49 protein-coding genes and 5 pseudogenes (1 of these 54 running past the window's edge) are annotated in these 57,671 nt (G+C 45.6%); 27 read left to right on the top strand and 27 right to left on the bottom strand.

Annotated features, from left to right (window positions below):
* Together hflC and V4C51_RS01825 are read left to right on the top strand one after the other, a co-directional pair.
* Window positions 1-835: the 3' portion of a protease modulator HflC gene (hflC, locus tag V4C51_RS01830; protein WP_330924414.1), read on the top strand. Its footprint begins 44 nt before the window's first position; only the last 835 of its 879 coding nucleotides appear in the window; its start codon lies off the left edge, out of view; its stop codon occupies window positions 833-835.
* A gap of 778 nt (window positions 836-1,613) precedes the next feature.
* Window positions 1,614-2,906 (top strand): adenylosuccinate synthase, encoded by a 1,293-nt coding sequence (locus V4C51_RS01825; protein WP_330924413.1) that lies wholly within the window; start codon window positions 1,614-1,616, stop codon window positions 2,904-2,906.
* 109 nt (window positions 2,907-3,015) lie between these two features.
* Here V4C51_RS01825 and amrB read toward each other — a convergent pair whose 3' ends face one another.
* Window positions 3,016-3,795 (bottom strand): AmmeMemoRadiSam system protein B, encoded by a 780-nt coding sequence (amrB, locus tag V4C51_RS01820; protein ID WP_330924412.1) that lies wholly within the window; start codon window positions 3,793-3,795, stop codon window positions 3,016-3,018.
* A 507-nt stretch (window positions 3,796-4,302) separates the two neighbouring features.
* Between amrB and V4C51_RS01815 the strand changes: the two genes are divergently transcribed.
* The 3 genes from V4C51_RS01815 (at window position 4,303) to V4C51_RS01805 (ending at window position 9,355) form a co-directional block, all read left to right on the top strand.
* The gene (locus V4C51_RS01815; RefSeq protein WP_330924411.1) at window positions 4,303-5,082 is read left to right on the top strand and encodes a TSUP family transporter; all 780 of its coding nucleotides are present in this window, start codon (window positions 4,303-4,305) and stop codon (window positions 5,080-5,082) included.
* A 32-nt stretch (window positions 5,083-5,114) separates the two neighbouring features.
* Window positions 5,115-6,581, top strand: a complete 1,467-nt coding sequence (gene cls / locus V4C51_RS01810; RefSeq protein WP_330924410.1) for a cardiolipin synthase — start codon at window positions 5,115-5,117, stop codon at window positions 6,579-6,581.
* A gap of 308 nt (window positions 6,582-6,889) precedes the next feature.
* Window positions 6,890-9,355: a penicillin-binding protein 1A gene (locus V4C51_RS01805; protein ID WP_330924409.1), complete on the top strand. Its 2,466-nt coding sequence runs from the start codon at window positions 6,890-6,892 to the stop codon at window positions 9,353-9,355.
* 491 nt (window positions 9,356-9,846) lie between these two features.
* Here V4C51_RS01805 and V4C51_RS01800 read toward each other — a convergent pair whose 3' ends face one another.
* Both V4C51_RS01800 and argC read right to left on the bottom strand, forming a co-directional pair.
* Window positions 9,847-10,050: a hypothetical protein gene (locus tag V4C51_RS01800; RefSeq protein ID WP_330924408.1), complete on the bottom strand. Its 204-nt coding sequence runs from the start codon at window positions 10,048-10,050 to the stop codon at window positions 9,847-9,849.
* Between the two features lie 611 nt (window positions 10,051-10,661).
* On the bottom strand, window positions 10,662-11,693 hold the full coding sequence (gene argC / locus V4C51_RS01795) for an N-acetyl-gamma-glutamyl-phosphate reductase (protein WP_330924407.1): 1,032 nt from the start codon (window positions 11,691-11,693) through the stop codon (window positions 10,662-10,664).
* 541 nt (window positions 11,694-12,234) lie between these two features.
* Here argC and V4C51_RS01790 point away from each other — a divergent pair.
* The 3 genes from V4C51_RS01790 (at window position 12,235) to V4C51_RS01780 (ending at window position 14,129) form a co-directional block, all read left to right on the top strand.
* Window positions 12,235-12,555: a hypothetical protein gene (locus V4C51_RS01790; RefSeq protein WP_330924406.1), complete on the top strand. Its 321-nt coding sequence runs from the start codon at window positions 12,235-12,237 to the stop codon at window positions 12,553-12,555.
* Between the two features lie 401 nt (window positions 12,556-12,956).
* The gene (locus V4C51_RS01785) at window positions 12,957-13,661 is read left to right on the top strand and encodes a glutamine amidotransferase-related protein (RefSeq protein WP_330924405.1); all 705 of its coding nucleotides are present in this window, start codon (window positions 12,957-12,959) and stop codon (window positions 13,659-13,661) included.
* A 246-nt stretch (window positions 13,662-13,907) separates the two neighbouring features.
* Entirely contained in the window at window positions 13,908-14,129 is a 222-nt protein-coding gene (locus V4C51_RS01780) for a DUF2835 family protein (RefSeq protein WP_330924404.1), read from the top strand.
* A gap of 75 nt (window positions 14,130-14,204) precedes the next feature.
* Here the strand turns inward: V4C51_RS01780 and V4C51_RS01775 are convergent, their stop codons facing one another.
* From V4C51_RS01775 to V4C51_RS01740, 8 genes are all read right to left on the bottom strand, one after another.
* Window positions 14,205-14,456: a YfhL family 4Fe-4S dicluster ferredoxin gene (locus V4C51_RS01775; RefSeq protein ID WP_330924403.1), complete on the bottom strand. Its 252-nt coding sequence runs from the start codon at window positions 14,454-14,456 to the stop codon at window positions 14,205-14,207.
* Window positions 14,457-14,468: 12 nt separating this feature from the next.
* Window positions 14,469-14,948: a pantetheine-phosphate adenylyltransferase gene (gene coaD, locus V4C51_RS01770; protein WP_330924402.1), complete on the bottom strand. Its 480-nt coding sequence runs from the start codon at window positions 14,946-14,948 to the stop codon at window positions 14,469-14,471.
* Window positions 14,949-15,250: 302 nt separating this feature from the next.
* Window positions 15,251-16,729, bottom strand: a complete 1,479-nt coding sequence (locus tag V4C51_RS01765) for a coniferyl aldehyde dehydrogenase (RefSeq protein WP_330924401.1) — start codon at window positions 16,727-16,729, stop codon at window positions 15,251-15,253.
* A gap of 138 nt (window positions 16,730-16,867) precedes the next feature.
* A complete protein-coding gene (locus V4C51_RS01760; RefSeq protein ID WP_330924400.1) occupies window positions 16,868-17,962 on the bottom strand; it encodes a malate dehydrogenase in 1,095 nt (364 codons plus the stop codon).
* 291 nt (window positions 17,963-18,253) lie between these two features.
* Complete coding sequence (gene rsmD / locus V4C51_RS01755) at window positions 18,254-18,838, bottom strand: 16S rRNA (guanine(966)-N(2))-methyltransferase RsmD (protein ID WP_330924399.1); 585 nt, start codon at window positions 18,836-18,838, stop codon at window positions 18,254-18,256.
* A 280-nt stretch (window positions 18,839-19,118) separates the two neighbouring features.
* Window positions 19,119-19,706: a GNAT family N-acetyltransferase gene (locus tag V4C51_RS01750; RefSeq protein ID WP_330924398.1), complete on the bottom strand. Its 588-nt coding sequence runs from the start codon at window positions 19,704-19,706 to the stop codon at window positions 19,119-19,121.
* 284 nt (window positions 19,707-19,990) lie between these two features.
* Window positions 19,991-20,575 carry a GNAT family protein gene (locus V4C51_RS01745; protein WP_330924397.1) on the bottom strand — a complete coding sequence of 195 codons (585 nt, stop codon included), beginning with the start codon at window positions 20,573-20,575 and terminating at the stop codon, window positions 19,991-19,993.
* A gap of 305 nt (window positions 20,576-20,880) precedes the next feature.
* Entirely contained in the window at window positions 20,881-22,095 is a 1,215-nt protein-coding gene (locus V4C51_RS01740) for a lytic murein transglycosylase (protein ID WP_330924396.1), read from the bottom strand.
* 350 nt (window positions 22,096-22,445) lie between these two features.
* Between V4C51_RS01740 and V4C51_RS01735 the strand changes: the two genes are divergently transcribed.
* From V4C51_RS01735 to V4C51_RS01725, 3 genes are read left to right on the top strand one after another with little or no spacing between them, the layout of a single operon-like run.
* Window positions 22,446-23,897, top strand: coding sequence for an ATP-binding protein (locus tag V4C51_RS01735; protein WP_330924395.1), 1,452 nt, complete (start codon window positions 22,446-22,448; stop codon window positions 23,895-23,897).
* A complete protein-coding gene (locus V4C51_RS01730; RefSeq protein ID WP_330924394.1) occupies window positions 23,875-24,516 on the top strand; it encodes a response regulator transcription factor in 642 nt (213 codons plus the stop codon). Before V4C51_RS01735 ends, V4C51_RS01730 begins: the two co-directional genes overlap by 23 nt.
* Window positions 24,517-24,524: 8 nt before the next feature.
* On the top strand, window positions 24,525-25,373 hold the full coding sequence (locus tag V4C51_RS01725) for a DUF2861 family protein (RefSeq protein ID WP_330924393.1): 849 nt from the start codon (window positions 24,525-24,527) through the stop codon (window positions 25,371-25,373).
* A 464-nt stretch (window positions 25,374-25,837) separates the two neighbouring features.
* Here V4C51_RS01725 and V4C51_RS01720 read toward each other — a convergent pair whose 3' ends face one another.
* A complete protein-coding gene (locus tag V4C51_RS01720) occupies window positions 25,838-27,238 on the bottom strand; it encodes a TolC family outer membrane protein (RefSeq protein ID WP_330924392.1) in 1,401 nt (466 codons plus the stop codon).
* 114 nt (window positions 27,239-27,352) lie between these two features.
* On the opposite strand from V4C51_RS01720, the gene V4C51_RS01715 reads away from it, so the two are divergent.
* The 8 genes and pseudogenes from V4C51_RS01715 to V4C51_RS01690 all read left to right on the top strand — a co-directional run bounded on the left by V4C51_RS01715 (window position 27,353) and on the right by V4C51_RS01690 (window position 32,503).
* Window positions 27,353-27,820: a DUF1249 domain-containing protein gene (locus V4C51_RS01715; protein ID WP_330924391.1), complete on the top strand. Its 468-nt coding sequence runs from the start codon at window positions 27,353-27,355 to the stop codon at window positions 27,818-27,820.
* Window positions 27,821-27,825: 5 nt separating this feature from the next.
* Window positions 27,826-28,578 (top strand): 3',5'-cyclic-AMP phosphodiesterase, encoded by a 753-nt coding sequence (gene cpdA / locus V4C51_RS01710; RefSeq protein WP_330924390.1) that lies wholly within the window; start codon window positions 27,826-27,828, stop codon window positions 28,576-28,578.
* A 94-nt stretch (window positions 28,579-28,672) separates the two neighbouring features.
* The gene (locus V4C51_RS01705) at window positions 28,673-28,906 is read left to right on the top strand and encodes a hypothetical protein (protein ID WP_330924389.1); all 234 of its coding nucleotides are present in this window, start codon (window positions 28,673-28,675) and stop codon (window positions 28,904-28,906) included.
* A gap of 196 nt (window positions 28,907-29,102) precedes the next feature.
* Window positions 29,103-29,668, top strand: a pseudogene (locus V4C51_RS01700) (IS5 family transposase); the annotation flags it as partial.
* 168 nt (window positions 29,669-29,836) lie between these two features.
* Window positions 29,837-29,908, top strand: coding sequence for a methanobactin-like peptide MovA (movA, locus tag V4C51_RS18130; protein WP_476577887.1), 72 nt, complete (start codon window positions 29,837-29,839; stop codon window positions 29,906-29,908).
* A 223-nt stretch (window positions 29,909-30,131) separates the two neighbouring features.
* Window positions 30,132-30,686 (top strand): annotated as a pseudogene (locus tag V4C51_RS17830) (multinuclear nonheme iron-dependent oxidase); the annotation flags it as partial.
* Window positions 30,687-30,716: 30 nt separating this feature from the next.
* Entirely contained in the window at window positions 30,717-31,244 is a 528-nt protein-coding gene (locus tag V4C51_RS01695) for a hypothetical protein (protein ID WP_330924388.1), read from the top strand.
* Window positions 31,241-32,503, top strand: coding sequence for an MATE family efflux transporter (locus V4C51_RS01690; protein ID WP_330924387.1), 1,263 nt, complete (start codon window positions 31,241-31,243; stop codon window positions 32,501-32,503). The genes V4C51_RS01695 and V4C51_RS01690 overlap by 4 nt, the downstream gene beginning before the upstream one ends.
* Before the next feature lie 9 nt (window positions 32,504-32,512).
* Here V4C51_RS01690 and V4C51_RS01685 read toward each other — a convergent pair.
* The 8 genes and pseudogenes from V4C51_RS01685 to V4C51_RS01650 all read right to left on the bottom strand — a co-directional run.
* A pseudogene (locus V4C51_RS01685) lies at window positions 32,513-32,737 on the bottom strand (hypothetical protein); the annotation flags it as partial.
* Window positions 32,738-32,756: 19 nt separating this feature from the next.
* Window positions 32,757-33,020, bottom strand: a pseudogene (locus tag V4C51_RS01680) (transposase); the annotation flags it as partial.
* A pseudogene (locus V4C51_RS01675) lies at window positions 33,014-33,130 on the bottom strand (IS5/IS1182 family transposase); the annotation flags it as partial. The pseudogenes V4C51_RS01675 and V4C51_RS01680, both read right to left, overlap by 7 nt.
* Before the next feature lie 77 nt (window positions 33,131-33,207).
* On the bottom strand, window positions 33,208-33,972 hold the full coding sequence (locus V4C51_RS01670) for an alpha/beta fold hydrolase (RefSeq protein ID WP_330924385.1): 765 nt from the start codon (window positions 33,970-33,972) through the stop codon (window positions 33,208-33,210).
* 302 nt (window positions 33,973-34,274) lie between these two features.
* On the bottom strand, window positions 34,275-35,108 hold the full coding sequence (locus V4C51_RS01665; RefSeq protein ID WP_330924384.1) for a thymidylate synthase: 834 nt from the start codon (window positions 35,106-35,108) through the stop codon (window positions 34,275-34,277).
* A gap of 258 nt (window positions 35,109-35,366) precedes the next feature.
* Complete coding sequence (locus tag V4C51_RS01660; protein ID WP_330924383.1) at window positions 35,367-35,561, bottom strand: GNAT family protein; 195 nt, start codon at window positions 35,559-35,561, stop codon at window positions 35,367-35,369.
* 20 nt (window positions 35,562-35,581) lie between these two features.
* Window positions 35,582-36,427: a prolipoprotein diacylglyceryl transferase gene (gene lgt, locus V4C51_RS01655; RefSeq protein WP_330924382.1), complete on the bottom strand. Its 846-nt coding sequence runs from the start codon at window positions 36,425-36,427 to the stop codon at window positions 35,582-35,584.
* A 57-nt stretch (window positions 36,428-36,484) separates the two neighbouring features.
* Window positions 36,485-37,306, bottom strand: a complete 822-nt coding sequence (locus tag V4C51_RS01650; RefSeq protein WP_330924381.1) for a sulfite exporter TauE/SafE family protein — start codon at window positions 37,304-37,306, stop codon at window positions 36,485-36,487.
* Window positions 37,307-37,865: 559 nt separating this feature from the next.
* Here V4C51_RS01650 and V4C51_RS01645 point away from each other — a divergent pair.
* From V4C51_RS01645 to V4C51_RS01630, 4 genes are all read left to right on the top strand, one after another.
* Window positions 37,866-39,788, top strand: coding sequence for a PrkA family serine protein kinase (locus V4C51_RS01645; protein WP_330924380.1), 1,923 nt, complete (start codon window positions 37,866-37,868; stop codon window positions 39,786-39,788).
* A 336-nt stretch (window positions 39,789-40,124) separates the two neighbouring features.
* On the top strand, window positions 40,125-41,408 hold the full coding sequence (locus tag V4C51_RS01640; protein WP_330924379.1) for a YeaH/YhbH family protein: 1,284 nt from the start codon (window positions 40,125-40,127) through the stop codon (window positions 41,406-41,408).
* The gene (locus tag V4C51_RS01635; RefSeq protein WP_330924378.1) at window positions 41,401-42,942 is read left to right on the top strand and encodes a SpoVR family protein; all 1,542 of its coding nucleotides are present in this window, start codon (window positions 41,401-41,403) and stop codon (window positions 42,940-42,942) included. Before V4C51_RS01640 ends, V4C51_RS01635 begins: the two co-directional genes overlap by 8 nt.
* Window positions 42,943-43,069: 127 nt before the next feature.
* Entirely contained in the window at window positions 43,070-43,705 is a 636-nt protein-coding gene (locus V4C51_RS01630) for a hypothetical protein (RefSeq protein ID WP_330924377.1), read from the top strand.
* Between the two features lie 196 nt (window positions 43,706-43,901).
* Here V4C51_RS01630 and V4C51_RS01625 read toward each other — a convergent pair whose 3' ends face one another.
* The 7 genes from V4C51_RS01625 to V4C51_RS01595 all read right to left on the bottom strand — a co-directional run bounded on the left by V4C51_RS01625 (window position 43,902) and on the right by V4C51_RS01595 (window position 49,926).
* Complete coding sequence (locus tag V4C51_RS01625; protein ID WP_330924376.1) at window positions 43,902-44,489, bottom strand: hypothetical protein; 588 nt, start codon at window positions 44,487-44,489, stop codon at window positions 43,902-43,904.
* Between the two features lie 190 nt (window positions 44,490-44,679).
* Entirely contained in the window at window positions 44,680-45,267 is a 588-nt protein-coding gene (locus V4C51_RS01620; protein WP_330924375.1) for a hypothetical protein, read from the bottom strand.
* Window positions 45,268-45,404: 137 nt separating this feature from the next.
* Window positions 45,405-45,998 (bottom strand): hypothetical protein, encoded by a 594-nt coding sequence (locus V4C51_RS01615; protein ID WP_330924374.1) that lies wholly within the window; start codon window positions 45,996-45,998, stop codon window positions 45,405-45,407.
* A gap of 341 nt (window positions 45,999-46,339) precedes the next feature.
* Window positions 46,340-46,957, bottom strand: a complete 618-nt coding sequence (locus V4C51_RS01610) for an N-acetyltransferase (RefSeq protein ID WP_330924373.1) — start codon at window positions 46,955-46,957, stop codon at window positions 46,340-46,342.
* Window positions 46,958-47,105: 148 nt separating this feature from the next.
* A complete protein-coding gene (locus V4C51_RS01605) occupies window positions 47,106-47,597 on the bottom strand; it encodes a hypothetical protein (RefSeq protein ID WP_330924372.1) in 492 nt (163 codons plus the stop codon).
* Window positions 47,598-47,792: 195 nt separating this feature from the next.
* A complete protein-coding gene (deoD, locus tag V4C51_RS01600; protein ID WP_330924371.1) occupies window positions 47,793-48,506 on the bottom strand; it encodes a purine-nucleoside phosphorylase in 714 nt (237 codons plus the stop codon).
* Window positions 48,507-48,693: 187 nt separating this feature from the next.
* On the bottom strand, window positions 48,694-49,926 hold the full coding sequence (locus tag V4C51_RS01595; protein WP_330924370.1) for a phosphopentomutase: 1,233 nt from the start codon (window positions 49,924-49,926) through the stop codon (window positions 48,694-48,696).
* 382 nt (window positions 49,927-50,308) lie between these two features.
* Here V4C51_RS01595 and V4C51_RS01590 point away from each other — a divergent pair, with 382 nt between their 5' ends.
* The 4 genes from V4C51_RS01590 to uvrA all read left to right on the top strand — a co-directional run bounded on the left by V4C51_RS01590 (window position 50,309) and on the right by uvrA (window position 57,446).
* Window positions 50,309-51,103, top strand: a complete 795-nt coding sequence (locus tag V4C51_RS01590; RefSeq protein WP_330924369.1) for a methyltransferase — start codon at window positions 50,309-50,311, stop codon at window positions 51,101-51,103.
* Between the two features lie 42 nt (window positions 51,104-51,145).
* Entirely contained in the window at window positions 51,146-51,958 is an 813-nt protein-coding gene (locus V4C51_RS01585) for a class I SAM-dependent methyltransferase (RefSeq protein WP_330924368.1), read from the top strand.
* 491 nt (window positions 51,959-52,449) lie between these two features.
* The gene (locus tag V4C51_RS01580; protein WP_330924367.1) at window positions 52,450-54,249 is read left to right on the top strand and encodes a hypothetical protein; all 1,800 of its coding nucleotides are present in this window, start codon (window positions 52,450-52,452) and stop codon (window positions 54,247-54,249) included.
* Between the two features lie 362 nt (window positions 54,250-54,611).
* On the top strand, window positions 54,612-57,446 hold the full coding sequence (gene uvrA / locus V4C51_RS01575; protein WP_330924366.1) for an excinuclease ABC subunit UvrA: 2,835 nt from the start codon (window positions 54,612-54,614) through the stop codon (window positions 57,444-57,446).
* The last annotated feature ends 225 nt before the right edge of the window (window positions 57,447-57,671 follow it).

Below are 57,671 nucleotides of genomic sequence, written 5' to 3'. Positions count from 1 at the left end.
AGTCCTGGTGGCCTATAATACGCTCTTTGTGATTTCAGAGCGTGAGCGTGCTGTACAACTCCGTTTTGGACAGGTTGTCGAAGAAAGCATTGAGCCAGGTCTGCACTGGAAAATTCCGATGGTGGATAAAGTCAGGGTATTCGATGGCCGCCTTCAAACCATGGATGTTCCTTCCGAGCGCTTCTTGACGCTGGAAAAAAAAGCCGTTGTTGTAGACTCTTACATCAAGTGGCGAATTCACGATGTGTATGCCTTTTATAAGGCGACAGCTGGCGATTTAATGCGTGCTAGCACACTGCTAGGGCAACGGGCAGAGTCTCGGATGCGAAACAAGTTTGGTGGCCTGACACTGAACGAAGTTGTTTCCGGTCAGCGTGATCAGCTAATGGATGATATTACTCAGTCACTGGATACTGTTGCACGGACTGAAATGGGTATATCCGTTGTTGATGTTCGGGTGAAACGCATTGACCTGCCTCCTCAGGTCAGTGACTCCGTCTTTGAGCGGATGTCTTCCGAACGTGAAAAGGAAGCCCAGGAGTACCGCTCTAAAGGTATTGAAATCGCTGAAGGTATCAAGGCGAATGCTGACCGTGAGAAGCGTATACTGCTAGCGGATGCCTACAAAAAAGCTGAGATTCTCAAAGGTGAAGGTGACGCGAAAGCAGCAGAAATCTATGCGCGAGCGTATCGCCAGGACCCTGAGTTCTACGCATTCTATCGCAGCTTGCAAGCCTATAAAGAGGCCTTTAATGATCCGCGCGATGTCATTATGATTGAGCCGGATAATGAATTTTTCAAGTACCTGAACAGTACATCAGGCAAAGATAAATAATCGGTTACTGTCTGTAGCGGTTTACTCTGCCTCAGACAGTGATAAACTATTTAAAACCGGGTTCAGGCCCGGTTTTTTCGTGTATAGAGGAAACGGGCAATGGGCCTTAGCCAACAGGCATTGACCGCGCTTGAAGTGATTGCGTCCTTTCTCTATCCACCAGGCTGGAAACTTACGAGTATCCAGAGGCCGAAGTTGATGATCGTGAGTTTATAAGCAGCCTTAACCGTCTGCCAGTAGCGAGGATCATGAGAAACGGAGAATAACCAGTCGATGTTGAAGAGCAAATAGTCCGCTATTTAACCAACAAAATCGGCTTTTTAAACCCGTTTATCGCAAACCGCCGGAGCAGCACGGTGTTTAAAACTGCTTCTCAGGTTTACCGGTTCGGTCAGTATGTTGGTGGGTGTTATATTGCTCTTTTTTATTAGCTAATAGCTAGGAGCCTGTCGGACTTAAGGCAATTTCGGCCTGAAATCCAGAAAGAGCGGCCATATTTTCCGATGAATTTGCTTAAATAGGTCAACTGTTCGCGCAAATCCATCGAAACATCTGGCTCGCTCTACTGAATTTCATGCTCGAAAGCTTAAGCCCGACAGGCTCCTAGCCCGGATATTTCATAAACTGCCCTTAGAGTCGCAAGGAGAAAGCAAGGCCAGGAGCATGTTTATGAAATATCCGGGCTAGTGCATCACGAGAAATTGGAAGCTATAAGCTTGCTATTTTACAGCTTATAGCTTGGGTCATCTGTTTTATTTGACGTTAAGAGACTGATTCCATGGGTAAGACTGTTGTCGTACTGGGCACTCAGTGGGGTGATGAAGGTAAAGGCAAGATCGTTGACCTGCTGACCGAGCAGGCCGATGCTGTCGTTCGCTTTCAAGGCGGGCATAATGCTGGTCACACCCTGGTTATTGAAGGGAAAAAGACGGTATTACACCTGATTCCTTCGGGTATTTTGCGTGACGATGTTATCTGCTATATCGGCAATGGTGTTGTCCTTTCTCCACAAGCCCTGCTGAGAGAAATGGCACAACTGGAGGAGCAGGGTGTTCCTGTTCGTGAACGCTTACGACTGAGTCCTTCCTGCCCACTGATCCTGCCTTACCATATCGCACTGGATCAGGCCCGCGAGTCTGCACTGGGTAAAGCCAAAATCGGTACAACGGGCCGTGGCATTGGCCCGGCTTATGAAGACAAGGTGGCCCGTCGTGGCTTACGCCTGGTTGACTTGCTGCATCCTGAGCGCTTCGCTAAGAAGCTGAAAGATGTAATGGACTACCATAACTTTGTGTTGAAAAACTATTACAGGGCAGAAGCAGTTGATTACCAGAACGTATTGAATGAAGCCCTGGCCATGGGTGAACAACTGGCACCACTGGTTGACCGTGTGACTGACACTCTGCATGAACGCCACAGGAACGGTGATCGCATTTTATTTGAGGGCGCCCAGGGTTCCCTGTTGGATATTGATCACGGTACGTTCCCGTTTGTAACATCCTCCAATACCACCTCTGGTGGCGTGTCCACAGGCAGTGGTTTTGGTCCACTGTATCTGGATTATGTGTTAGGTATTACCAAGGCTTACACAACACGTGTCGGTTCAGGCCCATTCCCCACAGAGCTGGACTGTGAAGTGAGTCGTCACCTGGCAGAAAAAGGCCATGAGTTTGGTGCTACTACTGGCCGCCCTCGTCGTTGTGGCTGGTTTGATGCGGTGGCCTTACGTCAGGCTATTCAAATCAACAGTGTCTCTGGCTTGTGTTTGACCAAGCTGGACGTACTGGACGGTTTGGAAACCATCAAGGTTTGTGTCGGCTACACGAATAGCCAGGGTGAGGCCATCGGGACACCCGTGGATATTGAGGAGTATGAGTCTCTGGTACCTGTATACGAAGAACTGCCTGGCTGGAGTGAATCCACATATGGCGCCAGATCGCTGGATGCATTGCCTGAGAATGCACGCGCTTATATTAAAAAGCTGGAAGAGCTGACGGGAACGGCCATTCATATCGTTTCTACTGGCCCTGACCGTTTAGAAACTATTGTGTTGGAACAGCCCTTTAGTTGATAAGTGAATAAAAGCCTGCTTGATTCAATGCAGGCTTTTGTATGGCTGTTGCTACCCCAAGACCGGCTTTTGACATTCTATTGTATCTACCCGTTCCACTGTCCACAATTCATTGAATCGCAAAAGCCCCATAGCCCACAACACGGTCTTTATCACCTGTTGTATCGCCAGAGTTACGAACATCCAGTGTGATCACTTCCATGCACCGCTTCTGGGCAACCCTGAGAGCGCCGTTTAAGGGTACGCAGCCACAAGCCTGACCACCTGTAAGGAAGGCATTTTTTTGTTCGATCGCTTTCACCGTCTGAGCATCACGCTGACACGCCTGATCATAATGATGAAAGTGGCTTAAATCAGTACTGATAATAATGAGTGTTTCATCGCCACCCCAGAGATATTCAATGATATTGACAACAGAAAACACTGAAGCATCACCGATCACTAAAGGTATCAGACAAATGTCTTCCAAGCAGGTCTTGATAAAGGGAAGCTGGACCTCCAGGCTGTGTTCTTGGTCATGGGCCGCGTCCAATGCCTGTACATCACTCAGCTCCAGTAGCCGGCTCATTGCAAGGGTATCAAGAGGGATATCGCCCAGCGGTGAGGCAAAGGCATCAGCAGAGGGCAACGCAATTCCTTCAAAAGCTAACCGGTGGGAAGGACCCAATAGCAAAACGCGTTTAATCGTAGCACGCACCGGTGCCAGCAAACGGTAGGCGCTGGCGGCGACAGGACCGGAATAAGCCAGTTCAGCGTGTGGCACCACCAGCATCTTGGGGGAAAGGTGTTTTTCTTCAGCATCATTCAATAGTTCACCAACCATTGACTGAAGAGTTTTCGATGATGCTGGGTAAAACGTACCTGCAACAGCGGGGGGGCGAATGATCATGACAACGGGTACCCCTGTTCTGGCTGGAGACTTATCGTAATGTATGTTGACAAGCCATAGAAAACCTAATTATAGACAGTCATCAAATGTAAGGTAAAACGACGGTTTAGCAAACAGCTTCCTTAACGCCCTGATTATTGGACAATGGGCATATTCAATACGACGTTTGTCCCTGAGCCTGGAAATTACGTCAGAGTCGAGTTCAATAGAAGAAGGCAAATTAAAAGCGGTCAGCTGCTCAATTCAGGCTTAAGAAGCAGTCTTAAAAGTCTGCCCGTAGCGAGGACTGCGAGAAATGGCGGATAAAAAGTCGCTTTCGTGAGGAGAATAGCGGGACTATTTGACGAACAAAAGCGGCTTTTTAGACCCATTTATCGTAGCCGCAGTAGGAGCATGACTTTTAAGACTGCTTCTAAGACGGCTTCTTCGTGATTCCTTAATCCCTCCCCTTTAATAGTGGTATTATGACCCGGTTTTCTACCTGCGCAGTGATTCCGGGGGCTGGCGTTGGACATCCTATTAACGCTTGAAATGGCACTTTTTCTTTTTTCTGTGGCGCTTACAGCGGGTTTTGTGGACGCGATTGCAGGCGGGGGCGGTTTGATTACAGTACCGGCACTGCTGGCTGCTGGTTTACCGCCTGCCCAGGCACTGGCAACAAACAAACTCCAAAGCACAGGCGGTTCGTTGTCAGCCAGTATTTACTTTATCTCCAGGGGTCTGGTTAATCTGAGAGAGCTCAAACTGGCCATTGCGCTAACCTTTTTCGGTAGCGCGCTCGGTACAGTGCTGGTTCAACTTGTCTCTGCCAACGTTTTACAGCAGCTGATACCCTTTCTTATGGTAGTCATCGCCGCTTATTTTATGTTTTCTCCAACCCAAAGAAATGATAAAGATACCCGTCAACGTATTAGTCTATCCTTATTTTCTTGCTCCGTAGCAATGCTTATTGGTTTTTATGATGGTTTTTTTGGCCCTGGTACCGGGTCATTTTTTGCCATTGCTTTTGTAACATTACTGGGCTATTCCCTGACAAAAGCCACAGCGCATACTAAGGTATTGAACTGTACAAGTAATATAGCCTCATTGCTGTTTTTTATCATTGGGGGAAAAGTGGTATGGACAGCAGGTCTGCTCATGTTACTGGGACAGTTTTTGGGGGCAAGACTGGGAGCTCGCGTGGTGACCAGAAGTGGACACAAAGTCATTCGTCCGATGATTGTCCTTGTTTCGCTGGTCATGACCGCAAAACTATTGTGGGATCAGTATTCAACCCTGTTTTTCTGAATAACGATAATACGAGGGCATCAACAGCTGTAATGAGTGAGAATTTTCCCAGTCTGTTAGTCGGAACAGCTTATCTGACCAGTATCATCCTGTTTGCCATGATGATCATCATGAAACGACGCCCCGTGGGTGTGTCGCTGGCATGGCTGGTTCTGTTGTTTGCCTTGCCTGTGGCAGGTTTTTTTTTCTATATGTTGTTTGGCTCCCGTCGGCTTGGCTCTCGCCGACTAAAGCGGATTGAGCAGTTATACCCGGATTATGAACAGTGGTCAACGCATCTGGCCAGCGTGATCAGTGACAGCGGCCCCCCACGTTGTCCTGTGACGTCCTACAATGCTATTTACCGGCTAGCAGAACATACCATGGCCATACCCGCCTTACCGGGCAATCAGTTACAGCTGTTCTATGAAACCGATGATATTGTCAAGGGCATGGTCAGGGATATAAAAAACGCACAATCATCCATCGTGCTGGAATTTTACATATGGGCTCCCGAGGGGCGTATTCTTGAATTTGTGCATGCATTGATTGACTCGGCTAACCGTGGGGTGAGCTGTCTGGTCATACTCGACGCTGTGGGCAGTCGTGCTTTTATTGGCAGCCAGTGGGTGAATCAGTTGAAAGCCGCAGGCATTACTGTCATCGCCTCAATGCCGGTGGGCCCCTTTCAGATGCTGGTTGAGCGAATGGATATCCGCAATCATCGCAAGATCCTCGTCATTGATGACGCCATCGCATGGACAGGGAGCTTTAATCTGGTAGACCCAAAATACTTCAGGCAGGAGGCAGACGTGGGCCAATGGGTGGATGCCATGGTACGAATTGAAGGTGTGGCAGCCCATGTACTTGGATCTATAGTGCAATATGACCAAACACTGGAGACGGGCAAGGGACACCCCAGTTTTAACAGAAGGTACGTGCAAGCTGAAAGCCCGGTAATCTATGACTCATTGGCCGAAGTCCATGTGCTTCCTTCAGGTCCGGGGGTTGATCGCGAGCTGCTCCACCAGGTGCTGTTAGCGGCTATTTACGAAAGCCAGGAAGCGCTGCTGATTTCTACGCCTTACTTTATTCCTGATGAGTCCCTGTTAACTGCGCTTAAATCAGCTGCCATGCGTGGTGTGCAGGTGAAGTTACTGGTGCCGGAAAAGAATGACTCCAAAATGGTACACCATGCCAGTCGTGCCTATTATGAAGAGTTGTTGATTAGTGGCGTTGAAATTCACCAGTTTAAGGGTGGCTTGCTTCACACCAAGTGTGTGTTGGTTGATCGTTCTACCGTGTTGTTTGGTACCGTTAATCTCGATATGCGCAGCGTCTGGCTGAATTTTGAAGTCACGCTAATTATCTATGATGAGCACTTTGGTCAACAGATTACAACACTGTTGGAGAGCTACCTGGCCCAGTCGGAAGCAGTGGTTCTTGAACAGTGGCAGAATCGAACCTTTGGGAGGAAATTTTTAGAAAATACGATGCAGCTATTGAGTCCATTGTTGTAGCTGTTTAAAGGCGAAGCAGGTTGGGGCAAGTCTTCCATGCACGGAGATTTCGGCGTCAAATAGTCCCGCTACTCTCCTCACAAAAGCGACTTTTTATCCGCCATTTCTCGCAGTCCTCGCTACGGGCAAACTTTTAAGACTGCTTCTAACCAAAGCCCGATAGACTGCCAGGCACATAAATAAGCGTTAACAGACCCGTAAAACTTCAAACTTATGTCAACCTGAAGTGAATCCTCTTATAATGCAAACTTTACACACTATTTCGGCTGCGTTAAGCCAACGCTCCTGCTGGCAGGAATTAACACCGCATGAAACGATCGATAAAGCTATTGCGTTTTTTAACATGGTCAATATTAGCTTCTGCCAGTGGACTTGCTGTCATCTGTGCCAGTGCTTTTTTATATCTTAGCCCGTCTCTGCCCTCGGTAGAGACTCTCAAAGATGTTCACCTACAAACCCCCTTAAGAATTTATACCCGCGATGAGAAGCTGATTGCTGAATTTGGCGAAAAACGCCGTGAACCCATCCGCTTTGACGCCGTCCCTAAAAACCTGGTTCATGCCTTTATGGCCGCAGAAGATGATCGCTTTTACTCACACCCGGGGGTTGACCTTGTGGGACTGATGCGTGCATTTTTCCAGCTGGTTTCCACAGGCAGGATTCAGTCCGGGGGCAGCACTATCACCATGCAGGTGGCAAAAAACTTTTTTCTGAGCCACGAACGGGTTTTTTCGCGGAAGTTCAATGAAATACTATTGGCTTTGCAAATTGAACAGGAACTCCCTAAAGATGATATTTTTGAGCTGTATCTTAACAAAATTTATCTGGGTAACCGCGCTTATGGCATTGAAGCAGCCGCACAGGTTTATTACAACAAGTCTGTCAATGAGTTGAACCTGTCCCAAATGGCTATGCTGGCCGGACTGCCCAAAGCACCTTCTCGATACAACCCTATTAATGACCCAGATAGAGCGTTGTCTCGTCGTGACTGGATTCTTGGGCGGATGAAAGAGCTCAATTACATTTCCGAAGCTCAATACGATCGTGCGATCGCTCAGCCTGTAACCGCAAGCTATCACGGGACTGACATTGACCTGCATGCGCCTTATGTTGCCGAGATGGTTCGCCAGGAAATGATCGAACGATTTGGCCCTGAGGCTTATACCGAGGGTTTCAAAGTTTACACGACCGTCACCAGTAAACTACAAACCACCGCCAATACATCTGTCATTAACGGAATGATGGCCTATAACGAACGACATGGTTATGCGGGGCCTGTCAGTAACTTGATCAACGATGGAAAAACCACCGAAAGCGAGTGGCTCCAGGTTATTAATGAAACGTCCAATGCCAGCGTTTTGTACCCTGCTGTTGTCACAGAGGTTCAGGACAAATCTGTTTCCCTGTTGCTAAAAGAGGGAAAACGGTCATACATTAATTGGGATAATTTAAAGTGGGCCAAAAAGTTTATTAATGTCAATGCCTTTGGCTATCCGCCAAAAAAAGCCGACGATATACTGGCAAAGGGTGATCTGATCTGGGTCCGAAAGATGCCAGATGGTCAATACCGTCTGTCACAAGGAGCCATGGCTCAGTCAGCCCTGGTTTCCATGAACCCTGAAGACGGTGCCATACTCGCTCTGGTGGGTGGATTCAACTTTTATAAGAATATGTATAACAGAGCCACTCAGGCTACGCGCCAGGCAGGTTCCACCTTTAAGCCATTTGTCTATGCCGCGGCCATGGCTAATGGCATGACAGCCGCCACCATTATTAATGATGCCCCCATTGTATATAATGATGATGCTCTGGAAGGGATGTGGCGTCCAGAAAACGACAATAATCAGTTTAACGGTCCTATGCGCCTGCGTGAAGGGTTGTACCGCTCTCGAAACCTCGTTTCTATCCGTGTGTTGCGTGACACAGGCATCAATAACACCATTAACTATCTTGAAAAACTGGGCTTTTCCAAGGACTCCATGGATCCAAACCTGTCACTGGCACTGGGTAATGTATCCATCTCCCCCATGGAGCTGGCCCAAGGGTACGCCGTAATTGCAAACGGTGGCTACAAGGTGTCGCCTTACCTGATTGACCGTGTTGAGGTGATGGGCGATGTTGTGTATCAAGCTGAACCAATCACGGTGTTAAGAAACAACAAAGTCAAAGACAGCTCATCTGAGCCTGAACCAAAAGAGTTGCCACTGGTGGCCTCTATCGAAAAAGCTCCCATGTTAGTGAATGAGCTTGAAGACAGACCAAAAGCAACGCTGCTGCCAGAAGCTGAACGGGTCATGGAGCCAAAGCTGAATTATATTGTCAATGACATGCTTAATGATGTGATCTGGAAAGGCACGGGGCGTCGGGCAAGAGAACTGAAACGTCATGACCTGGGCGGAAAGACGGGCACTACTAACGATAGCAAGGACGTCTGGTTTGTTGGCTTTAACCCCGATATTTTGACCACCGTTTGGGTAGGAATGGATGATTACTCTACCCTGGGGCGATGGGAGTTTGGCGCTAATGCCGCTCTGCCCATATGGCTGGAATTTATGAAAACTGCCCTTAAAGACAAGCCAGAACAGCACCTGCCACGGCCTGATGGATTAGTTACGCTGAAGATCAATGCCAAGACGGGAAAGCTTGCTCAACAAGGGGATACAGACACATTGTTTGAAATATTCCGGCGGGAGTATGCCCCCAAATCCACAAGCACTAATGAACCTCCTCATGAGCAGATTGAAGAGTCCTTCTCACCAAAGGATTTGTTTTAAGCGCTAAAGCACATAACAAATGCTCTCTCAAAAAAACCAGAGCCGCCGTGGCAAGGGGGAGCCACACGGCTCTGGCATTCAGGTCATCTGCAATAACGCAGCTACCTATAAGCGATGATAGCTATTATTCTACTGACGTATTACGCAAGATGGTTCAACAAGCGGGGCTTGCTCCACGCAACCTTGCTATCTTCCACCCAAACGGCAAAGCTACGCAATGCCCCTATGGATGGAGAATTCCGCAATGTTCGTTAAAGCAATTATGACTTCAACGAAGTAGAAAGGGCAATTGGTATGATTGATATTAGAAACTGTTCACAATAGACCATGAACAACTTCTTAAAAATTTGCGCACAGACACACAGCAAGGATCAAGGGAAGCGGAGAAAAAAGTCGATTTCGAGAAGCAAATAATCTGCTATTTAATGAACAAAATCAACTCTTTAGTCCTTTTTGTCTTACCCAGCCGCTACTATGGACGAGTCTTTGTGCTAAATATCAAAGACGTCGTTTTTTACATCATCAGCAAATACCGCCCACTCTTTTTTGTTGGACATCAAAGGAGTCTGCTCTGTGTGCCCGGAAGCACGCACAGCAATCCAGTTTTCCTCTGGATCAACAGCCATCTCAACACATATGGGAATCACCCATGTCAGGCAGGGTGAGGGTTCTTTAAGTTCATAATCGTAAAGCATGTCCATACCTACTATTGAACCCGGATTATAAATCGAATGTCGTAAATATTACTCACGACCACGTCAACACAACAACTCATGTAATGGGGGATACATGTTATTGACCATTTAAAATCCTGGTTCCTCAAGATAAATAAGCGTTAGCCTTTGAAGCAATTACTGTAAAAATAGATCGGGCTACGCAAACTATTCTGATGGTTACGTAATGATATGGAAAAGACACAGAATTATTAGAGGCATTCGCAAAACGGCTGAAGAAAAGCCCTAAAATGATTTGCTTATTTATACTAGGAGCCTGACCGAGAATAGACTGCCCTACTGCGGTTGCGATAAATTGGTCTGAAAATTCCTGCTTCTTTATCAAATAGCCCCGCTACTCTCCTCAGGAACAGAAATTTTATCCTCAATTTCTCGCAATCCTCGCTAAGGGCGCTATTCTCGGACAGGCTCCTGGTTGGCTTTTCTAACGACACAATAACTATGTCAGATTGTGCGCAATAACAAGCTAAAACGACAGGGAATAGACAGCTATTGCCAGGTGTTTCAGCGCAGGACTAGTGCTCAGGCTGTCAGCGTAATAGCGTAGTGTGAACAGACAGTACTCTCACTGGCTACAAACTAATGGCTGAATGATTTAGCCCTGACAACTCTTTAAAACCAAACATAATATTCATATTCTGTACTGCCTGCCCTGCTGCACCTTTTACCAAATTATCAATCACAGACAATACGACGACGGTGTTCATACCTTGTGGCCGGTGCACTGCGATACGACATTGATTACAGGCTTTCACTGACCCGGTTTCAGGATGGCTACCCGCTGGCATGACATCCACAAATGGCTCTGCCTCAAAGCGTTGCTGGAACAAAGCTTGCAGATCCATACCGCGATCTTTTACCTGGCAATAAATCGTAGCATGAATTCCGCGAATCATCGGCGTCAAATGGGGCACAAAGGTCAGGTCCTCACTGAATGTTTGGTGTTGTTTGTTCGCTGCTGCCTGTAAGCCCTGGCGAATTTCCGGTAAATGGCGGTGACCTGCCACTGCATAGGCTTTGAAAGATTCATAGGTTTCGCACAACAAGTTATTACGACCTGCGCCACTCACGCCTGACTTGGCGTCAACAATGACATTGCCAGAGATAATCCCTGCTTCAACCAATGGCAACAATCCCAGCTGAGCGGCTGTTGGGTAACACCCGGGGTTAGCTACCAGTCTGGCACTGGCTATTTGCTCTCGATTCACTTCCGGCAAACCATAGATTGCTTCATCTAACAGTGTTGGGCAGTGATGCTCAGTGCCGTACCAATGTTGCCAGTCCTGTGAATTTTTCAGGCGAAAATCCGCTGCCAGATCAATCACCCGAATCCCTTTTGCTAACAACGCAGGTGCCGTATTCATGGCTATCCCATTGGGAGTGGCGAAAAATACCAGGTTACACTGGTTTAGTGCACCTTCATCCGGCGAAGAAAACGGCAGGTCAACATAACCACGCAACCCAGGGAAAAGATCACTGACCGCACGGCCCGCTTCAGTACGAGACGTCACCGTGACCAGCTCGGTATCAGGATGTCCAGAAAGCAGGCGTAATAACTCCACGCCAGTGTTACCCGTGCCACCAACCACGCCAACTTTGACCATATTCTTTCTCTTTTATCATTTCACTTTTATCAACAAAAAATCGAGCTGACCACAGCAAACCTGGTTGCCATAAGACGTCGTTAAATAAGTTCATTTTAAAACACGCCACTCAAACAACTTCGCGACTCCAGGTTTCGACCCTTTACTTTCAAAAATTGCTGTTGAGAAAAACCAGTACTTTCAAGTTTAATGAACCTATGAACCTATGAACCGGGCCAGTTCACTTGCTCAACAGTTTAAGCCTTTTCTGACGCCATACAAGCCTCACCTTCCGCTTTTTCCAGTGCTCATCATTATTGGCCACTGTCAAACAACATACCATTAACCGGACACAGTTTATGGTTACTTTTCCGACGACAACAACAGCCTTTTCATGGTATTGCCGTGTGCATTTTTTAGCATCGTTGATATTGGGTTTGGGCTTTCTGTGAAGTCATTTGTGTGGACTGATGCAACTGACCTGAAGGACTAATACTGATATAGAATAAATAAAAATTTTATTATTCTTTTATCTGATTTTTCCCCACAGGAGTCAGCGTTAATGCCAACAGAAACAAAGAGCGCTTTGACGCGATTATTATTAGAGTTCAGCGATCAGGCAGGCCTCAATGTAACGCAAGCGATGCTGGAAGCTGCGCAAAAAGGTCTGACGGTGGGCGCTAATGAGTGTGTTGAGACTGTCGGAAAGGGCAGTCAGCCGGCTGAACTCAAGCAGCTTATACAGTGTTACCCACTGGCTCATGCTTTATTAGGGCTGGCAACATTTATTGAATTGAACAAAGATACTGATGTTGCCCGTCATCTCACCAATGCCTTTATTGATGCATTGGAGCACCAAAAAGACTCACTTACAGTGCACTAGGAACCTGACCGAGAATAAACTGCCCTACTGCGGTTGCGATAAATTGGTCTAAAAATTCCTGCTTTTTCATCAAATAGCCCCGCTATTCTCCTCATAAGCAGAAATTTTTATCCTCAATTTCTCGCAATCCTCGCTAAGGGCGCTATTGTCGGTCAGGCTCCTAGAAGTGCTGGCAAACAATAATTATAGCACTGTACAAGGTGATGTAACTTGTGTAAACACTGTCGTTAATAGGCAAAAGAGAAGCACAACGATAAGTGTTGAAATCAATAAATCGTTAAATATTTTCAGCGTATTGTTTGCCAAATAGTGTTTTTTCAAGTCATATTGCTTTATAGGTTATACCAATAGCTTTTTTTAACGCTCATAATGAGTATGATAAAGACAAAAAGGCTTTCCCTATGCGGCTAGGCATTTTAGCGTGTGACACAGTTTCCCCCGAGGTGGCTCACCTTTATCCCAGCTACCCGGACCAGTTTAAGACGCTGTTTCGTCAAGTAACGCAGGCATTTACGCTGGACGTATTTCCTGTATATAAAGGGCAGTTTCCCCCGACAATAAACACCTGTGATGCCTACCTCATCACAGGCAGCAAGTTCGGCGTTTATGATGACCTGCCATGGATACCTCGTCTTGAGCGTTTTATCCAGCAGTTATGCTATGAAAAGCACAAACTCATTGGCATTTGTTTTGGTCATCAGTTGATTGCTCAGGCTTTAGGGGGAAAGGTCATCAAGTCGCCCAAAGGCTGGGGAGCTGGCCTGTCGTACAACAACGTTATTGTTACCAAGCCCTGGATGCGGCCTGGCAGGGGAACGCTGGCTCTCTACGTTATGCATCAGGATCAGGTCAGTACACCCCCAGCACAGGCAATAGTCATAGCCCGCAGTGATTTCTGTCCTTACTTTATTCTGCAATACGGTGACCATTGCCTTAGCATTCAGGGTCACCCTGAGTTTGATACAAACTACGTAGAAGGGCTTATTAAAAAACGAAAAGGCTCAGTTATTCCTGAAGATGTTGCCAATCAAGGGTTAGCCTCCCTGAGCAAGCCTGCTGAAAGGGTATTAATGGCGCAGTGGATTGTGCAATTCCTGCACCTTTGAAACACTAAGAGAAGATGTTTTATAGTATAGGAGCCTGTCGGACTTATGCTTTCGAGCATAAAATTCAGTAGGGTGAGTCAGAATTTTCGATCAATTTGTGCGAATAGTTGACCTATTTAAGCAAATTGATCGGAAATTCTGGCCGCGCTTTCTCGCGCTTTCTCGCACTTCCTGGATTTTAGGCTGAAATTGTATTAAGTCCGACAGGCTCCTAGGAAAGGGGTGAAAAAAAATAAGGGAAATCCCATGCCAAAAGCCATATTTTCTGTCAGCCTCACGTCGGAACAAGTTCTTCAGTTTTACAAAGGACTCAAAAGTCGGGTACAAGTCAGAACGACTAACGGACAGTCCATGAGTATTCCTTACGATATTCTCCTCCAGCACGTCACACGTGAGGGGGTCTATGGCACATTTGAAATCACTTATGGGGATGACGGAAAGCTTGGGCAATTGAGGCGTATCGGGTAATATCCTTATACTTTCTGGCACAATATAATATATGCCATAGGGTATGACATTGGTCGTTGATATCTGGTCGGTAAATCAAGCTTGCGCAATAATTTTTTCATACTTTACCATCAGCTCACCATGGGTTTCCTGATGGTTTGGGTCTACCGGAATACAATCTATCGGACAAATCTCCTGGCACTGGGGCTGATCAAAATGCCCCACACATTCAGTGCAAAGAGTTGGATCGATGACATAAATTTCATCACCCGGTGAAATAGCGCTGTTTGGGCACTCAGGCTGACACACATCACAGTTAATACAGTCGTCTGTAATGACCAATGCCATAGCTTTTTCCCATCATTGCCCGAACTTATTCGCCAGAGCCTTTTGTACGCAGGGAGCGACAAATTTTGAAATATCGCCGCCCAGAGACGAAATTTCCCGGACCAGTGTTGATGAAATATAGGAATACTGTTCAGCCGGCGTTAGAAACAAACTTTCCACCTGGGGGGCCAGTATACGATTCATATTTGCCATCTGAAATTCGTATTCAAAGTCAGAAACAGCGCGTAATCCCCTTAAAATAGCTGTGGCTTTCTGCTCTCTCAGAAAGTCCGCCAATAATGAGTTAAAACCAATTACCTCGACATTATCAAGATGAGTGGTGACTTCCTCTGCCAGAGCCACCCGCTGAGCCAACTCAAAGACCGGTTTTTTATTGGGGCTCTCCGCAACAGCAACCACTACTCTGTCGAAAAGGTGTGCGGCCCGCTCGACCAGATCCATATGACCTTTGGTAATAGGGTCGAAGGTACCAGGATAAATTACATTGATCATTAAAAATGACTGTCCTGCTAACGGGTATATCACCCAATAAGCGTCAGCATGTCAGTGACACGTATTGGGTACATTAGAAGACGTCGATAGTAGCGAATTAAGAGAAAAGCTACAAATAAAAACAAATATCAGCAGCAGTCTTAAAAGTCTGCCCGTAGCGGGGACTGCGATAAATTGGTCTAAAAATTCCTGCTTCTTCATCAAATAGCCCCGCTATTCTCCTCAGAAGCAGAAATTTTTATCCTCAATTTCTCGTAATCCTCGCTACGGGCGCTATTCTCGGTCAGGCTCCTGGAGTCTGGCTACCCTCCACCGGTTAAAAAACGAACGACCAATTTTTTGATACCTGTATACGGAGGATAGATCAACGTAGAGGAATTCAACTTGCCTTTGGATAATACAGACTTTGTCTTGGTCAGTGCCAGAAAGCCTTCATGCCCATGGTAATGGCCCATGCCTGATGAGCCAATGCCACCAAAAGGCATATCGTCAACAATAGCGTGCGTCAAAGTATCATTAATACTGACACCACCAGCATGGGTGGATAGTACCACTTTTTCCTGCTGTCTTTTATCCAGGCCAAAGTAGTACAGTGCCAGGGGGCGAGGTCTGGCTTGCACGAAACTGATGGCATTCGCCAAATCATCAACAGCAACCACTGGTAATAGCGGCCCGAAAATTTCCTCCTGCATGATGGTCATATCATCCGTTGGATTCAAAATAAGGTGGGGCACCATTCGACGGCTTCCGTCGTTAATCTTATCATCGGTTACCGGGCGAATATCCGCACCTTTGACCCTTGCATCCTCAAGCGCAGACTCAAGGCGGGTAAACTGGCGCTCATTGACGATGGCAGAGTAATCCTTGCTGTTGTTAACAGAAGGATACATCTTACCAAATGCCTTCTTATAGGCAGCAACAAACGCTTCTTTCTGGCTTTCTTTCAGCAAAATATAATCGGGTGCAACACACGTCTGCCCCGCATTGATGGATTTACCAAAACAAATACGCTCTGCCGCCTCGTCCAGGGGAAAGTCATCATTGATAATAACAGGGGATTTGCCACCCAACTCCAGGGTAACGGGTGTCAGGTTCTCCGCAGCAGCTTTCATCACATGGCGGCCCACCTCGGTGGAACCTGTAAACAACACGTGATCAAAGGGCAGGCGAGTAAAAGCAGCACCTACCTCGGCATCGCCGTTTATGACGGTCACTAAATCATCCGGGAACGTGCGAGCGATTACTTCGGCAAAAAGGGTTGACGTCTTCGGGGTGTACTCAGACATTTTAATCATTACCCGGTTACCTGCGGCTAAAGCGGTGACCAGGGGCAAAGCGCTCAGTTGCAACGGATAGTTCCAGGGCACAACCACACCCACAACCCCTAATGGCTGAAAAACGACTTTGGCAGAGGCAGGTTGAAGTTGCATGGCCAGATGCCTGCGGCGAGGTTTCATCCATTTGCTTAAACGCTTCAGGGTATAGCTGATGTTTTCCAACACCGGCATAAACTCACCTACCAGTGTTTCATTGCGGGCCCGGCCACCAAAATCTGCGTCAATAGCGTCAACAAATGCTGACCGGTTTTCTTTCAGTGCTTGTTTCAACGCTTTCAAATGGGCAATGCGTTCGTCCAATAGCGGATAAGGATTGTTCAAAAACGCCGATTGTTGTTTTTGGAGTGTTTGTTGAAGTGTGAGTTCAGAAGAAATAAGATCATCATCACTACTGCCGGTTTTTTCCTGCTTATCTTCATCGACGATAAAAGAAGCGGCTGTCATAGTTATTGTACCTGTCTCATGCTAACCATCTTAGAATGACTATATCAGAATGTAAGAGACTAGAACTGCTTTTCTTATCGCCGAGAGTGTAGCCAATACAAAAGCCTGCCCTTAATCGAGGACAGGCATTGATCCTTATCAGCAGACACGGTCCGCTTTATAGTAGGCTTCACCCGTGTCAATGGCAGCATCAAATACTGTCTGACCTGTGCGAGGGCAACGGGCAACGTCATCTAGCTTCTTCGCTGTTTCAGCGGGCAGCAGGTGCTCCACAGCCGTTTTTTCGTCCATCAGTTCCTGTTCGGTTTTCTTCATCATTTCCTGACCGTAGGCATTGATGGTCAGATCCTGAACAATCTGGTAAGTGCCAAACTCACAGATAACCGGGAAAGAGTAATAAATACCTTTCGCAACACCATAACTACCATCGGAAATAATACCCATGCTGACGATATTGCCTTCGCTGCCCAACACCCAGTCGTGCATATGGTCCAGGGCCGCCTGTGCTGCCGAAGCGGCACTGGAGAGGCCGCGGGCCTCAATGATAGCGGCACCGCGCTTTTGAATACACGGCGTGAAGTCTTTCTTGTACCACTGCTCGTCAATCTGGTCGATAACAGACTCTTCACCGAGCACACGTGCATGGTGAACATCTGGATACATGGTGGGAGAATGGTTGCCCCAGACACAAACACCATCGATATCAGCGGGGTTCACACCCAGTTTATTCCCCAAAATACCCTTGGTACGGTTATGGTCGAGACGCGTCATTGCACAGAACTGACCAGCCCCCAGATCAGGGGCATTCCGGGAGAGAATGAGACAGTTGGTATTGGCCGGGTTACCCACAACCAGCGCTTTTACGTCACGGTTAGCCACATCATTCAGGGCCTTACCTTGCTCAGCAAATATTTTGGCATTGGCTTCGAGCAGATCAGAACGCTCCATCCCCTTGGTCCGAGGGCGCGCGCCTATCAGCATGGCGTAATGAACCCCTTTAAAACCATCAAAGGGATTATCGTGCAGAGAAATACCGTGTAGCAACGGGAACGCACAATCCTCAAGTTCCATGGCAACACCTCGGAGCTTGTCCATGGCTTGAGGAATTTCAACCAGTTGAAGAATTACAGGCTGATCAGTACCTAGCATTTCACCCGCAGCGATCTTAAATAGCAGGGAATAGCTGATATTGCCCGCTGCACCGGTTACCGCAACACGAACAGGTTGTTTCATGGAGTTGCTCCTTCGTCAAGCGCGAATTCACTCTGGTCGGCGTATATACCCGTCGCCTTTCAAAGGGCTACTTTCCTGGCAGCGTTCGTTCAGCCTGGTCACCTACTCTTTGCAGGCTCCTGGAGTTCGCTGACTTGCCGTCGCGTAGCAACTTGAAATCCTTTGGGTATAGCAACGCCCAATAGACCATGGTTAAAACGTTAGCGGCTGCAAGAATAACCAGAGAGTTGCCGCAAGTCTAGAGTAGACTACATAAAACCATCGTATTATTCTCTACAAACAGTGATACTTTTACTGAACCTGCCACAGTGAATAACCTACCTGCCCTGCCACTTTTTCCTTGATCATTACCCACTCGGGCATAAGCGAACTCAGAGCAAGTCCTTTTTCTGCCTCCATATAGATCAGCGTTTCAGTGTCTGTATAGCCATTTTCAGCAAGGCGCTTGCAGGTTTTTTCAAGCAGACCCTGGCGAAACGGCGGGTCAAGAAAGATCAGATCAAAAGGTGCCGCTGCCGGCTGTGCCAGCCATTGCAGGGCATCGGTATTGATGACAGTGGCATTTTTTGCTTGCAGTAACTCAAGGTTGCCCGATAACAGACGGGCAGCTTCCCCGGCTTTTTCCAACATGCAGGCGTGGGCAGCCCCACGTGAGAGCGCCTCGAATGCCAAAGCCCCTGAACCACTAAAACAGTCCAACAACCGGGCACCTGGTACGTAAGGCGCTAACCAGTTAAACACTGTTTCCCGCACACGGTCCGGTGTTGGCCTCAACCCTTCGAGATTCGTTATGGGTAATTTTCGTCCACGCCATTGACCCGCTATGATTCTCAACTGACCATTACCACCACGGTGTTGACTGGCTTTATGACGCATAAGGCAATGCCCCTGTAAATCGGGCATTATGCAGTATGCGCCATAGCTCAGCAAACAGTGTCGCCCGTTCAACAGGACAAGTACCTGGGAGCCTGTCGGACTTAAGACAATTTCGGCCTAAAATCCAGGAAGCGCGAGAAAGCGCGAGAAAGCGCGGCCAGAATTTCCGATCAATTGGCTTAAACAGGTCAACTATTCGCGCAAATTGATCGAAAATTCTGACTCGCCCTACTGAATTTTATGCTCGAAAGCATAAATCCGACAGACTCTCAGATCCTGACTACTCTGGATCGAGGAACTTGAATTCCCTATAAACCACTGTACTCAGTTGCGTTTTTATCAGCTCATTGTAACCCCTCCAGGCAGCGAAATGTCTGATCTGCGACATTTTCATATGTAGAAATTTATTTCTAAAATAGCGCTCAGTCGATCCTGAAAGTTCTGACAATCCTGTTGATTGTTCCTTGTGTCTGGTTACATCAGGGTCTGGAAAAAAGCCCATCCGAAGGTAAAACCCCAGGGCATCACGCTCAGGAGTTTCAAGATAAAGGTAGTTACTGTCGTTTGAATGAACTTCAGTGCTAATGATATAAATCAGCAATGATCCCAGATAAAGACGCCGATATTTTTCATCTATTGTAATGCGCTTTAAAGTATACTGCGGTTTCTTTCCGGTATCAGATTCAAAATCAATGTAGCTGGTTTTGGCAACCCCAGCATAGTCTGTGTTTTCATAAAGCTGAAGTTCCAGCTCACTGTTACCCCAGTAATCCAGCGTGATAGGGAACCGCTCAAGGGTAAAAATTCGATTTTTTCCCAGAGCCTGAAAGCGGAACCCGTCACGAAACACAACACTAGTAAACGACATACCTACTTCTCATCCTTCAACCTGAATTCAACATAACCGCTATGCCATCACTTCAACGACTACCCTCGACACCTCTACTCCTGATCAGCTTTCCTAACTGAAGTATAACTTTCAGCTGAGACGTGTAATGCGTCGATCTTTGTTAGCGTTTGAAGATATAAATGGAAAACTTCGCTTCAGATTGACAAAGTGTACGCCATTTGTCTTTTAAAATGCAAAGTTAGCGTTCAGGTTGTCAGTGCAATAACATCGTTACAATAAAACGTTGGAATAACTGCTCCTGCTTACTCTGGCTCCAGGAATTTGAACTTTTTACGAATTAATACGCCCAAAGTCGTATTAATGGTCTTAGTGTAACCCCTCCATTTAACGTAGTCTCTGATCATAACCAGCTTTTCATTTAAATAGTGGTTTCTTAAATAAGGTGAAGTAGATCCAGAAAGTGTTGACAACCGGCATACATCATCTTTCTTTCTAAGCTCATCAGGGTCTGGAATAAAACCCAGCCGAAGATAAAAGCCCAGAGCGTCGAGTTCCGGGGAGTCTATATAAAAGTATTCACCACCGTTTTTACGCGCTTCCGTGTTAATGATGTAAACTAACAATGATCCCAGCGAAAGTCGCTGATAATTTTTCTCCAATGCGATAATAGATAAAATATAGATGGGTCGGTTTTCCGAAACAGGGTGAAAACGTTTGCCAACAACTTTGGCATGTTCGGCATAGTCTGAGCCTTCGTAAAGCTGAAGTTCTAGTTCATATATACCCTCGCAACCCTTGACAGGTTTCCGAACAAGAGTAAATATTCGCCCAAATTTCAGGCTCTGAAAACGGCTCCCGTCACAGAAAACAATACAGGTAAACAGCATACTGATTTTTCACCCGTCAATCTGAGAAGCAGTCTTAACAGTCATACTCCTACTGCGGCTACGATAAATGGGTCTGAAAAGTCGCTTTTGTTCGTCAAATAGTCCCGCTATTCTCTTCACAAAAGCGACTTTTTATCCTCCATTTCTCGCAGTCCTCGTTACGGGCAGACTTTTAAGACTGCTTCTGAGTTCGAAGTAATACCAATCGTTTTTTCTCACTACCCTTTATGCTAGGAGCCTGGAGAACATATGCGCTATATCCACTTTGACGTATTTAGTCCTCACCAAATGGTCAAGGCGGATTGTCAAGGATGTTTGTTTACCTCAATATTCAATGCCTTAAAGACATCCTGTCCCGGATAACCGTCAGCAATCATTTTATGGGAGGCTTGATAGTCTCGAATTGCCTGACCTGTTGCCGGACCAATAATTCCGTCAGGTTTTCCGCTATTAAAACCCAGCTCGTTCAGTCTGACTTGTAGTGCTTTGATTTGAGATACATTCAAACGGGGGACATCAGGAGGCACCTGGTGAAGAGCCGGTGAACCATTAATTCTGTCTGCCAGATGACCCACAGCAATGGCATAAAAAATTGAGCGGTTCCAGCCCATGATGACATTAAAGTTGTCGTATACTAAAAAAGCCGGGCCTTCATGGCCAGCAGGGATAATCAAAGACGCTTCAATGTCTTCTTCAGGCAATCTGCCACCAAAGGCTGTGGTCAGACCAAGCTCATGCCATTGCCGCAAGGACTTTTTGTTTTTTAGCCCTGCGTTGAGGTAATCAAAATTGGCGGGCAGGCGCACTTCTCGCCCCCACCTCAGGTTTCTTTGCCACCCCAGATGGTTCAGGAAATTAGCTGCTGAGGCCATAGCATCCGGGATGCTCTCCCAAAGATTTACAACACCATCATTCTCACCATCAACACCGTAGAGAAGATAAGTAGAGGGCATAAACTGTGTTTGCCCCATAGCGCCAGCCCAGGAACCCAGCATTTGCTCTTGTGGGAGTCCATGGGTATCGATCAGCTGTAAAGCCGCAACCACTTCTTTAGAAAAGAACTCACTGCGACGCTCATCGCAAGCCAAGGTCGCCAGTGTATCAATAACCGGAAACGTACCGAGGTAACCACCAAAGTTGGTTTCCAACCCCCAAAAGGCGACCAGGTAGTGCTGGGGAACACCGGTTTCTCTGGTAAGTTTATCCAGTAACGGTTTATAGCGGGCCAGCATTTTCTGTCCCTCAGACACCCGGAAGCTCGTGACACGCTTATTGAGGTAATTCGCAAAGGTTTCATTAAACTCGGGTTGTTTGCGGTCAAGTTCCAGGGTTCGGCTGATTTCTTTTACAGAACCCAATGTTTCTTTGATAACAGCCACAGAGACGCCGGCATCCAGTGCACGTTGCTCAAGGCGGCTGATACATTTGGGGAATTCGCCCCCATAACTTGCTGTCGCTTCTATGCATGAAGCCACAGAAAACAGTGAAAAAACGGCTGCCCTAGCATGTTTTACTAACATGTTACATATTCCACCTTTTATTAAAGTACACATCCTTAGGGTTTATGATTTAGTGCCTCCTGCTGCATGGGCGTATTCACTTTTATTTTTTGAGCGCTAAACCAAAGCGCATTTGATAAGGCCGATGCATCGGGTGGTTATGGCTCTCAAACTAAAGTTAACGACGGACGATTTCAAGCGATTTTTTAACCGGAAGTGCCATTGCATAGAGTGCCTGTGGATTCTGTCTGGATTTTACCAGGCAGAATGACTACTATCTCAGCACCGCCTAATTTTTCTTTTTTATGAACCCTATACCAACACAGCATTATCTAAGGACGCCCCTTCTTACTTCTTGCAGCATGCTGTCATTGCCTGCTTTTATTATTCTGGCTGTTACCTTTTCTCTGTCTTCTGCTTTGTATGCTGCTGAAACCTCTACTTCCCTGCGTTTTGAATACTTTTTGGCAGCATTGCGCAGGGTTAAGCCCGATGGGGTTATCAATCTAAAAAAATTGCATACTTATCCAGAAAAGTTACTCACAGTGGACAGTCAATATCCTTTATTGACGCAGTATTCATGGTCTGATATTGAAACCTTGTTCAAGGTAAAGAGCAACTGTCAGTGGGTGAAAGTCGACACCCATAGCCTGCAAACGGCCATTGACTTTGAATGGGCGCTTTGCAATAAGCGAGCGTTACCAGAAAGCTGGTGGACTCAAGCCCCTTTATTACATCCAGCAGGTGGGAGTTATGCGGACAGGTATCTGGAAGCTATTGAAAAAAATTTTGGTGGCAACAGCGATGAAGCAACGAATTTTTTAACACATCACGCCGACCTGCTGACGTTAAGCAACCCTCTGCATCCGTTGTATAACGCTTTTAAAAATATTGAGCCTGAGGGGATAGCAGCACTTCTTGCGGGTTCTCACTTCTTTCTGGCATCAGATAACAGTTTATGGCTGAGTAATCAGACATCTATTGTTAAAATAGCGGCAACCACCTGGCAACCACTGGCCAAAGAAGCTTATCTGGTGATCACGCAGCGCCAAAAGCAGCAAAGTTGCGCAATATTCTCTGCTGGTAACCTGTGTATTACTGAGCGTAATATCACGCTTTTAATTAGCTGGTGGATAACGGGCATATTTTTTTTTCTTGTCGTAGCTATCAGCGTTGTCAGAATCCTGAGACAACGCCAACAAGATACGAGAGAAAAAAAGTTTATCCTTCAGTTGTTAGTCCACGAATTACGAACGCCTGTCGCCAGCTTGAGTATGACCGTTGAGCAGTTTCGCGCGGACTATGACCAACTTAGCGAACGAGGCCAAATGGCTTTTGGCCGACTATTACAAGATTGTTCCCGCCTTCACCGACTTACTGAAACCAGTAAAGGCTTTCTCAGCAGTGATAATCAGAGCATGTTGCAATGTCAGTCAGTATTATTATCTGAGTGGCTTGCAGACGTGGTGAAAAACTACCCTGTTCAATTTACAATCAGCGAAGATAAAGAGCTGTCACTGCCTTGGTATTGGCTTGGACTCTGTCTGGAAAACCTAATCAGAAATGCGCTCGCCCATGGTAAACCACCTGTTTTTCTGGTTATATCAACAGCCCCGAAGCTTAGGCTTGAAGTAAACGACCAAGGTGATAGCCCAGGTTGGTGGCAATTATTGACAGGGAAAAAAAGTAAAAACAGAGGGATGGGTATTGGCTTAACATTGGTTAAACGCATAATGCAACGCATGGGGGGACGGCTTATTCACCAACGTCATCCAACCCGTTATATTCTGGAGTTAGACTATGACAAAACTGCTGCTGGTTGAAGACGATATACTGCTGGGACAAGGTGTTATCGATTTTCTTAACCAACAGGGCTATCAGTGCGACTGGGTGCAAACACTGGCGGAAGTTGAAGAATTCTGGTACTCATCAGACCTGGTGATATTGGATCGGCAACTCCCCGACGGGGATAGTTCGACCTTTCTGCCTAATTGGCTGATGAAAAAATCACTGCCTGTGATTTTTTTAACAGCACGTATTGATATTAAGGACCGTGTGGACGGTTTGGCAGCGGGCGCTCGCGACTATATGATCAAGCCATTCTCAAATCACGAGCTACTAGCCCGTATTCAAACTCAGTTGCGGCCTGTTGGGGAAGTCAATCTTCATTACGGAGACATTGTACTCAACCTGGCGACGCATGATGTTTTTGTTGCGGACACCCACGTTGAATTAAAACCCAAAGAGTTCCAGTTATTGTTGTTGCTGGTGCAAAATCTGAATCGGGTGTACCACCGGGATGAACTGTTAAATCAGGTTTGGGGGTACCAGTCGTTCCCTTCGACGCGCACGGTGGACAACCATGTACTACAGTTGCGTCAAAAATTACCAGATTTAGATATAGAAACTATCCGTGGTGTTGGTTATCGCTTGAAAGGCTGATCGATCCGATGCGCTTTGTGCTTCTTTTAACCGTAATATTTTTCCTGACTTTTATTGTCCGCCAGACAGTAGCGGCAGATAATTTTTTCAGAAATACGCCACTGAAACCAGTGTATGATGCTTTAATTAACAAACACCCGCAGTTGGCTTATCGGGAGTTTTATAGTGCCCTACTCAAGCAGGGTAGGGGAAACGCAATAGAGAAACATTGTGGTTTAGTGGGTATTGAGATTTTGAGGCAGACCCGGTGTGGACGCGACACGGTCTACGCTGACGTCAATATCCCTCCCCTCAAAGTGGTGCTTGCTGCTCGCAGTAACCCCAGACAGCAATATGTCTATCAAGTGCTGATAGAAGCTGAACACTCAGAACATCCCACAACATTTACTCTTAAAGATGCAAAAGATCAGCTCTGGTTTTCCGGCACGCTTCCAACGTCTGCCAGCCCTGTTATTTTGGCAAGCCCTGAATGGTTTGCGCCCTTGCCATCAGGGTTTTATACATTAACGCTGAACAAGAAAAAGCAGTATCTGTTGTTTGTTTTACCCTGCAATGTCAGAGATTGGTTAGACCCCTGGTCCAGCAAGGGTATTGTGCATCTGAAATTACCAGACCACTTGGAAGGCTGCCCGCCGGTTACGGTATTCCAGCGCTGGTTTGGTAAAGATTTTGCCACTATAGGCGTTCCTGTACCGATCAAAACTGACCAGGATTTTCTGTTGCCTGAAAAATACCCTGCAAGTGCTGCCGGGCTTGGGCTTTCAGCCTCGTTTTACTATTTTCAGGGGGGGGTTGAAATTGAGCTTCGCCAGCAGATCTCCATACCTGTCAGCTGGCTTCCCGAGCAGCATGAGTAGGGTGATCTTACTACCTTGAGTTGACATCCTCCCCGCCTCCCCGACGTGAAGAGGGTGTCGCGAAACGCTGAAATACACCCCGCACCGTCATCCTGTATAGGAACCACACGCTATGGAAGGCACTCTAACCGCACGCGTCATGGGGGTTTAGTGATTCACGTCCTTGTGGCATAGATTCCTTACAATCCCTGTACGGGATGACGACGGAGAAAATTAAGCGTTTCGCGACACCCTCTGAACGACGGGGGTTCCTGCTACCAGAGGGCAATGCCCTGGGGCAGCGTATCCCTTACCAGTAGCGGTATACGCCTTATTCCACAGGCTCCTGGAAGTACGGGGTTTTACGCGATTTTGATAATCAATACATGGTCGCGGCAGTAAATGCCATTTTTCCTGAAGTAATAGAGCGTTCTCCCTCACCCTCAGGGTGATGTTAAATGTATCACCCTGAACTATCGGGTTGATTACGGAGTAACAGGAATAGATGGAGAGCTTTCTGCTTTGTTAAAGGTAATCCAACTGTTCAGCTGTTTTAAGTCTTCAGGACTCAGGGTTCCTGCGTATTGCTTAAGTTGTAGAGTGTTGATGATAAAGTCATAACGGGCATTGAGGTAGTCGCGTTGGGCGGCATAGAGTTTTTGCTGGGCATCCAGTACATCGGTAATATTCTGGGTGCCAACCTCATAGCCGCTTTGTGTTGCTTTTAATGCGCTCTCAGAGGAAATGATTCCCTGCTGGCGAGCTTCTACCCGGTCAACATCAGAGCTGACAGTATGATAAAGGTTGCGCGTATTGGCATTAGTGTCGCGCAGTAGTTTATCAAAGTTTTGTTGGGTCTGTTCCATTTGGTAGGTGGCTTCACGCACCTGAGATTGAGTGGCACCACCAGAGAAAATGGGTATAGTCAGTGTCAAGCCGACAACAGTACCATCGGAGCGACCTGTTTTATAGCCTGAGCCAGCGGGCTCCAAAGGACCCTCGGCACTATTGTCATTGTTGTAATTATAAGAGGCCGTCGCTTCAATAGTGGGCGCATGCCCTGCTTTTTTCACCTTAATATTTTCTTCGGCAGCTTTAATGCCGGCTCTTGCTGATTTCAGGGCAATGTTGTTTTTCAGGGCGCTCTCTACCCATTCCCCTGCAATAGCCGGGGTGGGCTTAATCACCGGCATACTCTTTTTCAACTTACCGATATCCGTCACGCTGGCATTGGTAATGGTTCGCAGGTTCTCGTAGCTGACATTCACTTGATTTTCACCCTCGATGCGGGCAACTCGTGCATTATCGTAGGCAGCTTGTGCTTGCAGTACGTCGGTTTCAGCAATCAGGCCAACATTGTAGCGTTCACGTGCCTGGTCCAGCTGTTGTTTCACCGCCCGTTCTTCTGCAATGGAGGTTATCAAGCTGTCTTCTGCCCGGAGAACATTAAAATAAGCCTGAGAGACGCGAAGAATCAAATCCTGCTGAGCGTTAGCAAAATCAAACTCAGCCTGAGTAGTGAGGGATTGAGCCTGGGTGTAACCATACCAACCAGCCAGATTAAATAGCGGCTGGCTCAAAGTAGCGCTCCAGCCATTGGAGTTATAATTACTTTTCTGGTCATCGCCACCGGTCACGTCGGTTGTTTTCTTTTGGTACTGTGTATTTGCGCTGGCACTGATGGTTGGCAACAGCATCGCCCGTCCCTGAGGAAGCAATTCTTTTTTTGCCAGCATACCTGCCTTTGCGGCAGCCAGGGTCGCATCATTTTCAAGGGCAAGATTATAAATATCGAGCAGATTATACTTTGGTTGCGCTGCTTGTACACTCATGGCAGAGCTTGCCAAAGCAGCCAACAGAAAAACAGAATGACGGGGTCGGATCATAATGTGGTCCTTTGAATAAATCGACAAAAAATAAAATATTCGGTCTATAGTGTTTGGAACAGTCACAAAAAACAAGAGGATGATCATATTCATGCGGTGGATTATGATCAAACCATGACCACGTTAGCAAAAAAAACGATCTGCAAGGTCGATCTGAGCCGACAACATAGCCTGTGTGAGGTGAATTATGCCAGGCTGATGAAACTGCTTCCTTGCCTTCAACATCAGGATCAGGTGCAGTTTTTGGTGCATCATAGTTCAGATAACAGTTTGTCCGCCAGTAGATTTGATATTTGGGTACTGAACCGGGCGCCCTATACTACAAGTATTCATCTGAAAATGTCTGCGGCATGGGGTAGATGGCTGACGTTGCCTGAATTGAAAGTGCAATTGTACCATGATGTACAGATGGCTGAAGTAACAGGTGCGCAAAAATACGCCAGACTCCCTTTGATCACTCACTATCCTAATGGGTATATGCTATCTCTGAACGAAAAGGCCCAGTTGAATCAGTTTTTGAGCGAGTTGCTGGATTTTTGTATCAGTGGTGGGCATGTGCCTGATGCGTATGAGACGTCTTGAAAACCATGAAAAAAATTATCCAGCTTACCGACACCCATTTGTTTGCTTCACCCGATGTCATGCATTATGGCATCAATCCTTATCAAAATTTGTCTGGTATCGTGCATCAAATCAAGGGGCACCATAAGGATTGTGATGCCATTATCGTAACCGGTGATTTAAGTCAGGATGATACGGTTGAATCCTATCAACAGCTAGTGGATATACTCACCCCTTTGGGAACTCCATTTTTCTGGCTCTGTGGCAACCATGATGTAGAAGAAGCGACTATGCGGGCGGTTTGTCCTCACGCGATGCAAAAGCGCGTTGAGCTTGGGCGCTGGCAACTGTTGTTATTGAATTCCAAAACGCCCGATGCGGCTTATGGCACGTTATCGGAAGGAGAGCTGTCCTGGCTGGAAAACCAGCTAAGGCATCACCCTCAGAACACGGTTATTGCGCTTCATCATCCGCCGTATAAGGTAGGCAGTGAGTGGATTGACACCAACAACCTGCGCAATATTGCTGATTTTCAACGTATTATCAAGCCTTGTGATCATGTAAAGGCTGTGATTCACGGGCATATCCATCAGCAACACAACGCAGATTTGGTGGGCATCCCCTGTTTTGCCACGCCATCGACCAGCGTCCAGTTTATGCCTGATAGTGAGACTTTTCAGATAGATCGTACCCGCTTGCCAGGATACCGAGTGCTGACGTTGATGGATGATGGGCAGCTAGACACAGAGGTTATCCGGGTTGATTCACTTCAGCAATAGATAGCTGGCTAGATATTATGATTTTTTATGACATGGTGGCCTGAGCTTTCCTAGCATTTAGTATGAAGATGCAGTAACCAATAAGGAACGTATTATGGCCAGGGAAGAGGCAGGGCATTATCACAGTGAAGAGGATTTTACTGATGATAAGCATGTTGCTCACCGTAAGGAGCGTGCGAGGAAAGAGCGCTGTAAGAAAAGAAAAGCGTCAACAATCCGTCAGGGGATTGATCACTACTACTCCAAAAAGCACGGTGCTATGCCAGTTGATGAGACATTCGATGATTGTAACGATTATGATGACTTTGACCCACCTTCCTATCACTGAGAGGCTGTCTTAAAAGTCGTGATGCTAATGCTGTCTGCAAAAAATGGGACTAAAAAGTCAATTTTGTTGGTTAATTAAATAGCGGGCTGTTCGCCTCTCAAGATCGACTTTTTATTCTCTGTTTCTCATGATTCTCGCTACTTGTAAACTTCTGAGAAGCTGTTCATGATCTTTTTTCTCCTTCATAGTTCGGCCAATGAGACAGACCTACCCCAGTGATATCAGCCGTGAACAGTTTGAGCCGATTCTTCCGATCCTTGAAAGCGCTCGAAAAACAACCAAACCGCGCGCTATCGACCTTTATGATGTGTTTTGCGCTGTGCTTTACCTACTCAAAAGCGGTTGTCAGTGGCGCATGATCCCCAAGGATTTTCCAAAATGGAGAACAGTTCACTCTTATTTTCGGTGTTTGTCAACAATGGAGTGAGCCTTGTGACAATGAAAAAGTCAGCCTGCTTGAGCGGGCTTTAAAAAAATCAAGTTGGCGAAACCCGGACTAAACAGGGGCGACAAGAGAAAACGAGCTTCGTTATCGTTGATGCTCAGAGCGTCAAGAATACTGCTTATGCGCTGGATAAAGGCTATGATGCTGGCAAAAAAGTATCTGGAATTAAACGCCACATTGCTGTAGATACACAAGGGTTGCCCCACGCAATCACGATTACTACAGCAGATGTCAATGATAGAGTCGGGGCCCCGAAAGATTTTGAAAACAATAAGTCAGCCCTGTCAAAGGTGGAGTCTGCGAGGGTTGAGGTCGGTAACGGCCTCTTCTACTCGGACATAGGGGGCACCCTTGTTGAGAAGATTATGAACAGCTTCTTACCGGATGCAAAGATTAAGAAAGCCTTTCGGTAACTACTTGTTGCAAAAGGTAATAAATGTAAGTACGTTAAGGATTCCCGATAACATTTTAATAGGGTTAGAACTATGAAAAATAGTAAAAAAGTAGTTGTTAAAGTTAATGATAAAGAAGCAACTTGCGGTAGCTATAACCTTTAATTGTTTATGCTACATCTATTATGTTTTTAGATGTAGCGATCCCGATATTAAAAATAAATTATCAATACTTATAAAAGAGCATATAAAATAATGAAGATAGCTTGTAGTTATAATCCGTGTTTTATAGACGGCAAACTTATAATACCTGGAAAAGTTGAGTTGATCGAACTGGGATTAAGAGCGTTTAACAAAGTTTTTTCAGAACAAAAAAAGTTTAACATAAATTATAACAAGAGTCTTTCTATACATACTATCTAGATCCCCTATTACAGAAAGTTCAGACCGTCAAGATGCGTTTATACGTGAAAAAATAGAGCCTTTATTAAAGTATGAAAGCATCATTAGCTTTGGATTTCATCTTTGTGGTGATAGAAGGGATAATATTGGAAAATTCGGCTTTACTTCTCATTATAACCAGTCACCAGAGAAGGAGGAGCTGGCAATATTATTCATAAATAAAATTAATAGCAAAACAAAAAAACAGATATGGATAGAGAATGCCAATTTTTATTCAGAGTCTCCTGAAGAAATAATTATTAACTTAAAAAGTATATTCAGGGTTGCAAAAAAGTCAGGAGCAAAGGTAATAGTAGACATCAGCCATCTAGTTATAGATTGTAAAAATAACGGAATAAACCCATATAGCATTATTGGTTTTATTGATTGGGGTCTTGTAAAGGAGATCCATCTTTCTGGTATAGTTACAGGAAAAGATGGTACTTTTCACGATGGTCATAATCAGCAAGTCTCAGAAAAATCCTGGTGCTTACTCAATGAAATTATGAGCCTAAACGTATTAGAAAATGATGTGTACATAAATATAGAGCATAGTGATAAAATAACAGGGAAAAACAAAGAAGAAACATATGCATATTTATGTAACTCAGCAACCAGTTCTTTATTAAAGTCATCTCTACCATCAATAAAAAAATTCTTGGATATTGACGATGATAATGTTTTTTTCGAATATCTTAGATGGCTATATTGCAGAAATCTACCTTCTGATTGGAGAATAGGATCAACTATATTAGCTTATTTAAGAGAGATGAAATTAGAGATTTCTCATGAGTTAGAGGTGCAATGTTTACTTTCTACCTGCTCCCAATGGACTTACTTTGATAAAACGCAGAAGCGGATAATAGCCATACAAGAGAAAAATCACCCTAAAAATATTATATGTGGGGAGAAAAGCTCTCAAGCAAGACTAGAGAGAGAGGTTTTCTATTTTTCTATGGAGAGTAGTCTGAAGACAAATTATCAATATAACTATTGGCTACTAGATAATGAGAGTGACCTTGATCAATTAGAAAAAATAAATGGCAGTAAATTATTATGATAAAACAGATTTTACAGCAAGGTCTAATAATATCTGGCACTAGACTGATAGCACTATCAATGCCAATGATTGATATGATGATGCTAGGTAGAAGCACTGCAGAAGATGTGGCAAACTTTACAGTTGCAAATCAAATAATACAAGTGTTTGTAATATTAATAATATCGCTTAGTGTAGGTATTAATATTCTTGTTCCCAAGAAAAACACCAAGAGTAGTGATATCAATAATATTATAGGATATTCTATAGTTGTCGGCTTTATAATTACGTTGGTTTCGATAGTGTCAGGTTTTTTGTTTTTAAAGGGGAGTTCATCAGGTGATGTGTACTATATATTAGTATTAGGATTGTTTCCCCTTTCTGTATTTGTTGGTATTTCAGCAATAATGGAGTCAAAAGGATTTACAAGGAACGTGCTAATAATTACAGCAATCATGTCTTTTTCAAATGCAACTTTAAACTATATTCTTATAAATACACTCCCAGTAGTTGCCTCAAACTCAGTATCATTAGCTACAACTATGCTGCGATATGCCTTTTGTTTTATCATAATTATGATGGCATACAAAACAAGTCCTGTAAAAATAAGAGTAGGATTTTCTAGAGCTTTAAACTCTACACTTTTAAAATATGGGAAATCAGAATCAATAACGAGTTTTTTTTTCACAGGCTCCATTGCGTTCATGTTTTACTTTTTATCTAAAACAGCCACTACTTATAATATTGCCAATCTAGGGGTAACATTTAATTTTATAAACACAGTATTCATCGTTTTTGTTGGTTTTTCCATATCGCTTACTATATTTTTATCGAAAAAAGAAAAAATTCTAATTACGGATATCAAAAAAATCGTTGTGCTCTCACTATTTTATGTAGCATCTATTTCATTACTGCTATCATATTTCTCTAAAGAAATTTCTCATCTATACGTAAATGATAGACTTAGCGGATTAGCTGATGATATCAGACTATCTGTACTAATAATAGCTATTGATGGATTAGCTATCTCATTAATATCAATTTTAAGAGTTAAGGGTTACCCTGTTTTACCTCCATTGTTTAGGTTGTCGTTTGTTGTTTTTGGTATACCTTCGGGCATAGCTTTATATAGCTATTACGGTAACCAAGGACTAATTTTATGCCTTTCTTTAGCAAATGCTATAGCTCTTACTCTTTCTATAGCCTACCTGATGAAAATTATAATGAAGAGCTCTGACTTCACAGAAAAAGACGTAAATTTAAAAAAAGCTGAAATTTAGATTATTTTATTAGCGCCCCACCTCCATCCCACGACTCCGCTCGTGTTGTTTCTCCTCCAAGTGCCTCCGCACATCAGGGCTGTCAACGGCAGCACTGACCGTCTTTTCGCAATAATCCTGTTCATGGCCAGCTTGCCGGATCGGTAGCTCCGGGCTGGGTGTTTCCCGTGTTTCGTGGATCTGCTCGGATTTGTAGCCATGTTTTGCCATGTTTTTGCAGATCATATAATCCGCCCTGGAGAGATCTAGTACATCATTTCAATAAGATTGTCGGGTAGAGCTTTTTCAGTTTTACCCGAGCGTCTTCTGTTGTGAATCTCCAATCCATTTTTGCCTGTACCTGATTACGAGTAGCTACCCAACTTGTCACTTCTGCCTTCAGCGTTTCCTGATCAGGTATTCTCCGATCCAGACACTGACGACTTAAAAGACTCAACTCTATCTCTGCCATATTGAGCCAGCTGCCATGCTTTGGGGTGTAATGAATTTCAAGTTTGCTGGCTATCCGCCGTGCTTCTCTATCCAGGCGAACGAGCGCTCGACAACCCACCGCTGCGGTATCACTGCAAAAGTATGAAGTTCACTCCTTTTTGCCACTTGTACAGAGGCACCCAGTATTTCTTTTATCACTGGGGTAGGTCTGTCTCATTGGCCGAATTATGAAGGAGAAAAAAGATCATGAACAGCTTCTGAGGGGCGCCCCATTAGCCACTGAGAAAGCGCTGTATGGATCGAAACACCAATGCAGGTTTTTGAGCATGCAGCCAGTGGCCTGCTTCAGGAATGATTTTAACCGATGCGTTCGGAAACAGTGACAGAACAGCGCTTCGGTGCTCAGGCTGAATGTAGTCAGACTCTCCCCCTTTCAGAAACAGGGTATCACCTTCAAAGGGGGCACTGGCAGATTGGCCTTCCATAAGGCTCGAATAGTTCGCATGAATACCAGCCAGATTCATACGCCACCGATACTGTCCGTGTTCATTTTTGTAGAGGTTTTTCAAGAGAAACTGGCGGACAGCTTTTTCTTTTACATAGTGCGCTAATACCTTGTCAGCGTCGGAGCGTCCCTTAAGCGTGTCTAAATCAATGGCATAAAACCCGGAAAACACATCATCATGCCGTGCAAGGTAGGTAACTGGAGCGACATCCATCACAATCAGTTTTCTCACCCGCTCAGGCGCCTGTAGGGCTACAGACATTGCCACCTTTCCACCCATGGAGTGCCCGACAAGGTCAACGGATGTCAGCCCTAGAGTATCCATATAGACGACAATGTCTTGTACCATTAGCCGGTAATTCATGGTATCTGAGTGCGGGGAGCGACCATGGTTTCTCAAATCAAGGGCGTGCACTGTGAAGTTTGCTGCCAGGGAGCGGTTAAGGGTTCCCAGGTTTTCCAGAGAGCCAAACAGTCCGTGAATGCTGATAAGATCTGATCCCTGACCCTGCTGGTGGGCAAACAGATGCATGGATGAATACCTCTCAAAATAGCGCATTGTAAGGCAGCTGCCATCAGCCTTAATGACAGCGCCTTTTAGACTAGGAGCCTGTCGGACTTAAGGCAATTTCGGCCTGAAATCCAGAAAGAACGGCCATATTTTCCGATGAATTTGCTTAAATAGGTCAACTATTCGCACAAATCCATCGAAAAATCTGACTCGCTCTACTGAATTTCATGCTCGAAAGCTTAAGCCCGACAGGCTCCTAGACTAGCTAGTCAATTAACGACTAAAGTCGTTAAATTTGAAGACAGATTAAAAAACAGGCGCCGTTAAATAGCAACAGCAGCCTTGATGTGTGGGTGGGTCTGGTAATGTTGCAGTTCAAAATCATCAATGGTGAAGCTGAACAGGTCTTTTACCGCAGGATTAATGACCATGGCAGGTGATGGGAAAGGGGTTCTGGACAGCTGCTCCCTGGCTTGCTCTAAGTGATTAGAATACAAATGGGCATCACCAAAAGTATGAATAAACTCACCTGGCGCGAGTTCACACACCTGGGCAATCATCATGGTTAACAGAGCATAGGATGCAATATTAAAAGGCACACCCAGGAAAATATCAGCGCTGCGCTGGTAAAGCTGGCAGGACAGTTTTCCATCAAGCACATAAAACTGAAACAGACAGTGACAAGGCGGTAATGCCTGTTTGCCTTGCGCTGCATTTTCAGAAGGAGAAAACGCTACGTCAGGCAGTACGGTTGGATTCCAGGCACTGACCACTAACCGGCGAGAATCCGGGTTACGCTTAATTTCATCCAGCAACCACTGAATCTGATCCACGGTCTCTCCGTTTGGCCCTTCCCAACTGCGCCATTGCTTGCCATACACTGGGCCAAGGTTACCTTCAGGTGTTGCCCATTCATCCCATATACGAATATTGTTGTCTTTCAGATAACCAATATTAGTATCACCTTTCAGAAACCAAAGGAGTTCATGAATGATAGAGCGAAGGTGACATTTTTTTGTGGTAACCAGGGGAAACCCTTTGGCCAAATCAAAGCGCATCTGATAGCCAAACACACTGTAGGTGCCTGTGCCGGTGCGATCTGGCTTAAAGGTGCCATGATCCTTAACGTGGCGCAGAAGCTTCAGATACTCTTTCATGGTGCGTTAGTCCTTTTCATTGATTCGGCCCATATGATACACACTGGGAGCCTGTCGGACTTATGCTCAAAAGCATAAGTCCGACAGGCTCCTGGCCGCTTTATATTGAGCCAATTATCAGCCAGGTCGATCGTTGCAGACAATAGTTGATTACCCTCGCCTAAACCGCTAAAGCCATCTTTTACCGCCATAACAAACGTTGCGACATGATTTCTGCGAGGTGTTTGATAATGCTGAAGCTGCAACTGCCCAACCACGTCATCGGCCATTTTCTGCGACAAGACTGTAGACACCTGCGGGTAATGCCGCCAGTCGTGACGCCCAAAGCTCAGTGGCTGTAAAAGGCAGTTGTAACGTTCCTCTTGCCGCCTGTCGTGCCTCGCGAATGGCTTTGATGGCTCCAATATCGTCTTTATCGTCTTTGTTGCTGTGTCTCACGGTTATTTCAGGCACAGGCCATTCTCTGTTTTTATTTATTGTTTGGTTTTATTCCTTTTTAGCCAGGCGGCATCGTCCACGTTCATGCCATTTTGTAATGGGTTATTCCGGTACGCATAAAAGATAAACAAGACACCGAGCAATACCATTGGCAATGACAATAACTGTCCCATGGTCATCCAGTCAAATGCAATAAAACCCAGTTGGGGATCAGGTTCTCGGAAAAACTCTACAGCAATCCGGGCCAATCCATAGACGACGAGGAACAGTCCGGTAACAGCCATACGAGGACGGGGTTTTGCTGAGTACCACCAGAGCACAGTGAAAAGCACAATCCCTTCAAGGGCAAGCTGGTACAACTGTGAAGGGTGCCGTGTCAGCTGGCTGGGGTCTCGTGGGAAGACCATTGCCCAGGGCACATCGGAAACACGTCCCCATAACTCGCCGCCGATAAAGTTACCTAAACGACCTGCACCCAAACCCAGAGGTACTAATGGCGCTCCAAAATCCAAAACCTGGAAAATAGTTTTATCCACCTTTTTGCTAAATAGCCACATAGCAATGCAAACACCCACCAGGCCGCCATGGAATGACATGCCCCCTTCCCAGATATGGAATAGCCAGAGTGGATTTTGAAGGAAATAATCGAAATTATAAAAAAACACATAGCCAAAACGACCGCCGAGAACTGCGCCAATAGCGCCATAAAAAGTCATGTCACTGATCTGTTCACAATGCCATAGTCCACCGGATCGTTTGGCTCTGACATGACCGAGGAACCATCCACCGGCGAAGCCCACCAGATACATTAAACCGTACCAATGGACTTTGACAGGTCCAAGACTAAACGCAACCGGATCAATATTCGGATAAGCTATCACAGCACCCTTCCAGGAGTAGGTTGTTGAAATAATGGTAAATCGCCACGGTCATACCAATTACAAGGCTGCCCATAACAGTTTAACACCCACAGCGACTAAAAATAAGGCAAAGCCTTGTTGAAGCCTGCTTGCAGGCAGGTTGTGGGCCCATTTAGCACCAAGGCGGGAAAAAGGTACACTGGTGAGCACAATACCGATAAAGGCTGGCCAGTAAACAAAGCCGGTAGCGTATGCAGGTAAAAAAGGCTGATCAGCCCCCATGATCATGTTGGCAGCTGTTGCCATGATGGCTATGGGCAGGCCACAGGCTGCCGACGTGCCAATAGCAAGCGTCATAGGAACACGGCGCCAGCGAAGAAAAGGTACGGATAACGCTCCACCACCAATGCCAAACATCCCAGATGCCCATCCGATGATACCGCCTCCAGTAGTCAGTACCCAGGGCTTTGTGGGTTGGTTGCCACACGCTGATGCTGATAATGCGTGACCATACCATAGCCGCGTTGCCATCAGTAACGCAAAGATTCCCAGCGCTCCTTGCAGTGTACGACCATTGAGCTGTGTCGCCGTATACACGCCCAGCAGGGAACCCAACAGAATTCCGGGTGACAACTGTTTGAACAAGTTCCAGTCTACGGCCTTCTTTTGGTGATGCGTCCGCGTGGAGCTGATGGAGGTAATCACAATGGTGGCCAGGGAAGTGCCAATAGCCAGATGTGTCACTATTTCGGGGGCAAACCCATAAACAGAAAAGCTGACGAGTAATGCTGGTACAATAATCAAGCCACCTCCCACACCAAACAATCCTGCTAATACCCCGGCCAGTGCGCCGATCAAAATGTAGAGTGCAAACACCATGCCTGTTACCTTGTAACCCATTTGTGAATAGCCGCTGAATGTAGCGCATCTTCGGGAGTAATTGAATAATTAGCCATGGCATGGCGTAAATAATAGCTGAATTAAGACATACCACACTGTACAGGATGACTTAAGAAGTTGTTCATGATTTTTTGTGAGACCGAAGCTGATGAGATAAAGCTGTCTGTTTCTGATTTTCTGAGAGTCAGGTGGTGCTATGTAACGAAAAAAAGCGCGTAAAACAGGCCGCTTTTATCGACGGTTTCAGCCAGTAAAAGATTGTGAACAGCTTCTAAGTGGGCATGCCATAGAGGTGACTGCCGCAGGCTAGCCTGGTATTTGGATATAGCACTATGATCACCTTTACGAAAAAACGTCTGTAGTCGTGTTTTATTTTAATGGACTTTTACTTCTATTCCCTCTATAACGTATTTGTACTTACAAGGTGCTACAAAAGTTTGGTATTTTATTGTATTGTCTTGTACTTAATTAATAAAACGCTTGTTGCGATAAGCTCCAGATAATCATAAAAAAGTAGTACGCCTACCATTACCCACAAACCGGGCGGGGGAGAGAAGCTATGTCTATATTCGCACATTTTCAGGAAAGGTATGAGTCAGTTCAGCAGGAAGAAATGAGCCTGCAGGAGTACCTCGACCTTTGTAAAAAAGGCTCAAGCGCATACGCGAATGCAGCAGAACGTATGCTGCTGGCTATTGGTGAGCCTGAGGTAGTTGATACGGCTAAAGATAGCAGGCTTAGTCGCATCTTTTCTAATAAACTGATCAAACGCTATCCTGCTTTTGAAGAATTCTATGGCATGGAAGAAGCCATTGAGCAAATTGTGTCGTATTTCAAACATGCAGCCCAAGGGCTGGAAGAGAAAAAGCAAATTCTGTACTTGCTTGGCCCTGTAGGTGGTGGAAAATCTTCTCTGGCTGAAAAGCTGAAGCAGCTCATAGAGCGCGTCCCGTTTTATGCCATTAAAGGTTCTCCGGTATTTGAATCGCCCCTGGGCCTTTTTAATCCCGATGAAGATGCTGGTATTCTTGAGCAGGAATACGGTATTCCTCAGCGTTATCTGCGCTATATTATGTCACCCTGGGCAGTGAAACGTCTGCATGAATACGGGGGGGATATTTCCAAGTTTCGTGTGGTAAAACTGTACCCCAGTCGTCTGAATCAGGTCGGTGTGGCGAAAACAGAGCCAGGCGATGAGAATAATCAGGATATTTCCAGCCTGGTGGGGAAAGTGGACATTCGTCAGTTGGAAGAGTTTTCCCAGGACGACCCGGATGCTTACAGTTTCTCCGGCGCGCTGTGTCGTGCCAATCAGGGGCTTATGGAATTCGTCGAGATGTTCAAGGCTCCTATCAAGGTATTGCATCCATTGCTGACAGCTACGCAGGAAGGTAATTACAACAGTACTGAAGGACTTGGTGCCATTCCTTATGAAGGCATTGTACTGGCACACTCTAACGAATCTGAATGGCAGGCTTTCAGAAACAACAAGACCAATGAAGCCTTTATTGACCGGGTGAATATTGTCAAGGTGCCCTACTGCACCCGTGTCAGCGAAGAAATGAAAATCTACGAAAAATTGCTGGAGCACAGTTCGCTGAAAAAAGCCCCGTGCGCACCTGATACCTTGAAAATGTTGGCACAGTTTTCTGTCCTGTCTCGCATCAAAGAGCCTGAAAATTCATCGGCATTTTCCAAGATGCGGGTCTACGATGGTGAAAACCTGAAAGATACCGACCCTAATGCTAAGCCTTTGCAGGAATACAAAGACTTTGCCGGGGTTGATGAAGGGATGGATGGGTTATCGACGCGCTTTGCCTTTAAAATTCTGTCAAAAGTCTTTAACTTCGACGCCTCAGAGGTCGCTGCTAACCCTGTGCATTTGATGTATGTGCTGGAGCAGCAGATAGAGCAACAGCAGTACCCTGAAGAAATTCGTGAGCGTTATATGCGCTTTATCAAGGAATACCTTACGCCGAAGTATGTGGAGTTTCTGGGCAAGGAAATTCAAACAGCATACCTTGAGTCGTATTCTGAGTACGGCCAGAATATTTTTGACCGTTACATCACTTATGCAGACTTCTGGATTCAGGATCAGGAGTTCCGTGATCCTGATACCGGTCATATTCTTGATCGTGGTGCGCTGAACGATGAACTGGAAAAAATTGAGAAACCGGCAGGCATTGCCAATCCCAAGGATTTCCGAAATGAAGTGGTTAACTTTGTCTTGCGAGCGCGTGCCAACCATCAGGGGAAAAACCCCAGTTGGCTGAGCTATGAAAAAATGCGTACGGTCATTGAGAAGAAAATGTTCTCAAATACTGAAGACCTTCTCCCTGTCATTTCTTTTAACCCGAAAGGATCGCAGGATGATCAGCGTAAACATAAAGACTTTGTGGATCGCATGGTAGAGCACGGCTATACCGAGAAGCAGGTGCGGCTGTTGTCTGAATGGTATATTCGTGTGCGTAAATCCCAGTAACCAGCCGTTTCGTATGGCCGCCAGGAGCCTGTCCGAGAATAGCGCCCGTAGCGAGGATTGCGGGAAATTGAGGATAAAAATTTCTGCTTCTGAGGAAAATAGCGGAACTATTTGATGAAGAAGCAGGAATTTTTAGACCAATTTATCGCAACCGCAGTAGGGCAGTCTATTCTCGGTCAGGCTCCTAGGTCGGCCATTGAATTATAGCCTTGAGACAGCAAAAACAGCCTGCTGAAGGAATCTGTATCAGGTTTCTGCGCGGGCTGTTACTCTATAAGAAAGGGCTGATGGTTATGCCCGCCAATGAAAGAACATTTGTTCAAGGGAGAGCGTCCTATGAGTATAATTATTGACCGGCGCCTCAACTCAAAAAAGAAAAGTACCGTTAACCGGCAGCGGTTTTTAAGGCGCTACCGCAGTCTGGTCAAAGAAGCAGTGCAGGATGCCGTTGACCAACGCTCGATTACTGATGTGGATAGTGGCAGTGATATCCATATCCCCAGAAAAGATCTGTCGGAGCCTTTTTTCCACCACGGACAAGGTGGGCAATACGACCAGGTGCATCCGGGTAATAAGGAATTTAACTCTGGTGACCGCATCCAGCGCCCTCCCAGCGGTGGCGGGCAGGGCAGTGGCAGTGGCAAAGCTGGCAATAGCGGCACTGGTGCTGATGAGTTTGTCTTTCAAATCAACAGGGACGAGTTCCTCGAATACCTGTTTGACGATCTTGAATTGCCAAACCTTGTTAGCAAAGAGCTGAAGGACAGCACCGAGTTTAAGCTTAAACGCGCGGGCTTTACCTCAGCCGGGTCACCGGATCGCTTGAGCGTTGTGCGTTCACTGCGAGCAGCCCATGCACGAAGGATTGCTTTGTCGGGTAAAAATCGTCGGCAGATCCGGGAACTCAAGCGAGAGCTGAGGGAAATGGAGGTCAGTGCTGATGAGTTGGATATCGACCGCGCAAAAAAAATTCGTCTGGAAATCAAAACGCTTAACAATAAACTGAAAAAGCTGCCGTTTATTGACGAGTTTGACCTGAAGTACAGCAATCTCATCAAAGTACCGCAGCCTTCCAGTAAGGCCGTGATGTTCTGTGTGATGGATGTATCGGGTTCCATGACCCGAGAGATCAAGGATATTGCCAAGCGTTTTTTCCTGTTGCTCTACCTTTTTCTGGAGCGTAACTATGAGGCCGTGGAAGTGGTATTTATCCGTCACCACAGTGAAGCGCGCGAGTGTGATGAAAATGATTTTTTCTATGCCCGTGAAACGGGCGGCACAGTGGTATCCACCGCGCTTAAGCTAACAGATGAAGTCATTGAAAAAAGGTATTCACCCAATGAGTGGAATATTTATGTAGCACAAGCTTCCGATGGCGATAACTGGGAGGCGGATTCCAGTAAATGCCGTGATATTATCACCCAGAAAATACTGCCGAAGACTCAGTATTATTCGTATGTTGAAATTACGGACAGGCACCACCAGAACCTTTGGCATGAGTACAAGGTGATCGAAAAGGACAACCCAAGCCACTTTGCGATGCAGCAAATTCGCAATCACGGCGATATCTATCCGGTATTCCGTCGCCTGTTTGAAAAAAAGGAGGCCCAGAATGCCTGAACGGAAACAAAAAACCAAAAAGCGTCAGCCTTTATCGAAAGGATCGGAATGGACCTTTGAACTGATTCGTGAATACGACCAGGAAATCGCCAAGCTGGCCAAGCGCTTTAAGTTGGATACCTATCCAAACCAGATAGAGGTGATCAGCTCAGAACAAATGCTCGATGCCTATGCTTCTGTAGGGATGCCCCTGATGTACAATCACTGGAGCTACGGCAAGCAGTTTTTGCAGAATCAGCAGAATTATCAGCGTGGACGCATGGGGCTGGCTTATGAAATAGTCATTAACTCCAACCCGTGTATTGCCTATCTGATGGAAGAGAACACCATGCCTATGCAGGCACTGGTTATTGCCCATGCCTGCTATGGTCATAATTCGTTTTTCAAGGGCAACTACCTGTTCAGGGCCTGGACGGATGCGGATTCCATCATTGATTATCTACTGTTTGCAAAAAACTACATTTCTCAGTGTGAAGAGAAGTATGGCATTGATGCCGTTGAGGATCTGCTCGATGCCTGCCATGCCTTGATGAACCAGGGTGTCAACCGTTACCAGCGGCCTCGGCCTATTTCTGCTGAAGAGGAAAAAGCCCGGGCACAGGAACGTGAGGAATACATCCAGAAAAATCTGAATGATCTATGGCGCACGATTCCTGTCAAAGAGCAGGAGGAAGAAAAACAGGAGCGGCGTTTTCCTGAACACCCGGAAGAAAATATTCTCTACTTTATCGAGAAAAGTGCCCCTCTGCTGGAAACCTGGCAACGTGAACTGATTCGGATCGTGCGAAAGGTTGCTCAGTACTTCTACCCTCAGCGGCAAACGCAGGTGATGAATGAGGGCTGGGCATCATTCTGGCATTACCATTTATGCCATGAGCTATATAACGAAGGGTTGGTGACCGAGGGCTTCATTATGGAGTTTCTCCATTCTCACTCCAATGTCGTGTTTCAGCCCGATTTTGATGATCCCCGATACAGTGGCATTAATCCGTATACTCTGGGCTTTAACATGTTCCAGGATATTCGTCGTATGTGTGAGAACCCGACGGAAGAAGATAAATACTGGTTCCCGGATATTGCCGGTGGCGATTGGCTGGAAACAGTGCACTTTGCCATGAAAAATTTTAAGGATGAAAGCTTTATCTTGCAGTATCTGTCACCGAAGGTCATGCGGGATATGCGACTGTTCTGCATCAACGATGATGAGGGTAATCCTTATCTTGAAGTTAATGCTATTCACAATGAAACAGGCTATCGTCAACTGCGTGAGTCATTGGCTGCACAGTATAACCTGGGCAACAGGGAGCCTAACATTCAGGTATACAATGTCAATGTGCGAGGCGACCGTTCACTGACATTGCGACATTACATGCATCAGGGGCGTCCTCTGGAGTCAGAAAATACCCGGGAGATTATCAAGCACATTCATCGTCTATGGGGATTCGATGTACGACTTGAGTCTGTTGATCAGGAGGACAAAGTGAAAACTATTTATGGCTTACCAACGTCTGAAGAAGAAATCGCCGTTGCCTGAGTAACAGCTTGCCAACCTCCATGGGGTTGGCTTAAACAAAGATAATGATAATAAAGAGCAGGTTTTCTCTGACAGGTTGCAAAAGAAGACTGCTCATGGTCGTTAGTTTGATACCCAGGGATGGCAAATGACTACCGCTAAAATTCCACCAGGCCCACCAAAGGGAAACTCTTATCCAGCCAAAGGAAAAAAAGAAAGCTCTGGGTCTGTGCAAAAAAAAACGGTGCCTGATAAAACCATAAAACACCAGCCGGGTACGCCAAAGCCCCAAAAGAATCTTGCAAAAAGAGCCATTGGACATATGAAAACCGCATTATCTGCGGGCATACAAAAGGCAATAGCCGCAAAATACACCATCTCACCCAACAATATGAAGAAGGTAAGGTATTTACAGGGCCTGATTAAAGCAGTGGCAAAAAAATCAAAAAAACGCGTCTCTGCCAAAGCGGAAAAGGCACCTGATTCAGGCTTTATCAAATTTGCTGAAAAAACAGCGATGAAGCTGGCATCGAAGGGTGATCCCGGTAAAAAGAAGGCAAAGAAAGAGAAAAAGAAAAAAGTGACACGCGCCGATCGTCGTTACAAACGCAAATTTGGTCACAGTAAAGCAGAAGATGAAGGTGATACGGCGATAATGAGTAATAAAGCCAGCACATTCAATGCTGTCGATCGAAAAATAGATAAAACACAAGCAATGGACAGTGTCAAAAAAGATCAGGTGTTCGGAGCGGCCGATGTTCATAAAATCAAGGTCAAAAAGTAACATTGCATTGTCGGCATGCTGTTCATAATTTTTTATGGACAGTGAAGCCCGTGAGAAAAGCATTGACCAGGAGTCTGTCGGACTTATGCTTTCAGCCAAGTATGGCCCTTCCACGAAGGACCGCTTCTCAGCATCAGCTTCTTTTCTAAACAGCGGCTTCTTTCATGTTCAGTCTCGTGGTTTGTCAGCTTTTACGTCACACTGGCTGGAGGTACTTGAACTTTTTACCAACTGATTCGATCAGTGTCATATTCAGCGTCTCAGTGCAGCATCTCCATCTAGAGTAGATTCGGGACAGCCAAAGGTGCTCGTTTAAATAGTGGTTTCTGAAAAAGGGTATAGGGGACGCGGAAAATGCTGACAAACCGGTTAAATCATCTTTCTCCCTGACCTCATCAGGGTCTGGCATAAAACCGAGCCGAAGGTAAAACCCGAGGGCACTACAGACAGGGTCAATTAAATAAAGGTACTCACCTCCGTTTACACGAACTTCAGTGTTAATGATGTAAATCAACAATGACCCTAAAGAAAGAAACTGATACTTATTATTTAAAAAAATCTGGTATAACGCATACATTGGTCTGTTTCTGGTAACAGGGTCAAAAGGTTTGCCAAAAACGGCGGCACTTCCGGCATAGGCTGAACCTTCATAAAACTGAAATCCTAATATACTTAAATTCTCGCAAACCGTCGTGAAAGGACTCCGGACAAGGGTGAATACTCGCTGTGTTTTTTGAATCTGAAAACGGCTTCTGTCGTGGAAAGCAACATGGTTAAACAACATACTGACTTTTCGCCCTTCAATCTGAGTTCGAGATAACAGTTACATCATACTTCAACGACTACTCATCAATGCCTTTCGCTGCACCATTGCTCGGCGCGTGGACAGTTTGAACGCCTGCGTTGGGTTGCGTCGTGTTATGGCCGGTTTACCTGTCGCTGCCTGATTGTCGACCAGTGTGTCAGCCCCCACGTCAGACTGGCTTTAGATACTTGAATTTTTCACACATTTTTTCGCACAGCTTGGTATTTAATAGCTCAGTGTAGCCCTTCCAATAACTGTATTTTCTGCTCATCTTCAGCTTCCTGTCTAAATAGAATTTTCTGTCATCGGGGTTACTTGATCCAGAAAATTGTGACAATCGGTATCCATTTTCTTTTTCTCTAGCCTCATGAGGGTCTGGAATAAAGCCCAGCCGAAGATAGAAACCGAAGGCACTAGCGGCGGGGGACTCAATATAAAGACAGTCACCACCGTTTAAACGAATTTCTGTATTAATGATATAAAGCAACAGTGAACCCAGAGAAAAACGCTGAAATTCTTGATAGAACATAATATCGGACAAAGTATACGACCGTTCTTTTTTGTTAACAGGATCAGAAGGTTGACCAACAATCCTGGCAACTCCGGCAATATTTGAGTCTTCCTTAAGCTTAAGGTCTAATACACTGTCACCATTGTAGTAACTCACCTCACAGTCTCGAACAAGGGTAAAAGTTTTCTTTGAGGAGTCCAGGTTTTGAAAGCGAGCTCCGTGACAAAACGCAATATGAGTAAACATCCTATTGACGTCCATCGGTTCTGAGTTTCATATAACAACCATGCCATTATCATAATGACCACCCATTGACGCCTTTAACCCTCCTATGGCTTTGTGCTTGCTTTGTGAGCAGTCAAGCTCAACACCTGTGTACCAGATCATCGGTCAGGTTTGAGGTATTTGAACTTTTTACACATTGCCTCGCACAGCTTGGTATTCAACGCCTCAGTGTGACACCGCCAAAAAAGGTAGCGCCTGGACAGCGATAGCTTACTATTTAAGTAGTGGTTTCTGATAGAAGATACATCAGCCCCAGCAGATGCTGATAACTGATATTTCTTTTCTGACTCACTAACCCCCTCAGGGTCGGGAAAAAAGCCCAGTTTCAGGTAAAATCCCAAGGCAGTATAAAGGGGGTATTCAATATAGAAGTACCCACCTCCGTTTAAACGGGCTTCTGTGTTAATGATATAGAGCAGCAGTGACCCTAAAGAAAGACGTTGATAATTATTCTCTAACGCAAGGTTGTATAAATGGTACTTTGATCGCCTTGTTTTACTCGAGTGATAAGGGTAGCCAGAAACCGCAGCATATCCGGCGTAGATTGAACCTTCAAATAATTTAAGTTTGAATCTGTATTCAGCCCCCATACGACAGCATATAACAGGTGTCCTTTTAAGGGTAAAAACTTTATCCGTTTTCAGATTCTGAAAGCGGCTCCTGTGACCAAACGCAATATGGGTAAACATCATATTGATTTTTCACCCGTCAAGCTGAATTCGACGTAGCTATAGGAGCCTGTCGGACTTAAGACAATTTCGGCCTGAAATCCAGAAAGCGCGAGAAAGCGCGGCCAGAATTTCCGATCAATTTGCTTAAACAGGTCAACTATTCGCACAAATTGATCGAAAATTCTGACTCGCTCTACTGAATTTTATGTTCAAAAGCATAAGTCCAACGGGCTCCTAGCTAACTATAGCAACTATTCATTAACCCATCGGCGCGGATGTCGCTCAGTTGAACGGAAGCTGTGTTGGGTTGAGTCGTCGTGTAATAGCAGGTGTAATTGTTCTGAAGTCTGGTTTGTCAGCGCTTACGTCAGTGTGGCTGGGGGGAGCTTGAACTTTTTATGAATTGCTTCGCCCAGTGTGATAGTTAACTCTGGGATATTGCACTTCCATCGCTTGTAAGGTCTCGACAGCTTTAGCTTCTCCTCTAAATAGTGTTTTCTTGTATCAGCCACAGTAGATCCAGAAAGTGCTGATAACTCATGATCTTCCACCTCCATAACACTAATAGGGTCGGGAAAAAAGCCCAGTTTCAGGTAAAATCCCAGGGCAGTGTAGATGGGGTAATCTAAATAGAGGTAATTACTTCCGTTTAAACGGGCTTCAGTGATAATGATATAGACCAGCAATGACCCCAAAGAAAGATGCTGAAACTCTTTCTTTAAATCAATATCCAGTAAAGTATACTCTGGCGGCCTTTTGGTAACAGGCTGAAAAAGTTCGCCAATAACTTCGGCAGACCCGGCATAGGTTGAGCCTTCATAAAACTCGAGTTCTGAAGCACTGTACCAGTAATGTTTAACAACAGGTTTACGAACAAGGGTATAAACCTTTCCTGTTTTTTTTCTCTGAAAATGACTCCTGTCACCGAACGCAATATGGGGAAACAACTTACTGATTTGTACACCTGTATTGTCGTTCATTTTGCTATATTCATTACGTTGGAATGTCGAGCTTGAATATTGTGTGATTTACATAGCTTGTCAATATCAGACTGAGGGGGGATTCAGCATAATTTTCACCTTTAACTGGAAAGTTTGATGGGTATTATTACTTGCTACCAGGCAAGATTCAGGCTGGACTGATATTTAATACGTTGCGCTTATTACCCCATATACCTGCTTTCATAAATGAGCCAGGATTTTTTATCATTTTTATGTCCGGAAAATCCCATGGTGGCTTTCTCCATGTGAACTTGCCGACAACTTTGCCTGTATCATTGTTGACAACATCAAACCTCTGCGCGCTGTACCTGAATGAACAACCTCGAACAGAGGCATAATGTAAGCCGATACGGCAACGGCCCTTATGATGATGATAATCGGCGGTGCATGAAGCGGGATTATACACGCCATACATGCATTTACCATGACCACTGGGTTTAACGGTATAACCTTTTTTTGAGTAATATGGCATGCTTGGAGGTATTCTATTTCGAACTTTAAGGGACATATTCGTGCTATAGGCGCTACTTGTCATGGATAAGCTTAATAGAAGAGCCAATAAAGCAAACGTTTTTTTTACTATTGACTTTCTAGCGCGTAAGATATGCTCCGCTCTCATGATATACTCCTACCGTCCATTACTGTCAGGGGGTAGCTCACACTATTTTGTGAGCTGCAACCGCCGATAAAAGTTGTCTGTTTGAACTTTGTCTTTTTACTTAGCGCCACTATACGCCTCGAAAAATCGCAAAGCTGGCTGCTTTCTCATGAGTTTCGCTTTTGGCAAAAGGCCTTGAACAGCTTCTTGCCTTTTTTACTGACTTAACGCCAGAACCGAGCCAAAGCTGAGCTCAATCATCTCATTGAATGACAATTGACGCTCTTCGGGTGTCATATGCTCGCCCCTGCGCAGGTGGTCACTCACGGTGCAGATAGCCAGCCCTTTTGCACCATACTCCGCGCAATTGCCGTACAGACCCGCTGCTTCCATCTCAACACCGAGCACACCATAACGTTCAAGCACATCGACGATATCTTCTTCCGGTGAATAAAACAGGTCTGCGCTAAACAGATTGCCAACACGATAGGCAATATTTTTCTTACGTGCCGTATTCACGGCATTCTCTAGCAGCTCGTAATCGGCAATGGCAGCAAAGTCGTGATCTTTAAACCGGATACGGTTCACTTTGGAGTCTGTACAAGCGCCCATACCGATAATAATGTCACCGAGCTTGACTTCTTCTGATACCGCGCCACAGGAACCAATACGGATGATTTTGTCAACACCGTAATCAGTAATCAGCTCTTTGTAATAAATGGAAGCAGAGGGAATTCCCATACCTGAACCCATCACAGAGACTTTCCTGCCTTGATAGTGGCCGGTATAGCCCAACATATTGCGAACATCCGTTACCAGCTCAGCGCCTTCAAGCAGGTTTTCCGCGATGAACCTGGCACGCAGTGGATCACCGGGCATCAGGCAGATATCGGCAAATGCACCGGGTTTTGCATTAATATGAGGCGTCACAGGAATAATCCTTATGCAAACTGTTTGTTGGTGTTTCAGCGTTACGACTTCCCAGGACCCTGTCGGACTTAAGACAATCTCGGCCTAAAATCCAGAAAGCGCGAGAAAGCATAAGTCCGACAGGCTCCCAGGCATTTTTCAAGACGTTTCCTGAAACTGAAACACCGCTGTTGAATGGAAGGCATTGTTATCCGCTAAGGAATGACTGCCCATACGCCATAGGTGACAAAGCAAAATAACTTGTCAGGCTTTGCCCTATATCGGCAAAGGTATCTCGCTTACCTAAAGAGCCCACGGGTACACTTTTACCGTATACTAACACTGGAATATTTTCCCGCGTATGATCTGTGCCTGGCCAGGTGGGATCACAGCCATGGTCTGCGGTAATAATCAGCACATCACCGTCTTGCATGGCATCCAGCAATCGGGGTAACCGGGCATCGAGGTCTTCGAGTGCCCCGGCGTATCCTGCTACATCACGACGATGCCCATAGGATGAGTCAAAATCGACAAAATTGGTAAAAATAATACTGCGGTCGCCCGCCGTATCCATGGCCTTCAGCGTTGCCTCAAAAAGCGCGGGGATGCCTGTTGCTTTTACCTTATGCGTAATTCCCTGGTGGGCAAAAATATCGGCAATCTTTCCTATACTGATTACCTCTCCGCCACTGGCAACCAACTTGTCGAGCACCGTAGGCGCCGGTGGTAAAACGGAATAATCCCTGCGGTTTCCGGTTCGCTTGAAGTCACGGGCGTTGCTGCCAACAAAAGGACGGGCGATAACACGACCTATATTGTAGGAGTCAAGCAATAGACGGGCGGTCTCGCAAAGTTTATATAAACGATCCAGGCCATAGCTTTGTTCATGACAGGCAATTTGAAATACGCTGTCGGCAGAGGTGTAAACGATGGGCTTGCCCGATCGCATATGCTCTTCGCCCAACTCGGCAATAATAGTGGTACCCGAAGCATGACAGTTACCGAGTACGCCGGGGAGGTTGGCTTTTTCAATGAGCTGATTCAATAGCGCTGCCGGAAAGCTGTTGCTGGCCTCACTAAAGTAACCCCAGTCAGACAGCACAGGTACACCCGCTATTTCCCAGTGACCACTGGGTGTATCTTTGCCGCTGGAAATCTCCTGGGCAAAACCATAGGCTCCCCGTAAAGGAATATTTCTATCCATACCCGCAGGAAACTCACCACTTGAAGCTTCTGCTGCGATAGTCAGCCCAAGACTTGACAGGACGGGAAGCGTTAATGGTCCCTGACGGTTGTAATCAGCACTATCATCAGCAAGCCCCCGCGCACAAGCCTTGGCAATGTTGCCAAAGGTATTGGCGCCAACATCACCAAACTTATCGGCATCGTCAGATGCTCCGATTCCGAAGGAGTCCATGACGAGAATGATGGCTCGTTTCATTAATATACCCGCTCAAAAAGCTATTATTGCGGATCATACTATCCACGATCATTATTTGGTAAAATAGTACATGGTATTTACGCATATTTTACAAAAAAAATACTGCGAAAGGCTCCCAGGGGGCTGAGCCATTGGGCCACCTCAGGATGCCACTTGTCATTACCTTCCAGTTACACTTCACCAAAATATATACCATAGTACCAAAATAAAACCTGAACTTAGCCGTTCAGAGCCGTTTCCCCATAAGGAATAAGACTCTCTGCAAGTTATACCAATGGCTTTTTCTCCATGTGACAAAATCCCCCATCTTTATACCGAACTCAGATCAGCAGAGCTGAGTCTATACTTGAACAATCTCTTCTCAAATTTAAAGGAAAGGGACATGGCAGGTCGGTATGTCATTGCTCAAGGAGACGCTGGCGCAAAGCGGCTTGAAAAACTGGCAGAAGCCACCTGGCCTGCCAGCTATGATTTTTTGGTTTCGCAAGGCATTGGCGCAGGTCAGCACTGCCTTGAGGTTGGCTGTGCTGCTGGGGCTGTTTCAGAGCGGCTGTTATCAGTGGTTGGCTCGGCAGGTTCTGTGACCGGCCTGGATATTGACCCCGAGTCTGTCGCGATTGCGCAAAAACGTTTGTCTCACCATTCAAATGCTCGTTTTCACGCTATCGATATCGAAACAGCCAATGCCTTTGACCTGCCAGGGCAGTACGATCTTATCTATTGCCGATTCTTGTTAAAGCATCTCAAAGACCCCTTAGCCTTGCTACAAAAGCTCAAGCCATTACTAAGCCCCACAGGGCAGCTGGTGGCACAAGATATGGCTGAGGACTCTTCTTGTTATCCTGATAGCGTCGCTTTTTACACCCTGGTATCAGCTTTAAAGCAAGTCTTCAGAAGTCGTGAGTGTTATTCTGATCTGGCAAATGTACTGCCAAAACTATACAACGATTGTCATTTGAAAGTAAGCCGACTTCATGCTGTGAGGCTACAGCCCAGCAATCTGACCAAAGAAATCTTCTTACAAACTTTATATGATATGAAAGATGCGATAGTCCAGGAACAGGTTTTATCCTCGAACACGTTTGATGTTATGCATAAGTCACTGACAGCCTTTTTTAATGAACCCTACACTTTCTACTTTATACCGACGCAGATAATCATTGCAGGAAAAGCATGAATTCTTACCTATACTGAGATTTTTCATCAAGAGAGTTTTGTTATGAAGGGTCGTTATATATTAGCTCAGGGGCAGTCAGACGCTCAAAGGCTACAGTTAATGGCTGACGTCACCTGGTCGCGTAGTCGGGATTTTCTTTCCAGTCAGGGGCTGAGTGAAGGCTGCCACTGTCTTGAGGTTGGTTGTGGAATGGGTCATATTTCTGAAAAATTATTAGAGATGGTTGGCAAAACAGGTTCAGTGACAGGCCTGGACATTGATGCAGAGTCTGTCCAGATGGCTCAGACGCGATTATCTCAGCACCCCAATGTAACTTTTCACCAAATTGACGTTGAAGCTTGTGATTCCTTTGATTTGCCCAAGCGTTACGACTTTATTTACTGTCGTTTATTATTAGTACACTTAAAAGACCCACTTTCTCTGTTAAAAAAACTCAAGCCATTGTTAGCCCCGTCTGGGCAGTTAATTGTTGAAGATGTAGAGACGGAATTTTCCTGCTATCCCCCTAATGTGGCTTTCAGTGCGCTGTGCGCTGCCGCAAAACAACTGTGGAGGCTTCGTGAGGGTTACCCGAATCTGGTTGAGTCGCTCCCCCGGTTATATCAGCAGTGTCAGCTCAGTGTCTGTGGCCTCGATGCTGCCAGGCATGAAAACTATGAACTGAGCAAAAAATTCTACCTCCTTTCACTGCTTAGTATGAAGGATGCGATGCTCAGCGAGAAAGTGTTGACGGAAAAAGAGTTTGACACGTTGCACGATTCGGTCAGTCACTTTTTTGATCAACCTTATACGCTGGCCTTCAAACCAAAATACTTTATCGTTGCGGGTAAAAGCGACACTTCCAGCTCACAATAGTCAGTAATTAAGGAGGGTATGGATTCATTCCAGAGTAATCGGGAGTTGCGTTAATTCCCATATAAAACTATATCAGAGTCGTCCCCATGAAAGTGGGGACTTATTGTCGTATTTGTCGTATTGAATTCCTTCCTTAAAACGAATGACGAACTACTACTGTTTTCTGAAATACAGCTTCCTTAAGTTTGCGGAACCCTGGCTTTTTTTGTGCTATATGAATATATGCCCAACAAATAGACACAGGTATACAAAATGCGGAAGTTTTTTTTTATCCCTACTTTTTCTACTTTTTCTACTTTTTCTACTTTTTCTACTTTATATTCCTGCCCAAGGAAGCATTTCCTTCATCAGGCAACAACCTTGAATTATATTTTCAAAAAATAAGCCATGTTGAAGTCAATCATAAAGAAAAAGAGGGGGGAGAGATAAGTAATATAACATTCAAAGATTCCAGAAAATTCTCTCCAAGAAACCATGTTTATATAGGAGAATTGAATAGAGAGTCTGCATTAATATTTTCGGCTATTAGAGATGAAAGTATTTTCTTGTTTAGTGTATTAGAAGATGTGGAAGTTATTCATACGCCAGCCAATGGAATAAAAAACAGCTCCTCTCCAGACAAACAGGAATATCTGTTTTTAGATACAGTTGGTTTTGGTGAGGTTAATAAAAGCCTGAAAGATATGTTGAAAAAAGGTTATCCTTTTACATTGTTTGTCAATAAAGAAAGTCAGGCAGCATCAAGACGCATTATAAAAAACAGTGTTCGTCATGTAGACGATGCCTATTCACTATGGATTCAACAGGTTCAAGAGTCACACGATAAAGCATTTCTAGAGACGATGATTGGTGAGTGCAGAAATACTAATAGCCTGATAAACATACTTTTTGAGGTTGCAGATGCAAAAACAGGCCATTTTTATCCACAAAATGACAAAAAAACAAAGAGTACTGATTTTTTTGACCTGCTTTTTTTGGTGGATTCGGACTTCTCTATATTCAAAGGAAATATAAAACTGTATAAATGGATAAAAGATAAAGAACCAGTGAGAATGACAGAAACAGCTATTCTGGCAGTTCACCCTGAAGACAGGCTTAATTATAAGACCAGTAAAACGGAGAAGATTAAGAGTGGTTTTTGGGGCACTAAGACCAGCAAAGCTGATCATCATAAGCTTTCATACCTTTTTGTATTACCGCATCCACCAAAGACATATCATAGGTTTGAAGCAGTTGACGGTGAAAATATTGAAATCATTAATGGAGACACTGTTGATAATTATACAAACTTAGAGGATTTACTCAATGAAACTGTCCAGAATCTCGAAAGAAAACAAGTAGATGCTGCCCATATTGTGCTGGCGAAATACTGGACTTTCCCTTCGCGTACTGAAAAGGGCAAAAAAGATTCCAGGTATGTAGCTCGGCAAATGGTATATAACAGGTTGCCTGGTACTACAAAGCAGCAGCTTAACATACCCGATAGTACTGGCGCTAAAAATAGTGTACTGAATTCGGAGGGTGTTTTACATCAACCACCGCCCCCCAAATTATCAACAAAAAATGATTGGGCGACCTCAGACCCTGGAACCAGTAATGATCAGGCGCATTGTGCTACCACACGGTCTGATACTCGCCCTGGAGTGATGCCTGCTGAAGTTCGCTACGCAGCTTCTATTGAAAAAACCTGGAGTGAGGATACGACAGGCATCCACAGCGCATTTACCCATGGGAATAAAACCATTGAACCAGGGGGTAACAAGCTATCTCTGGCGCCTGATACAGGCATTATCGCAGATAATTATGATACACAAATGGCCAGCTTTATCGCTCTTTTTGAGAAAATTTTGAGAAACTTGGAGACTAAACGTATTACCATTATCCATAAAGTTGAAAAGTCTGATGTCATCCCAGTAGTGAGGGCTATGAGACCGGGTGAAAATTGGTACTATGCACCGACACCTGTGGATAAAACCGTTGAAGAACAAACATTGCTTGGTAGTTCAGGGGAAAGTGAGTGTATATCTCAATCCGAGACAACAGAAGAAGAGGGAAGTGAGGACTCTATATATAGCAGTTTTGAATCTATCAATAATCAAGCTGAGAAGTTAGTGGGGGAATATGACGATTCGGATAACCTGTCAGAATGTTTCGGAGATAGCAATAAAACAGGTGCCGGGAAAGTCGAAAAAGTGGATGATATCTCAGGCAGGGTACCATGGGCCTTTGGTGAAGAGCCAATTGAAGAGTTAACGCCTGTTTTACAGCCTTTGATAGAAACTGACCTTTAATGACAGGCTGGGAGCCTGTCGGACTTAAGACAATTTCGGCCTAAAATCCAGAAAGTGCGAGAAAGTGCGAGAAAGTGCGAGAGAGTGCGAGACAGTGCGGCCAGAATTTCCGATCAATTTGCTTAAATAGGTCAACTATTCGTACAAATTGATCGAAAATTCTGACTCACCCTACTGAATTTTATGCTCGAAAGCATAAGTCCGACAGGCTCCTGGCGCATTTTGGGTATATACGACAATACTCAAATCGTCCAGAAGCAACGGTGAACCTAATGAGCCACCTTACCCTGTCCAAAAAAAGTTATACCTTACGGGCCGTGCCCTTTATAATGTAACGTTTGTGTTTGTTAGGGAGTGACTGCGTGGAAACCATTACAGTTCAGGGTGCCCGTACCCATAACCTTAAAAATATTGAACTGGAAATCCCCCGTGACAAGCTGGTTGTGATTACCGGATTGTCGGGTTCGGGCAAGTCATCCCTCGCATTTGACACCTTATATGCAGAAGGTCAGCGTCGGTATGTGGAATCCCTGTCAGCTTATGCCCGACAGTTTTTATCCATGATGGAAAAACCTGACGTTGATCATATTGAAGGTCTTTCACCGGCGATTTCTATCGAGCAAAAATCCACCAGCCACAATCCTCGTTCTACTGTGGGTACCATCACGGAAATTTATGATTACCTGCGCTTATTGTTTGCCAGAACAGGTATTCCCCGTTGTCCCATACACAAGCAGCCCCTTGAGGCCCAGACGGTCAGCCAGATGGTAGACCAGGTATTAGCCTTGCCCGAAGGCACAAAGCTGATGCTGTTGGCACCTCTGGTGCGGGGTCGAAAAGGCGAGCACCTGCATGTGTTCAATGAACTGAAAAGCCAGGGGTTCATTCGTGCGCGCATCAATGGCATTGTCACCGATCTTGATACGGCACCCACCCTCGACAAAAAGAAAAAGCATACCATTGAAGTGGTGGTGGATCGTTTTAAAGTGCGTGACGATATCCAGTTGCGATTATCTGAATCCTTTGAAACAGCGTTGGCACTCACTGATGGTCTGGCGGCCATCAGTTTTATGGATGCCGACCAGGCGGATCAGATCTTCTCTGCCCGCTTTGCCTGCCCGGAGTGTGGCTATAGTCTGGATGAGCTGGAACCCCGCCTGTTTTCATTCAACAATCCCGCAGGTGCCTGTCCGTATTGTGATGGGTTGGGCGTTAAACAATTTTTTGATCAGCACCTTATCGTTCAACACCCTGAGCTAACACTGGCTGAAGGTGCCATTCGTGGCTGGGATCGTCGCAGTGTCTACTACTTTCACCTGTTAAAATCCTTAGCGGCTCACTACTCGTTTGACCTTGATACCCCCTTTGATGAATTAACGGCCCATCAGCAAGACATTATTCTTAACGGCTCTGGTGATGAAAAGATAGACTTCAGCTATGTGAACGACCGCGGCGATGTTTACCGCAAGCGCCATTGCTTTGAAGGCATTATCCCGAACTTTGAACGACGCTATAGAGATACAGAGTCCCAGTCTGTTCGCGAAGAACTGGCTAAATACCTCAGTACCCAGGCCTGCCCAAGCTGTAAAGGCGCAAGACTCAAACAGGAGGCGCGCCATGTGTTTATCAATGATGAAACACTGCCCGAGCTGGTCAAACTGCCTGTGGAAAAATCGCTCGATTATTTTCAGTCCCTTGAGCTACCGGGGCGTCGTGGTGAAATTGCCACCAAAATTCTGAAGGAAATCTGTGACCGATTAAGCTTTTTGGTGAATGTGGGTCTCAACTATCTCACCCTCGATCGCAGCGCGGATACGCTTTCCGGCGGCGAAGCGCAACGCATTCGTTTAGCCAGCCAGATTGGTGCTGGCCTTGTGGGGGTGATGTATATTCTGGATGAACCCAGTATTGGTTTACATCAGCGGGATAATGAGCGCTTGCTGAATACGCTGACCCGTTTGCGAAACCTGGGTAATACGGTCATTGTCGTAGAACATGATGAAGATGCCATACGTCATGCTGACTATGTTGTTGATATTGGCCCCGGTGCCGGTGTCCACGGTGGTAATATTGTGGCGCGGGGGACACCAGCGCAGGTAATGGATACGGAAGCCTCCCTTACAGGACAGTACTTGTCAGGTGTTAAAAAGATTGCTGTACCCGGTGAGCGAACACCGGTTAATAAAAAGAAAATGGTAAAGCTGACAGGGTGTACCGGTAATAACCTGAAAAATGTATCACTGGACATTCCTGTGGGGTTGATGACATGCATTACCGGTGTTTCTGGTTCGGGTAAATCCACGCTGATTAACGGTACGTTGTATCCGGTTGCAGCTCAGGCATTGAATAAAGCGACGACCTTGACCACTGCACCTTATAAGCGTATCACAGGCTTAACCCACCTCGATAAATGTATCGATATTGACCAAAGCCCTATTGGGCGGACACCACGCTCTAACCCGGCCACTTATACGGGCATTTTTACCGCTATTCGCGAACTCTTTGCCGGCACGCAGGAATCGCGCTCCCGTGGCTATAAGCCCGGACGCTTTAGCTTTAACGTGAAAGGTGGTCGCTGTGAAGCCTGTCAGGGAGACGGTGTGATAAAAGTTGAAATGCACTTCTTACCCGATATTTATGTTCCGTGTGATGTTTGTAAGGGCAAGCGTTATAACCGTGAGACACTGGACGTAAAATACAAGGGTAAAAATATTCACGAAGTATTGGCAATGACTGTTGAAGAAGCCCTGGCGTTTTTTGATGCTATTCCGGCGATAAAACGCAAGCTGCAAACGCTAATGGATGTTGGTCTGTCGTATATTAACCTGGGACAAAATGCCACAACCCTTTCGGGAGGTGAAGCCCAGCGGGTGAAATTGGCAAAAGAACTGTCGAAACGAGACACGGGAAAAACCCTGTATATTCTGGATGAACCGACAACGGGGTTGCACTTCCACGATATACAACAATTGCTTACTGTTTTACACCGGCTCAGGGATCATGGCAATACGGTTGTAGTCATTGAGCACAATCTTGATGTGATTAAAACCGCTGACTGGGTGGTTGATCTTGGCCCTGAAGGGGGAGATGGTGGCGGCGAGGTGGTAGCCGTGGGTACCCCTGAAACGATAGTTACACACACACCCTCTCATACGGGGCGTTTTTTGCGAACGGTTCTGCCTCCTTGTGAAGCTTGACACTGGCGTCAGGCAAAATCATTTGGTGCTCTTTTCCTTGGAAGCAGTCTTAAAAGTCTGCCCGTAGCGAGGACCGCGATAAATTGGTCTAAAAATTTCTCGTAATCCTCGCTACGGGCGCTATTCTCGGTCAGGCTCCTAGGAGGCTGTCCGAGAATAGACTACCCTACTGCGGTGGCAGCAAATTGGTCTAAAAAGTCGGAAATTTTTAGCAAATAGAACCAC

Origin of the sequence: Candidatus Sororendozoicomonas aggregata (assembly GCF_031528575.1) — a bacterium.
Lineage (GTDB): Bacteria > Pseudomonadota > Gammaproteobacteria > Pseudomonadales > Endozoicomonadaceae > Endonucleibacter > Endonucleibacter aggregata.
The sequence above is the reverse complement of the archived record's forward strand: the minus strand, read 5'-3'. Positions and strand labels throughout refer to the sequence as shown.

Coding starts and splice junctions, on each gene's coding strand:
- V4C51_RS01615 (WP_330924374.1), bottom strand. CDS start 45,998: ATGATGTTTACCCATATTGCGTTTGGTCACAGGAGCCGCTTTCAGAAT.
- V4C51_RS01690 (WP_330924387.1), top strand. CDS start 31,241: ATGATAAAACAGATTTTACAGCAAGGTCTAATAATATCTGGCACTAGA.
- V4C51_RS01670 (WP_330924385.1), bottom strand. CDS start 33,972: ATGCATCTGTTTGCCCACCAGCAGGGTCAGGGATCAGATCTTATCAGC.
- V4C51_RS01800 (WP_330924408.1), bottom strand. CDS start 10,050: ATGCTTTACGATTATGAACTTAAAGAACCCTCACCCTGCCTGACATGG.
- V4C51_RS01650 (WP_330924381.1), bottom strand. CDS start 37,306: ATGGGTTACAAGGTAACAGGCATGGTGTTTGCACTCTACATTTTGATC.
- V4C51_RS01825 (WP_330924413.1), top strand. CDS start 1,614: ATGGGTAAGACTGTTGTCGTACTGGGCACTCAGTGGGGTGATGAAGGT.
- V4C51_RS01610 (WP_330924373.1), bottom strand. CDS start 46,957: ATGAACGACAATACAGGTGTACAAATCAGTAAGTTGTTTCCCCATATT.
- V4C51_RS01725 (WP_330924393.1), top strand. CDS start 24,525: ATGCGCTTTGTGCTTCTTTTAACCGTAATATTTTTCCTGACTTTTATT.
- V4C51_RS01630 (WP_330924377.1), top strand. CDS start 43,070: ATGACTACCGCTAAAATTCCACCAGGCCCACCAAAGGGAAACTCTTAT.
- V4C51_RS01745 (WP_330924397.1), bottom strand. CDS start 20,575: ATGCTGTTTACCTGTATTGTTTTCTGTGACGGGAGCCGTTTTCAGAGC.
- V4C51_RS01625 (WP_330924376.1), bottom strand. CDS start 44,489: ATGTTGTTTAACCATGTTGCTTTCCACGACAGAAGCCGTTTTCAGATT.
- V4C51_RS01720 (WP_330924392.1), bottom strand. CDS start 27,238: ATGATCCGACCCCGTCATTCTGTTTTTCTGTTGGCTGCTTTGGCAAGC.
- amrB (WP_330924412.1), bottom strand. CDS start 3,795: ATGATCATTCGCCCCCCCGCTGTTGCAGGTACGTTTTACCCAGCATCA.
- V4C51_RS01605 (WP_330924372.1), bottom strand. CDS start 47,597: ATGAGAGCGGAGCATATCTTACGCGCTAGAAAGTCAATAGTAAAAAAA.
- V4C51_RS01640 (WP_330924379.1), top strand. CDS start 40,125: ATGAGTATAATTATTGACCGGCGCCTCAACTCAAAAAAGAAAAGTACC.
- V4C51_RS01585 (WP_330924368.1), top strand. CDS start 51,146: ATGAAGGGTCGTTATATATTAGCTCAGGGGCAGTCAGACGCTCAAAGG.
- argC (WP_330924407.1), bottom strand. CDS start 11,693: ATGGTCAAAGTTGGCGTGGTTGGTGGCACGGGTAACACTGGCGTGGAG.
- V4C51_RS01595 (WP_330924370.1), bottom strand. CDS start 49,926: ATGAAACGAGCCATCATTCTCGTCATGGACTCCTTCGGAATCGGAGCA.
- cls (WP_330924410.1), top strand. CDS start 5,115: ATGAGTGAGAATTTTCCCAGTCTGTTAGTCGGAACAGCTTATCTGACC.
- V4C51_RS01750 (WP_330924398.1), bottom strand. CDS start 19,706: ATGTCGTTTACTAGTGTTGTGTTTCGTGACGGGTTCCGCTTTCAGGCT.
- V4C51_RS01760 (WP_330924400.1), bottom strand. CDS start 17,962: ATGAAACAACCTGTTCGTGTTGCGGTAACCGGTGCAGCGGGCAATATC.
- V4C51_RS01785 (WP_330924405.1), top strand. CDS start 12,957: ATGCGGCTAGGCATTTTAGCGTGTGACACAGTTTCCCCCGAGGTGGCT.
- V4C51_RS01645 (WP_330924380.1), top strand. CDS start 37,866: ATGTCTATATTCGCACATTTTCAGGAAAGGTATGAGTCAGTTCAGCAG.
- V4C51_RS01590 (WP_330924369.1), top strand. CDS start 50,309: ATGGCAGGTCGGTATGTCATTGCTCAAGGAGACGCTGGCGCAAAGCGG.
- V4C51_RS01715 (WP_330924391.1), top strand. CDS start 27,353: ATGACCACGTTAGCAAAAAAAACGATCTGCAAGGTCGATCTGAGCCGA.
- V4C51_RS01805 (WP_330924409.1), top strand. CDS start 6,890: ATGAAACGATCGATAAAGCTATTGCGTTTTTTAACATGGTCAATATTA.
- V4C51_RS01775 (WP_330924403.1), bottom strand. CDS start 14,456: ATGGCATTGGTCATTACAGACGACTGTATTAACTGTGATGTGTGTCAG.
- V4C51_RS01620 (WP_330924375.1), bottom strand. CDS start 45,267: ATGTTTACTCATATTGCGTTTTGTCACGGAGCTCGCTTTCAAAACCTG.
- V4C51_RS01780 (WP_330924404.1), top strand. CDS start 13,908: ATGCCAAAAGCCATATTTTCTGTCAGCCTCACGTCGGAACAAGTTCTT.
- V4C51_RS01740 (WP_330924396.1), bottom strand. CDS start 22,095: ATGTTAGTAAAACATGCTAGGGCAGCCGTTTTTTCACTGTTTTCTGTG.
- cpdA (WP_330924390.1), top strand. CDS start 27,826: ATGAAAAAAATTATCCAGCTTACCGACACCCATTTGTTTGCTTCACCC.
- V4C51_RS01665 (WP_330924384.1), bottom strand. CDS start 35,108: ATGAAAGAGTATCTGAAGCTTCTGCGCCACGTTAAGGATCATGGCACC.
- V4C51_RS01635 (WP_330924378.1), top strand. CDS start 41,401: ATGCCTGAACGGAAACAAAAAACCAAAAAGCGTCAGCCTTTATCGAAA.
- rsmD (WP_330924399.1), bottom strand. CDS start 18,838: ATGCGTCATAAAGCCAGTCAACACCGTGGTGGTAATGGTCAGTTGAGA.
- V4C51_RS01765 (WP_330924401.1), bottom strand. CDS start 16,729: ATGACAGCCGCTTCTTTTATCGTCGATGAAGATAAGCAGGAAAAAACC.
- V4C51_RS01790 (WP_330924406.1), top strand. CDS start 12,235: ATGCCAACAGAAACAAAGAGCGCTTTGACGCGATTATTATTAGAGTTC.
- coaD (WP_330924402.1), bottom strand. CDS start 14,948: ATGATCAATGTAATTTATCCTGGTACCTTCGACCCTATTACCAAAGGT.
- V4C51_RS01705 (WP_330924389.1), top strand. CDS start 28,673: ATGGCCAGGGAAGAGGCAGGGCATTATCACAGTGAAGAGGATTTTACT.
- V4C51_RS01730 (WP_330924394.1), top strand. CDS start 23,875: ATGACAAAACTGCTGCTGGTTGAAGACGATATACTGCTGGGACAAGGT.